Source organism: Staphylococcus sp. Mo2-1 (assembly GCF_046721385.1).
GTDB lineage: Bacteria > Bacillota > Bacilli > Staphylococcales > Staphylococcaceae > Staphylococcus > Staphylococcus equorum_A.
In genome coordinates this window covers 1,153,431-1,211,101 of the sequence record NZ_JBEUUK010000001.1, presented here as the reverse complement: position 1 = coordinate 1,211,101, position 57,671 = coordinate 1,153,431, and the positions used below count along the sequence as shown (strand labels likewise).

Here is a 57,671-nt window from a genome sequence, read left to right as displayed (position 1 = left end):
CAATGCGCGTACTGAAAGAAACAAGCCGTACGTTTTATATTCCGATTACCTTTTTAGAAAAAGAATTAAAACATTCAGTAGCATCTGCATATTTAATACTACGAGCAATTGATGAGATTGAGGATCATGAAGAAGTAGATAATGATTTAAAATATACAATTTTAATGCAAGTGAGTGAATTGTTTAAAGAACCTTTTGATGAAGAAAAATATCTAGAGATTCTTGGCCCTGTGAGAGATATTATGCCTGAAGTTACACTACGTTTAAGTGAGTGGATAGACGCATGTCCCGACAGAACTTTGCCAATCGTTTTAGATTGTTCGAGCGAGATGGCATTCGGTATGGCTAAATGGGCGAAAGCAAACTGGGATGTTCATACACGCGAAGATTTAGATGAATATACATATTACGTTGCGGGGCGTGTCGGTGTCATGCTATCAGAGCTATGGGAATTGTGTGCTTGGTGAAAAAACAGACCGCGATTTAGCCATTGGTTATGGACGTGGACTTCAAGCTGTTAACATTTTACGAAATGAGAAAGAAGATTTAGATGAACGTGGTGTGAGTTTTGTACCGGATGGTTGGACTCGTGCAGACCTGTTTGATTACGCAGATGAAAACTTAGCAAAAGCAGATGCATATATCAATTCAATCCATAAGAGAACGATTATATTATTCGCACGTTTACCATTAGCGCTTGCACATAAATCTTTGAAAGCTATGAAAAATGGCCGTGAAAAAATAACACGTAAAGAAGTCGAAGAAACAGTAGAAGAAGTTAAGAAAAAATAGTATCGAAAAATAATTATTTACTTTATTTTTAAAAGTAACAACAACAAATAACATATTAATTAATAAATACAGAGTGTCTGATTGTGTCTTTCTGTATTCCCTAGTTAAATATGCATATAATTATTACACATACATAAGCGCGTAATTTCTATTTTATTTAAATGCTTTTCCCTTTAAATTGTAGAGATTACAGCGCTTTTTGTGTACTGAAAATTCATTTTAACAAGTTTGCAATTAAAATTTTTAATTAAGTGATAATTTTGTTATTAAATTAAAATGGACGTGCTATAATTTTTATAAGGAGGCACATCATTGATTAAACAACTTTTATTATGTCCAGTTCTATTTAGTTATTTGTACCAGTTGAGCCATGTAAATCAATTAAGGTTAAAATACTTTACCTTACGTTCTCGTTGTGATTATTGTCAAAGCGTACTTAAATTTACCGAAATGATACCAATTTTAAGCTTTTTGTGTTTAAAGGGAAGAAGCAGTTGCTGTCAAAGTAAGTTGAGTTCTTTATATTTAATTGGAGAATTATTATCTATTGTTCCCGCATTTATACTTTCTTACTTATCATTTCCTTTAGATCACACCACCTTTATACTTATATATATATTCCTACTTGTATTTACTATGTATGACATCAAAACTTTTGCGCTGCCACTCCATCTGTACATTATATTTTCGTTATGTGCCTATTTTATTGCACAAGGAAATGTATACCACTGCTTAATCATGACTACGATATTACACCTTTTTTATTTTTTAATACGTCACGGCATTGGTTACGGTGACATACTTCTTTTTTCATTGCTATCTTATTTACTACCATATCCAGATTTTGTGTTAACAATGTTTTTTACGTTTATTTGTGGGGGGATTTTTGCTTTAGTTAGTATGATACTTTTTCGTAATTTAAAGCAAAGAATACCACTTATACCTTTTATTTTTGTTGCTTTTAATTTAACGATGGTGTCTCATCAATATTTAACTTTAGGAGAGGGTCTAATTTGAGAATAAATGAACTAGCAGATAATCAGAAACCGAGAGAACGTTTGTTAAGCTATGGTGCCTCGCATTTATCGCATGCTGAGTTATTAGCTATACTCATTAATACTGGTCGAAAAGGGAGTTCCAGTTTAGATATTGCAAACGAATTGTTGAAGACAGTTGGCAACTTAAAAGAATTAAAAAGGTTATCTATCAGTGACTTAAATAAAATCAAAGGTGTAGGTTTATATAAAGCGCTTATTTTGAAAGCAGACATTTGAGTTAGGAGAACGCATGCATTCAGGTAGCGTAGACGATAAGATTCAAATTTCAAGCCCTAAAGATGTCGCAGATTTCATGATGGGCAAAATGGAGCATTTGACACAAGAGAAATTTATAGCGTTGTTTTTAAATTCTAAAAACGTAATTATTAAGCAAAAGACTATATTTATTGGCACTTTAAATAGCTCAATTGTACATCCAAGAGAAATATTTAGTGAAGCTGTTAAATGTGCGAGTAACGCCATTATTGTATTACACAACCATCCTTCAGGTGATGTTACGCCTTCAACCGAGGATATTAAAACTACTGAAAGGTTAAAAGAATGTGGTCAAGTGCTAGGAATTGATTTATTAGACCACATTATTATAGGTGACCATACTTATTTAAGCATGGTTGAAGAAGGGTATTTTGACTGAAGACTATTTGAGTAACTGAAATAATTTAGCCCTGTTTCCAAGTTTGACTCATTTACATGTGTAGAACATAAGCTACTTGTTCTATATTTTAAAAACATATTAATTTGATAATTAAAAGACCGTTTAGATTGTTGATTTTTTAAATATACTATATATTAAAGAAAGTTATGGAGGAGAACATTTATATGAGAGTCAAAAAAGTATATTTATTACTGATCCAATTTTTAATTATTATTTTATTAATGTCTTTATTATTTACTAAGTCAACTGCTATATTTGCAGTCATATTTGCTTTATCAGCTGCAATTCTTATTATACATATATTGGCGTCGAAGAACGCATGGAAAGTGAAAATCATGTTCGTTTCAATATACACTTTAATCTTAATTCTACAAGAAGTTTTTATAGCTTCTACATTTTTTAATAATAGTAGTATTTGGCTCGCCTTTTTAGTGAAAAATGTCATTGGTATTATTATCATTTTTGTACCATTCTTTGTAAGATACTTACATTATATATACACACTTGAACATCAATTTTCAATGATCAGTAAAACATCAATTAGTTTTGATATGATTAGAGAAATAAATAACAAAAGGAACAGTTTAAAAAAGAATGTTAGTAAAAGTAAAACTGCTTTATCTAAAGAAAATATTCATGAAGTTGCGAATGATATTCCTAGGCATAGTTATATTAAATATTTAAATAGAAATTCACTGAGTGAAAGTTATTTCGCGGAATGTGAAAAAAGTTTAAATGATGAAAATTTGTATATTGTTTTATCTAGCACAGGTAGTTCTGCAAGTGAATTAATTTCACTTTTTACTCAAAAAAATTATAATCATGTTTCTCTTAGTTTAGATAAAGAACTGAAAACAACAATAAGTTACAATGGTGGAGAAAATTTAACTCTACCTGGATTAAACCAAGAACAATTAGAGTCTTTTAATAAAAAAAGTGACGCTAGTATAATGGTATATAAAATTAAAGCTACAAAAGAACAAAAGAAACGTATAATTGAAAAAATCAATGAAATAAATAACGCCGGCAGTGCTTATAATTTAGTAGGACTTGTAACTAAGGCATCTATTAGACCTAATATTATGTTTTGTTCTCAATTTGTATACAGCATTTTGAAAATAGCTAACCTTGAATATTTTGAAGCAAATAATACTAAGGTTAAACCTACTGATTTTGTAGAAAATGATTATTATAGAAAACTAGAATTTTGTTATGAAATTGCTTTTTAATATGTTATTTATAGAAAATTTATATACAAGATTTATGGGTAGTCTAAACTATTAAGAGGAGTGTAATATATGCATAATCGAAAAAAGTATAAAGTAAAACTTGATAACACAGCAATTATTCATATGGCTTCTCATAACAAAAGCTGGTTAAATATATTCAGGTTATCTTTTACTTTGAAAGAAGAAATAAATCCAGTCATATTACAAGAGGCTTTAAATGTAGTTACAGAAAGATTCCCTACAATTGCGACTAGAATATCCAAAGGTATGTTTTGGTATTATCTAGAACCAGTTTATAAAGCACCCAATATAGAAAAAGACACAAAACTATTAAAGTATATGTCTAAAAAAGATTTATATAAAAGTAGTTTTCGCGTATTATATTCAGAAAAAAGTGTACATGTTGAATTGTTTCATTCATTGACTGATGGTAAGGGTGGTATGGTGTTTTTGAAATCATTAGTTTATGAATACCTTAAACGAAAAGAAAATCTACATTTAAAAGATAGAGAAGATATACTAGATATTAATGAGCACCCTAGTAAAGATGAAATAGCAGACAACTATAAAGATATTAAAATAAAACAAAGAAATAAAGTTATTTTCAAGAATAACCAAGTGTACCAATTAAAAGGAAAGACAATAAACAAATTAAAAACAGAAAAATATATTATTGATATAGTAGATATAAAGAAAATAGCTAAAGACATGAATATAAGTTTAACTGTTTTAGTAGCTTCAATGATAATTATGGGGTTAATAAATCTGCAAAAAGAGGAAATGAAAATGCAAAGTCAGAAAGATATTAAAATCTTCTTGCCTATTGATTTAAGAAATGTGTTCCATAAAAACACGTTACGTAATTTTGTCCTCTATATGAAACCTCAAATTAATCCTAAAGTTCAAGATTATAGTTTAAATGAAATTATTAAAACTATTGATAATCAACTTAAGTCAGGATTATCAGAAGATAATTTACGAACAAGGATTCAAAAAAATGTGAGCATACAAAATAATATATTCATCAAAATGATGCCATTATTTCTCAAGCAAATTTTTCTTAAGCGTTCATTTTTATATAGTGAAAAAACAACATGTTTAACGCTATCGAATTTAGGATTAATTCGGATACCATCGGAAATGGATAAATATATAGATAGAGTAGATTGTATACTTAACACTAGATCACGGACACCATACAACTGTAGTATGTTAAGTTATGATAATAAGTTATATATAAATTTAATTAGAGACATTGAGCAACCGTTATTGGAATTGGAAATAAATAAGTTATTAAAAAAATTAAATATTAAGTATGAAGTAGAGAGTAATGAATACTAAAAACTAACTATATATCAAAAAAGAGACAAACTAATACAGTTATTTCTTAGTTTGTCTTTTGCCATTGAAAAAACAATATAACGATTATATAAATCAAAACATCCATCGGTTTTGATTGTCCAAATGTTTCCCCAGATTATTAAAGTATTAAAACGGGTAGAAATAGAAAGTAACGATTATATATAATCAGTTTATTTAGGCTGATTTTTAAATATATGGAAGAAGGGTAGGATTATTAATGACGATGTATGATGAGTTTCGTTTAAATGATGGATCAACTTTACCTCATATAGGATTAGGAACGGTTAATATTCAAGGCGGAAAAGGCGTTAATCAAGTAATAAATGCAATTGATATAGGCTACAGCTTAATAGATACTTCAACTAATTATAACAATGAAGGTATGGTGGGCGAGGCAATTCGTCGATCGTCAATACCTCGAGAACAGATTTATGTAAGTGCTAAATTACCAGGCGCCGCACATGAATATGATAAAGCTATTAATCTTATTCAAGAGTCACTTTATCGTACAGGCTTAGACTATTTTGATAAATATTTAATACATTGGCCGAATCCCAAACAAGGTCAATACGTTGAGGCTTGGAAAGCATTAGTCGATGCACAGAAATATGGTTTAATTAAAACAATTGGTGTTTCTAATTTTATGCCTGAACATTTAGATGAAATTATTGAAGCAACAGGAGTGACACCAACTACTAATCAAATAGAAATTCACCCGTATTTCAATAATAAAGATTTAATAGCAGAAAATGATAAAAGAGGTGTTTTATCAGAAGCTTGGAGCCCTTTAGGTCGTGAAATTAATGATGTTCTTACGAACGATACGATTAAGGCTATTGCTGATAAATATGAGCGTACACCTGCTCAAGTAATTATTAACTGGGTTAATCAAAACCATGTATTTCCAATTGTTAAATCAAGTGATGATGTACATCAACAAGAAAACTATAATTATCTTGATTTTGAATTAGAACAAGAAGACTTGGATAAGATTGATGACTTAGATCAAGGTGAAAGCGGTCGTGTTGAAGATCAAAACCCACGTGAATATGAAGAATTTGTTTAAGCATTTAAAGTAACATTATATATTAAAGACATCCTGATATTGAAAGGGTGTCTTTTTACATATGATTGATTTGTTTTATGAGACACATTAATCTTCCGGTATGCGTCAAGGTAATGTATAATCAAGTTGTTATATAAGGAGGATTATATATTGGGAAGTATCTTATTAATCGGGTTATTGTTACCTGTAGTGTATCTTATGCAACTCACAAAAAAGCGCCAAGCAATTAATTTGAAAAAAACAGGTATTGCCATAGCTGTTTCAGTTATCGGGGTTGTTATTACAACTATATTATTCGTTGTATTTAATCATTCATCAACTTCAATTTGGATTTATTTATTGAGTGCTATAGTGGTAGCGATAATATGGGCACTATTATTAAGTGGCTGTTATTATGTTTATCAGGTGTTAAGTAATGGTGTAGGAAAGTAAGTAAATGACAAGTTTCTATAGTATATGTTAAGTTTTGCTAGTAGTACTTTATAGTTTTTACATATTTTAAGTAAAAGTATTAAATGTTTTAAATCTAATAACACAAAAATGCGCTTAATGGATAATTTAATCCTTAAGCGCTAAAATTTTAATTTATGAAATTGAAATAAGTGTTAAAATTCTCCATTAACCAAAGAATACCTTGGTAACCCAAATATATACATAACACAATAATTCCAATATATATTATAAATCTTAAAATTGATAAACCTACTCTAAATAGTAGTATGACTAAGAGTGCAAGCAGGATTATTGATAAAATACTCATTCTGTATTCACTCCCTTTAAAAACATTGTACTATGAAAATAGGGCGTATGCATCAGTCTATAGATAAGTTTTAAATACTTCTAGAGACTGATGATAATTCGACTGTGAAAAATTATAATATAGAGTGACTTAATAGGAGGATGGTTCATGCGGTTTATTTTCAGTATTGTAAAAAACATTATAGCTGTCATAGCGATAGTAGCAATTGTACTTTTCGCATTAAAATATGCACCTTTTTTAAAAGACCAAGAATGGAACCCAGTACATGATGATAAGCCATCTATGAATAATGAAGCACCTCAACAAAATTTGACTGGTGGCAAACGGTATTCAGTAGAAGATAATGACATCCTTAATAATGTACCGTTTAGTCAAACGAAAAATGTGTTTGATTGGATTAATAAAAAAGAGTTTATGTCAGTCTCAGGTTTAGAAAGAATGGGTTATACTGATGAATACTTGGTCGGTCAACGTGGCGATGAGTTTATTATCTATAAATTTGGCTCAGATTCACTTCGTGTTTATAAGACGGAAATTGAAATGGAACAAGATTTAAATCAATTAGGAGTGCATATTGAACTACAACCACAATCTAGCTACGAGTAATGCGTTTGAATTATAGGGTGAAATGCGTTAGCCTTAAATAAGTAAAAACGTTAAAGGTTGGTGTCCAATTATGAGTGAACAGTCTAAAGATAAGAAAATGGTCGAGCAAGCAAAAGCACAAAATTTATTTGCACGTTGGCGTAAAAAAGAAACATTATATGAAGAAGATGAGAAAAAAGCTAAAAAATCAACTGACGACAACAAATCAGATGAAAAAGAAAATGACTAAAGTAAGTTCACGTCTCTTATAGTAGAGGCGTTTTTTTTATAGTTTGAAACTTGAAGACATTTTGAATGCTTATATAAGCGTATATAAAAAGATTAAACATATAAGATATAAATAAATGTGTTTTCCTCAAAAAGTATTTAATATTAATTTTTAAACAAAAATAATATATTGAATTACTATTCGCAAAATCAAAACTTTTTAATACACTATTGACTATAAGTATTGTTATAATACAATGTATCGTTTAATTTATTACATTTTAATCAAATCTTGAAACGTATCCGTTTAATCTAGTTAAACTGTTGATTTAATATAGGATAAATTTTGTTATGGAATATCAGGGTTCGTGCTTTATTTCGTAACACTAGTGATATAAAATGGTAATAAGAATATAAAATAGTTGGTTAATAGAGGTGTTCAGGTTGTCAAAGTTTTTTAAAAACAACAAACTGATTGTTATACTGTGTGCAATCATTGTGTTTATAGCCTTAATTGGTGTATCTTTGCGTTCACAAACGCAATCACCAGTAGAACAGTATGTTGGAGATACTGTTGCTTTTGGTCAAAAAGCAGTTAGCTATCCTGTACATTTTATAACAGGATCTATCGGTAATCTCTTTGCAAAAGATAGTTCAGAAGAACAAAGTAGTAAGTTAAAGCAATTAGAAGCTGAAAATGAAAGACTAAAAGCTGAAAATAAAACTTACAAAAAAGAATTAGATGTTGAAGATATTTCAAAATATGAACCGATTTCTAGCACAGTATTATCTAGAAATCCTGATCAATGGATGAATACGTTGGTTATAAACCAAGGTTCTAAAGATGGAATAGAAAACAATATGGCTGTGATGACTTCAGAAGGGTTAGTTGGCCGCATCTCTAAAGTGAATCAATTCTCGTCTCAAGTGGATTTAATCTCAACGAACACACGTGCTAATCGATTGTCTGTAAACATTCAACATGATGGAGAAAACGTTTTTGGTTTAATAGATCATTATGATGCTAAGAATGAAGAACTTGTAATTACAGATATAAATAATAAAGATAGTATTAAAAAAGGAGATAAAGTTGTTACGAGTGGCTTAGCAGATCAACTTCCTAGCAGTATTTACATAGGTGAAGTATCTAAGGTTGAAAATGATGAGTACGGTCTATCTAAAGAAGTAAGAGTGAAAACAGCTGCAAGTTTAGCAGACTTAAACCACGTCTATGTTGCTAAAAGAGACCCAAAAACAATACCAGATAATGAAAGCGGGGATAATTAATGCGCGCATTATACTACTTTCTTATTGGTATTGTATTGTTTTATATTGATACTGCAATTGGGCTTGTTATACCAATGCAAATAGGAGATAAAGATATTATTTTCGTGCCACATTTAACGATCATGTACATTTTGATGCTAAGTGTGTATAGAAGTTTTGGTGTAGCGCTGGTTTTATCAGTAGTATTAGGTCTAATTACAGATTTATATTTCGGCAGCTTTTATGGTCTATACCTATTTGGCTATATTTTATTTGTAGTCATCATGGACTTTTTCTTCAAAATATTTTATAGAGATCATACAATGCTGTTTATCATTATTTTACTGAGTACAGTTTTCTTAGAAATTTATGTAGCAATTATGTATAGTATTTTAGGGCTTATTAATTTTGAGTTTATAGATTTTATTATATTTAGATTAATACCTACATTTATATTAAATTTAATTTTACTTACAATTTTATTCCCAATTATTATGAAATTCCTAAGAAAAGTGCAATTGAAGATTGACAGTAAGAAATCCTAATGCTAAAATGCAGTAGTTGAGTAGTTCATAGCTACATACAACCGCTCAGATTCAGGTTCAAGTACATTTATGTCACCTGCATTTGGCGTGACTTAAAATTATAGGAGGTGCAAAGTATGTTTGCTATTATCGAAACAGGTGGAAAACAATTAAAAGTTGAAGAAGGACAAGAAATCTTCGTTGAAAAATTAAATTTAAACGAAGGTGATTCATTCACTTTTGACAAAGTATTATTTGTAGGTGGAGACTCAGTTAAAGTTGGTGCGCCAACAGTTGAGGGTGCTACAGTTACTGCTACTGCTAATAAAGAAGGACGCGGTAAAAAAATCACTGTATTTACTTACAGACGTCGTAAAGACTCAAAACGTAAAAAAGGTCATCGTCAACCTTACACTAAATTAACTATCGACAAAATCAACGCTTAATTATGATTACTGTTGATGTTACATTGAACGAAGTCTGGTCAAGTAACTGATGTTATTATGGATGGTCATGCAGAACATGGCGAATACGGGCATGATATAGTTTGTGCTGGTGCATCCGCAGTTATTTTCGGAAGCGTTAATGCTATCATGGGATTAACAAGCGAAAAACCAGACATTGATTACAATGATGACGGTGGACATTTCCACGTAAGAAGTGTCGATGCTACAAATGAAAAAGCGCAATTAATTCTTCAGGCAATGTTAGTATCATTGCAAACAATTGAAGAAGAATATAAAGAAAATATCAGACTAAATTATAAGTGAGGTGCAACCCAATGTTAAAATTAAACTTACAATTCTTCGCATCTAAAAAAGGGGTAAGTTCTACAAGAAACGGCCGTGACTCTGAGTCAAAACGTTTAGGAGCTAAACGTGCTGATGGTCAATACGTTACAGGTGGATCAATTTTATTCCGCCAACGTGGTACTAAAATCTATCCTGGTGAAAATGTTGGTCGTGGTGGCGACGATACATTATTCGCTAAAATCGACGGCGTTGTTAAATTTGAACGTAAAGGTCGCGACAAAAAACAAGTTTCTGTTTACGCAAGCAGCTGAGTAGTTTTTGTCACCATTAACACCAGAAGTTATGACTTCTGGTGTTAATTTTTTTGTCTTTATTTTCTAGTAGGCAAGATAATGATATAATATAAAAGATATGGAAATTAAGTTTTTAGAAAAAGAGGTGAAATCATGTTTGTCGATCAAGTTAAAATATCACTTAAAGCAGGTGATGGCGGTAATGGTATAACAGCCTACCGTAGAGAGAAATATATTCCATTTGGTGGTCCAGTTGGTGGCGACGGTGGTAATGGTGCGTCAATTATATTTGAAGTTGATGAAGGATTAAGAACTTTATTAGACTTTAGATATCAAACACATTTCAAGGCTAATAGAGGTGGCGCTGGTCAAACGAGTAATATGCATGGTAAAAATGCAGACCACTTAGTTCTAAAAGTGCCGCCAGGCACAATTGTGAAAAATGTTGAAACAGAAGAAGTTGTTGCAGATTTAGTTGAAGATGGTCAACGTGCAACTGTAGCTAAGGGTGGTCGTGGTGGCCGAGGTAACTCTCGTTTCGCTTCTCCAAGAAACCCTGCACCTGATTTTAGTGAAAATGGAGAACCAGGTGAAGAAATAGAAGTTACATTAGAATTAAAATTACTAGCCGATGTAGGATTAGTAGGTTTTCCTAGTGTAGGTAAATCTACCTTGCTCTCAATAGTATCTAAAGCCAAACCGAAAATTGGTGCTTATCATTTCACTACAATTAAACCTAACTTAGGTGTTGTTTCTACAAAAGATCAAAGAAGTTTTGTAATGGCAGATTTACCTGGTCTTATTGAAGGTGCGTCTGAAGGTGTAGGATTAGGGCATCAATTTTTAAAACACGTTGAGAGAACAAAAGTTATTGTTCATATGATTGATATGAGTGGCTCTGAAGGTCGCGATCCATTCGAAGATTATAAAGTAATTAATGAAGAATTAAGTGCTTATGAACATCGTTTAGAAGAGAGACCTCAAATCGTTGTAGCAAATAAGATGGATATGCCAAACGCTGAAGATAATTTAGAAATTTTCAAAGAAGAATTGAATGATGATAGTATTCATATTATTCCTTTATCTACAGTGATGCATGATCATATAGATGAACTTTTATATGCAATTGCAGATAAATTAGAAGAAGTAAAAGACATTGACTTTAGTAAAGAAGAAGAGGAAGACTTGGGTGTTAACAGAGTGTTGTACAAACATACGCCGAGTCAAGATAACTTCACAATTACTAGAGATGATGATGCTCGCATACGTTGTAAGTGGTAAAGCAATCGAAAGAATGTTCAAGATGACTGACTTCAATAGCGACCCCGCAGTACGTAGATTCGCACGACAAATGCGTTCTATGGGCATTGATGAGGCGTTGAGAGCACGTGGTTGTGAAAATGGTGATATTGTAAGAATACTTGGTGGAGAATTTGAATTTGTTGAATAGGAGTGCTTAATTTGGACAAAAAAGACTATAAAAAGTTTTATTTAATTAGAGAAGATGTTTTACCAGAATCAGTTGTAAAAACTTTAAAAATTAAAGATGTATTAAAAAACGATCCGTCATTGTCCATATTTGAAGCAGTCAAACAGTTCGATTTATCTAGAAGTGCATTTTATAAATATCGAGATACTATATTTCCGATAGATGAAAAGATGGAATCAACGAGAGAGTTTACATTAATATTGTATGTCAATGATATTGTAGGCATGTTGGCACAAGTATTAAATACATTATCTAGTTTACAGTTATCTGTGTTAACAATTCACCAAAGTATTCCAATGGATGGTAGAGCAACAATCACACTTTCATTAGATGCCAAGGGCACGGATTTGGAAATTGATGATGTAATGGAAGCTTTAAAAATTATTGATCATATTTCTAAAGTAGAATTAATTAGTATGACTATATAAGGAAGTGTAAACGTGTACGCATATATTAAAGGCACATTAACAGTATTGAATCCTACGCATGTAGTAGTTGAAGCATCAGGTGTAGGATACGAGATTCAAACACCTAATTCTTATCGTTTTCAAAAACAAATGGATCAAGAAGTCGTGATTCACACTTCACTTATCGTAAGAGAAGATGCACAGTTGCTCTATGGTTTTATAAATCAAGAAGAAAAAGATATGTTTTTAAGTTTGATAAAAGTAACTGGTATTGGTCCGAAATCTGCATTAGCAATTTTAGCAAGTAGTTCTCCGAATGACGTCAAAATTGCCATCGAGAACGAAAATGATGCTTACTTAACACAATTCCCTGGAATAGGTAAAAAAACTGCGCGCCAAATTGTATTGGACCTTAAAGGTAAAGTACAGATTAACGAAGTAGATAGCAGTCAGCTATTAAACATGGGAATTGATAGTAATGGTGCAACTGCAATTGTTAATGAAGCAATACTAGCATTAGAAGCATTAGGTTATTCTAAACGTGAATTGACTAAAGTCGAAAAAACATTAACTAAAGAATCATTTGAATCGGTCGATGATGCAGTTAAAAGAGGGTTACAATTACTTATATCATAAATATTACTATATTTAAAAAGGGGGAATGTAATGGATGATAGAATGGTAGACCAATCAGTACATGAAGAGGAAACTTCATTTGAACTTTCTTTACGACCAAGCAAGGTTACGTCAATATATTGGACAATCAGCGATTAAATCGAATTTAGAAGTGTTTATTAAAGCAGCTAAAATGAGACAAGAACCGTTAGATCATGTCCTATTATTTGGTCCCCCTGGATTAGGTAAAACGACTTTGTCTAACATCATTGCGAATGAAATGGAAGTGAATATTAGAACGATTTCTGGGCCGTCCGTAGAACGACCAGGTGATTTAGCAACGATTCTTTCTAGTTTACAACCAGGAGACGTTTTATTTATTGATGAAATTCACAGGTTAAGTAGTGTTGTTGAAGAAGTATTATATCCTGCAATGGAAGATTTCTTCTTGGATATCGTTATTGGTAAAGGAGAAGAAGCGAGAAGTATTCGTATAGACTTGCCACCTTTTACTTTAATAGGTGCTACTACAAGAGCAGGTAGTTTAACAGCTCCTTTACGCGATAGATTCGGTGTTCATCTCAGATTAGAGTATTACGAAGAACCTGAATTGGAAGAAATCATTGTGCGTACCGCAGAAGTATTAGGTACGTCTATCGATAAGGAAAGTGCAACAGAATTAGCTAAACGTAGTCGCGGCACGCCAAGGGTAGCCAATCGTTTGTTAAAACGTGTACGTGATTTTCAACAAGTGAAAGAAGATGAATCAATCAGCATAGATACTACAAAGCAATCTCTGCAGTTATTACAAGTAGATGATGAAGGGCTAGATTACATTGATCATAAAATGATGAATTGTATATTGCAGACAGTATAAAGGTGGACCTGTTGGTTTAGATACGATTGCTGTTTCTATTGGAGAGGAACGCATTACAATTGAAGATGTATATGAACCCTTTTTAATTCAAAAAGGATTTATTGAGCGTACGCCAAGAGGACGGAAAGCGACACCTTATGCATTTGAACATTTTAGCAAGAATGGAAAGAGGGAATAAGTTTGGATATTGAAGCATTTGATTATCATTTGCCTGAAGCGTTGATAGCACAAACACCTCTGAAAAACAGAGATGAGAGTAGATTATTAGTTCTTGGCAGACAAACTGGTGATATTGAACATAAACATTTTAAAGATGTTATTGATTACTTAGATAAAGGTGACACGCTTGTATTAAACGATACAAGAGTAATGCCGACTCGTTTGTTTGGTTTGAAAGAAGAAACCGGTGCAAAAGTAGAAATGCTAATGCTGACACAAATCTCTGGTAATGATTGGGAAGTATTATTAAAGCCTGCAAAAAGAATTAAGGTTGGTAATAAATTAACGTTTGGTGACGGTAAGATAGTTGCTGAATGTATTGAGGAGTTAAACCAAGGTGGTCGTATAATGAGACTACATTACGAGGGCATATTACAAGAGCGCTTAGATGAGCTTGGTGAGATGCCTTTACCTCCTTATATAAAAGAACGCTTAGACGATCAAGATCGTTATCAAACTGTTTACGCCAAAGCATCTGGTTCTGCGACCGCACCAACAGCAGGGTTACATTTTACTGATGAATTATTAAATCGTATAAAAGCAAAAGGTATTAACATTGCATTTATTACGTTACATGTTGGTTTAGGTACATTTAGACCTGTAAGTGTAGATAATATTGACGACCATGAAATGCATAGTGAATATTATCAAATGGACCAAGAAACAGCAGAGTTATTAAATGAAACCAAGTCTAAAGGACATCGTGTGATTTCTGTAGGTACGACATCAACTAGAACACTAGAAACGATTATGCAAACGAATGAGGTATTTAAAGCTCAAAGTGGCTGGACAGATATCTTTATCTTCCCAGGCTATACATTTAAGGCAATTGATGGTTTAATTACAAACTTTCATTTACCAAAATCAACGCTTGTTATGCTAGTATCTGCTTTTAGTAGTAGAGATTATATTTTAAATGCATATCAGCAAGCGGTAAAATCAGAATACAGATTCTTTAGTTTCGGAGATGCAATGTTAATTATTTAGGGAATGAAAGGAGATTTTATATGCCAGCAGTAACGTATGAGCATATTAAAACTTGTAAGCAATCGGGTGCTCGATTAGGTATTGTACACACACCGCACGGATCATTTGAAACGCCGATGTTTATGCCAGTAGGTACAAAAGCAACTGTAAAAACAATGAGTCCAGAAGAATTACATCAAATGGAAGCGAAAATCATTTTAGGGAACACTTATCATTTGTGGTTACAGCCAGGAAATGATATTATCAAAAAGAGTGGGGGCTTACATCAGTTCATGAACTGGAATGGTCCTATACTGACTGATTCTGGCGGTTTCCAAGTATTTAGCTTAAGTAATTTGAGAAATATTACTGAAAAAGGCGTAGAGTTTCGCCATCATAAGAATGGATCGAAGTTATTTTTGAGTCCTGAGAAAGCTACAGAGATTCAAAATGATTTAGGTTCAGATATTATGATGGCATTTGACGAATGTCCTCCTATGCCTGCCGAATATAAATATGTGAAAGATTCTATTGAAAGAACCACTAGATGGGCTGAAAGATGTTTGAAAGCACATAAGAGACCTGATGATCAAGCTTTGTTTGGGATTATACAAGGCGGAGAATATAAAGATCTTAGAAAACAAAGCGCTGAGGAATTAGTTGCTTTAGATTTTCCAGGATATGCAATAGGTGGCTTGTCTGTAGGAGAGCCTAAGCCAGTGATGTACGATATGGTGACACACACAGAACAATTTATGCCGAAGGACAAACCACGTTATTTAATGGGTGTGGGTTCACCAGATGCATTAATTGAATGTAGTATTCGAGGTATAGACATGTTTGACTGTGTACTACCAACACGTATCGCGCGTAACGGTACTTGTATGACTTCACATGGACGAGTGACTATTAAAAATGCTAAATATGCAGAAGATTTTGGACCACTTGATGAAAATTGTGACTGCTATACTTGTAAAAATTATAGTAGAGCTTACATAAGACATTTAATTAAAGCAGAAGAAACTTTTGGTATTCGTCTTACTACTTATCATAATTTACATTTCTTGCTAAAATTAATGGAAAATGTACGACAAGCTATTCGTGAAGATCGTCTTCTTGATTTTAAAGAAGAATTCTTTGAACAGTATGGACTTAATGTAGACAACCCAAAAAACTTTTAACAAGGGAGAAATAAAATAATGCAATTTACTTCATTAATATTACCAATTTTATTATTAGCATTAATGTGGTTTTTCTTAATCAGACCACAGCAGAAAAGAGCGAAAGAGCATCGTGAAATGATTAGCCAAGTAAGTTCTGGCCAACATGTAACTACAATCGGCGGTATCAAAGGTACTGTTCGTGCAGTAGATGAAACTACAGTAGTATTAACTTTAAATGGCAATGGTACTGAAATTACTTTAGAAAAACCTGCTATAAAACAAGTTGATCCTTCATAAATAAAGTAAAGAACTGATATGAAAATATCAGTTCTTTTTTTATTAACATATTCTACTGAAACATTCATAGAAATCATATATACTTTCTTAAACAATATGTTGATATAGTGTTATAATTTAAAATGACCTAGTATATAATCATAACTTAACGTATAAACGAGTAATATTTTTGTAATAATTTAAAAAGTTAATAACGCTTACAATTAAGTTATGAATACAAAATAGTTGAGTTAGTTTTTACACACGTTGTAATATGTTAAGATAATAAGGTCGTTTAGAAGAAAGTATAGATTGTATAAAATTGCATTAAAATGATTTAATCAAGTATTCTTATAACATAAGCTTACAATGAGGTGTTCAAGTGAAGAAGAGTAGTAGAATAGTTGCATTCATAGTGCTCGTAGGTCTGTTGTTGGGAGCTATGGCATTTACTTATAAGAGTGTAGTTAAAGACGTTAGCCTTGGTTTGGACTTGCAAGGTGGATTTGAGGTCTTATATCAAGTAGATCCTTTACAAAAAGATGATAAAATTGACGATAAAGCGGTTAAATCAACAGCGAAAACGCTTGAAAACCGTGTCAACGTCTTAGGTGTTTCCGAACCAAAAATTCAAGTCGAAGATAAAAATAGAATTCGTGTTCAACTTGCGGGTGTTAAAAACCAATCTGAAGCCCGAGAGGTCTTATCATCACAAGCAAATTTAACAATTCGTGATGCGGATGACAATATCAAATTGACTGGTAAAGATATCCAGCAAGGTTCAGCAAAACAAGAATTTAAAGAGAATACGAATCAACCAGCAGTTATTTTCAAATTAAAAGATAGTGATAAATTCAAAAAAGTAACTGAAGAAATTTCGAAAAAAGATGAAAACGTCATGGTTGTTTGGTTAGATCACGAAAAAGGTGATTCTTACCATAAAGAAGTGAGTAAAAAAGATCCGAAATTCGTTTCAGTCGCTTCAGTAGATAAACCGATTAATTCTGATAGTGTTGAAATTTCAGGTGGATTTAATGGTGAAGAAGGCATCAAAGAAGCAAAACAAATTGCTGATTTATTGAATGCAGGTTCCTTACCAGTAGATTTAAATGAGATTTATTCTAATTCAGTCGGTGCCCAGTTTGGTCAAGACGCATTAGATAAAACAGTGTTTGTTGCTATAATTGGTATTGCAGTAATTTATCTATTCATGTTAGGTTTCTACCGTTTGCCAGGTTTAGTAGCAATTATTGCGCTAACGGCGTATATATATTTAACAATGCTAGCATTTAACTTTATATCTGGTGTACTTACATTACCAGGTTTAGCAGCCTTAGTGTTAGGTGTCGGTATGGCTGTCGATGCGAACATTATAATGTATGAGCGGATTAAAGACGAGCTCAAAATTGGACGGACACTCAAACAAGCTTATAAAAAAGCGAATAAGAGTTCTTTCTTAACCATTGTCGATGCACAGTTAACAACTGTGATTGCGACCGCAGTGTTGTTCTTCTTTGGTGAAAGTTCAGTTAAAGGTTTCGCAACTATGTTACTCATCGGTATCTTAATGATCTTTGTAACAGCAGTGTTCTTATCAAGATGGCTATTATCATTACTAGTGTCATCTAATTACTTCAAAAAATCATATTGGTTATTTGGTGTAAATAAGAAAGAAATCTATAATATCAATGAAGAAAAAGACGTCCATGATTTGAAAACGCCATATGAACGTTGGGACTTTATGAAATTGGCTAAGCCATTGTTATCATTAAGTGTCCTTATTATTATTATCGGTGCTATCATTCTCTTCATTTTCAAATTGAATTTAGGTATTGATTTCACAAGTGGTACGAGAGTTGATTTTGAATCTGAAAATAAAGTGTCAGAGGAAAAAGTGACTCAAACACTTGAAGATAAAGATTTCAAACCGACTCAGGTTTCACTTGGTGAAAATGGTCAAAATGCTACTGTACAATTTAAAAATGATTTATCTAAAGATGAAGTTGCTAAAATTAAGAGCACTATAGATAATGAGTTTGGTAATGATCCAACAGTCAATACAGTTTCACCAGTGATTGGTCAAGAACTTGCTAAAAACGCCATGTTTGCACTTATATATGCTTGCTATTGGTATTATTATCTATACTACATTTAGATTTGAATGGCGTATGGGACTATCATCAGTACTGGCACTACTACATGATGCGTTTATCATTGTTGCTGTATTTAGTTTATTTAGATTAGAGGTAGATATTACCTTTATCGCGACAGTATTAACGATTATAGGTTACTCTATCAATGATACGATTGTTACATTCGATAGGGTCCGGGAGAACTTACACAAAGTAAAAGTGATTACGAAAAAATCTCAAATAGACGATATTGTTAATAGATCGATTCGTCAGACAATGACACGTTCTATTAATACAGTTTTAACAGTAGTTATCGTAGTTATTTCGTTACTAGTATTGGGTTCACCAAGTATCTTTAATTTCTCATTAGCATTACTTATCGGTCTGATTTCAGGTGTGTTCTCATCTGTATTTATCGCAGTACCGTTATGGGGCATTATGAAGAAACGTCAACTTAAAAAATCAGACGATCATAAGATTGTCGTTTATAAAGAGAAAAAATCAAATGATGAAAAAATCTTAGTATAACTTGCACAGGATGTAAGTACTTTGAATTCTAGTGTCAATTATAACTAAAACATTTCAAATAAAGTGAAACAGCTCGAATTAAAAATTCGGGCTGTTTTTTTATGATTTTAAAAGGTATTAACAAATAAAGTAATTTTAAATACGAATTATAGTTAATAAGCTAAAGTAGATTACTTTTCATGTTAAGATGTATTTGTGAATTTTTTAAAAACATGGTATTCGTTTTATAAATATAATAGAAAGTCTTGTTTAAATGTAAGTACTTTTTATTTTCGAATATCTTTTGTATAATTGCTTGTGGAAATGAGGGAGAATAGTATGATTAAATCCAAGTATACTTGGGATGTTAACGCACCAGAAACTGAGATTACAGAGGAAGTTTCATCAGAATTAAAGCTAACTCCTATTGTAAAGAAAATCTTAGAAAGTAAAGGTTTAACTGATAAACCATCAATTGATGATTTGTTAAAAGGCACTCAAGTCACACATGATCCATTGTTAATGAGCGATATGACTAAAGCTGTCGAACGCATTAATTTGGCGATAGACCAAAATCAAAAGATTTTAGTATATGGTGATTATGATGCAGATGGTGTAACGTCTACAACTATACTCGTAAATACGTTAAAAGAGTTAGGCGCACACGTAGGTTGGTATATACCGAATCGTTTCTCTGAAGGTTACGGCCCAAATGAAATGGCGTTTAAAAATGCTTATGAAGAAGAGATTTCACTCATTATTACTGTAGATAATGGCATACAAGGCCATGAAGAAATACAAATGGTACAAGATTTAGGCGTTGATGTGATTGTGACAGACCATCATGAAATTGGTAGAACGATGCCTAATGCCTATGCAATTGTGCATCCAATGCATCCGGAATTTGATTACCCATTCAAATACTTATGTGGTGCTTGGCGTAGCTTATAAATTAGCACAGAATTTATTGGATGAACCACCTGCATATTTCCTTGGCTTAGTTGCTATAGGAACAATTGCTGATTTAGTCTCTTTAACGGATGAAAATCGAACTTTAGTTCAAAAAGGATTAGAAGTTCTTAACAATCATTGTCCACCATCTATAAGGGCGATTTTAAAACAAGTCTGGTTACAGTGATGAAATTAATGAAGAAACAATCGGTTTTATCATCGGCCCTCGTTTAAACGCAGTAGGTAGACTAGAAGATGCTTGCGCTTGCTGCAGAATTATTAATGGCTGAAACAGATGAAGAAGCAGATTTTCTAGCTGAACAGGTCGAATTCTTTAATCAAGAACGTAAAGATATCGTTGCACAAATTTCTGAAGAAGCATTACAAGTAGCTGAAGCACAAGTACAACAAGGCGCTAAATTCTTATTATTAGCTGAACCCAATTGGCATGAAGGTGTTTTAGGCATCGTGGCATCTAAAGTTGTAGAAACGTATAGTTTACCAACGCTTATATTAAATATCGATGAGGCGCAAGGCCATGCAAAAGGCTCAGCTCGTAGTATAGCGCAAGTCTCAATGTTCGAAGTTTTGAATGCACATGGTGATTTAATATCAAAATTTGGCGGTCATCATATGGCTGCAGGTGTGACGATGCCAATAGAACACATTGAAACACTGAGACAAGAATTAAATGATTGGATGACTCAACTTGCTGAAACAACATCACTTGAGCCACGTAAAAAAGTAGACGTTAAAATTTCAGAAGCTGATATTACAATAAAAAACATTCAAGATATTCAAAGATTACGTCCTTTTGGCACAGACTTTTCTAGTCCATGCTTTGAATTACAAGATGTCATTGTCAATCAAGCAAAAGGGATTGGCCAAGAACAGAAACATCTCAAACTCGTAATGGGTGAAAGTCAATTACAGGCTATCTTTTGGCAAAATGGGCACCTTGTTAAAGAATTAGGGGAACAACAACCAATTAATTGTATTGGTACATTGCAAATTAATGAATGGAATGGTTTTCAATCACCTCAATTCATGATACAAGACTTATCAAGTAATAATTTACAAATTCTTGATTATCGAAGTAAAAGTAAAGTGAGTGGCTTTGAGCAAAATTCAACGGATGTAGCTTACCTTATTCATAAAAAAAGTGAAAAACTAGGCGAAAATTATTACTTTTATGGTGATGAAATTCAGCAAAATTATGATAAATATGTTTTTCGTGATTTGCCCGCTTCTATACAAGAAATCAAAGATACTTTGAAAACCGTAGAAGTTTCACAAATTTATCTTGTTTTAAATCATGAACGCTCGATTTATTTCGAAGGCATGCCAAAAATGGAAACGTTCAAACAATGCTTTAAAGCGTTAGCTATGAAAAAGGAAACTAATTTAGCTAAAGATGGAATGCAACTTTGCCAATACTTAAATATACAGTCTAGTATGCTTAAATTCATCTTGAAAGTTTTCCTAGATTTAGAGTTTATCAAAGATGAAAATGGTATAATTAAGATAAATAGCGACTCTACTAAGAAAGCCATTGAATCGAGTAAGTATTATCAAGGTCGTTTAGAAAGAATTGAAGTTGAAAAAATGTTGCTTTATGAAGATTTTAATAATTTAAAGCAATGGATTAAGTCTGAACTGGTAGATAAATAGGAGGAAGTTTGAATGGATTTAAAACAGTATGTGTCGGAAGTAGAAGATTGGCCAAAGCCTGGAGTTAACTTTAAAGATATTACAACAATTATGGATAACGGTGAAGCATTTGGTTATGCTACAGATCAAATTGTTCATTATGCTAAAGACCGTGATGTAGATGTTATAGTTGGACCTGAAGCACGTGGCTTTATCATAGGTTGTCCAGTAGCGTATTCAATGGGTATTGGTTTTGCGCCAGTTAGAAAAGAAGGTAAATTGCCAAGAGAAGTAATTCGTTATGAATATGACTTAGAATATGGTACAAACGTGTTAACAATGCATAAAGATGCGCTTAAACCAGGTCAACGTGTGCTGATTACGGATGACTTATTAGCTACAGGGGGAACGATTGAAGCGGCAATTAAACTTGTTGAACAATTAGGTGGCATCGTTGTAGGTATTGCATTTATCATTGAACTTAAATATCTTAACGGTATTGAAAAAATAGAAGATTACGACGTAATGAGTTTAATCTCATACGACGAATAAAATATAAAAGTAATATAACAAAAGAAGCTCAGACATGTATTTATGTCCTGGCTTCTTTTTTTAATTTAAAATATATCCAATTTATTACAATAGGTTGTATTGTGGGTAGTTATCTGAGACTTTGTTATGAATATCATTCACTTGAACACACTATATAATATTTAAAAATAAACTTTATTTCCCCAATACTCACATGAACTCATTTATTTATTTAATAACATGTAGTATCATATAACTATTATACAAAATTTGACCTAATAAAATGAAAATACGTTACAATCGTAGTTAAATAAGATTAGATAAAACTAACGGAATATAATACTGGGTATCTAATAGCGATTAATATTTAGTATGGGGGTGTCTTAAGTGAACAATGAATATCCATATAGTGCTGATGAAGTACTATCCAAAGCCAAATCATATTTGTCAAAAGAAGACTATGAATATGTGTTGAAAAGTTATCATATTGCTTATGAGGCACATGAAGGTCAATTTCGAAAAAATGGTTTACCATACATAATGCATCCAATTCAAGTTGCCGGCATATTAACTGAAATGCATTTAGATGGACCAACAATTGTTGCAGGGTTTTTACATGACGTAATCGAGGATACACCATATACATTTGATGATGTTCAAGGTATGTTCAATGAAGAAATTGCAGTTATTGTAGAAGGTGTAACAAAATTAAAAAAAGTGAAATATCGTTCAAAAGAAGAACAACAAGCGGAGAATCATCGAAAACTATTTATCGCAATTGCTAAAGATGTACGTGTGATTTTAGTTAAATTGGCAGATCGTTTACATAATATGAGAACAATCAAACCGATGCCAAGAGAAAAACAAATTAGAATTTCTAAAGAGACGCTCGAAATCTATGCACCTTTGGCTCATAGATTAGGTATCAATACTATTAAATGGGAATTGGAAGATACAGCGCTTAGATACATTGATAGCGTTCAATATTTCAGAATTGTTAATTTAATGAAGAAAAAACGTAGTGAAAGAGAAGATTACATTCAAAATGCTATAAATCGTATACAAGCAGATATGTCTAGCATGAATATTGTTGGGGAAATCAATGGTCGACCTAAACACATATATAGTATATATAGAAAAATGGTTAAACAAAAGAAACAGTTTGATCAAATTTTCGATTTGTTAGCTGTTAGAATTATCGTGAATTCTATCAATGATTGTTATGCTGTACTGGGCTTAGTACACACGCTTTGGAAACCGATGCCTGGTAGATTTAAGGATTATATTGCGATGCCAAAACAAAATATGTATCAGTCATTACATACAACGGTTGTTGGTCCAAACGGCGATCCACTTGAAATACAAATTAGAACTTCTGAAATGCATGAAATCGCTGAACATGGTGTAGCAGCGCACTGGGCATATAAAGAAGGTAAGAAAGTAACAGAGAAAGCACAAAACTTTAATAAAAAGTTAAATTGGATTAAAGAGTTTGCAGAAACAGACAATACTACGTCAGATGCTGAAGAATTTATGGAAACACTTAAATTTGATTTACAAAGTGACAAAGTATATGCGTTTACGCCAGAAAGTGACGTTGTAGAATTACCTTACGGTGCAGTTCCTATTGATTTTGCATATGCAGTTCATAGTGAAGTAGGTAATAAAATGATAGGTTCAAAAGTAAACGGTAAAATTGAACCTATAGATTATGTCTTGCAGACTGGAGATATTGTTGAAATTAGAACAAGTAAACATTCTTATGGTCCAAGTAGAGATTGGTTGAAAATTGTTAAATCATCAAGTGCTAAAAGTAAAATTCGCAGTTTCTTTAAAAAACAAGACCGTTCTTCAAACATTGAAAAGGGTAAATTTATGATTGAAGCGGAAATCAAAGATCAAGGTTTTAGAGTAGACACGGTATTAAATGAGGAAAATATCGCCGTAGTAAATAATAAATATAATTTTGCTAACGATGATGACTTATTTGCTGCAGTTGGTTTTGGAGGGGTAACAGCCTTACAAATAGTGAATAAATTAACTGAAAAGCAACGTATTCAAGATAAGCAAAAAGCATTGAATTCGGCACAAGAAATTTCTAAATCAGTACCTATTAAAGATGACATTACAACGGATAGTGGCGTTTATGTTGAAGGTATTGAAAATGTCTTAATCAAATTATCAAAATGTTGTAATCCAATCCCAGGTGATGATATTGTTGGTTATATCACTAAAGGGCATGGCATTAAAGTACATAGAACAGATTGTCCTAATATTAAAAGTGAAAAAGACCGTTTGATTCACGTAGAATGGGTACGTTCTAAAGATGCCACTCAACGTTATCAAGTAGATTTAGAAGTTTCTGCTTATGATAGAAATGGGCTTTTAAATGAAGTATTACAAGCTGTAAATTCAACTAAAAGTAATTTAGTGAAAGTATCTGGCAAGTCAGATATAGATAAAAATGCTGTGATTAATATTAGTGTTATGGTAAAAAATGTTAATGAAGTTTACCAAGTTGTAGACAAGATTAAACAACTCGGCGATGTATATACTGTCACAAGAGTTTGGAATTAGAGGTGCAACATACATGAAAATAGTCGTACAAAGAGTAAAGGAAGCTTCGGTTTCTAATGAAAATATAGAAAATAAAATAAAAAGAGGATATTGCCTATTTGTTGGTGTTGGTAAAGCATCTACAGAGGCCGATATTTCTGCATTAGCAAAAAAAATTGTGAATGCACGGTTATTTGAAGATAATGATGGCAAGCTTAACTTAAATATTCAACAAGTAGAAGGTGAAATCTTATCTATATCACAATTTACATTGTATGCAGATGTTAGAAAAGGGAACAGACCAGGATTTTCTCATTCTATGCCTCCAGAACAGGCAAATGAATATTATGAAATATTTAACGATGCATTACGTTCTTATGGAATAAACGTGTTAACAGGCGAATTTGGTACGGATATGTTAGTGAATATTGCTAATGATGGACCTGTAACAGTGATTTATGAAAGTCAGGATGGCAAAATAGTATGAAAAAACTCGATACTTGGTTAGAAAAACATAATCTTAGAAATATCCCCACATTTATTGTCGCAGTAGCATTTGTCATTTTCATTATTACGATTATTGCTTTCTTAAATCATAATGATGAAAACAGTAGTACGATTTATATTACTGAAGATGCAGAATTAAGAACTGGACCTAACGCTGTTTATCCAGAAATTAATTCAATCAAAAAGGGACAAAACTTCCATAAAATTGGCGAATCTGGTAAGTGGATTGAAGTAGAATCCGGTAACAATGAAAAAGGCTGGGTGGTCAGGTTGGCATACGAATTTAAATATTCAAGCAGACGCTAACAAAAATGCTAAACCTTTAAAAGATAAAATAATTGTACTTGATCCTGGTCACGGTGGACGTGATCAGGGGGCATCAAGTAATACAAATAAACATAGTAAAGAGAAAGTATACACTTTAAAAACCGCTCAAGAGCTTAAAGCACTTTTAGAAAAAGAAGGTGCAACAGTGAATATGACACGTAGTTCAGATGAATATGTCAGTCTTAGCGATAGAAATATTAAAGGTGATGCTTATATTAGTATACATAATGATTCATTAAAATCAGCTAAAGCAAATGGTAGTACCGTTTATTGGTTTAAGAAAAATCAAAAAGCATTAGCAGAGACATTGAGTGCGAGCCTACAAAAGAAAGCATTATTAACAAATAAAGGCGCACGACAAGAAAACTTCCAAGTATTGAGACAAACAGATGTACCGGCAGTATTATTAGAATTAGGTTATATTAGTAATCCTACAGATGAAGATATGATTAGAGACCAATTACATCGACAAATTGTAGAAAAAGCAGTTGTTGATGGACTACGTGCATACTTCTCAGAATAAAAAGGTTGCATATTAGTCGTAAACTCGTTATTATTAAATATGAATTCTATATTAAAACCGCTATAATTCTTGAAAGTTCTAAACGAAATGGTAGCATTTAAACAATGCGAAGAGACATAATTCCTGGCTGAAAAATTATGCTTAGTAATTTAGAAATTTAACACAAGAAGAGGTGCTTTAAAAATAAAGCCGTGTAACGAACGTTATTCGTATGAAGTGGGTTATAAATTTAAATATTTATAACCAATTAGGGTGGCAACACGGAAATTCGTCCCTTGTATGACTATTAGTCATGCAAGGGTTTTTTTATTGCTTAAAAGGAGAGGTTCTATGATAAATATACCTAGAGGGACTCAAGATATTTTACCAGAGGAAACAAAGAAATGGCGTTATATTGAAGCAAAGTTAGATCAACTCATGGAATTGTATAATTACGAAGAAATTCGTACACCAATTTTTGAAAGTACTGAATTATTTGCGCGTGGTGTAGGTGGTTCAACGGATGTTGTTCAAAAAGAAATGTATACCTTTAAAGATAAAGGCGACAGAAATATCACATTACGTCCAGAGGGTACAGCAGACAGTTGTGCGTTCATATATAGAAAATAAAATGCAAGGTATTCCGAATCAACCTATTAAATTATATTATAACGGACCAATGTTTCGTTATGAACGAAAACAAAAAGGGAGATATCGCCAATTCACTCAGTTTGGTGTAGAAGCTATTGGTGCTGAAAATCCAGGTGTAGATGCAGAAGTACTAGCAATGGCAATGCATATTTATCAGTCATTTGGATTGAAGCACTTAAAACTTGTTATTAATAGTATAGGTGATATAAATTCTCGTAAAGAATATAATGATGCACTTGTGAATCATTTTGAACCTGTAATCGAACATTTTTGTAGTGATTGTCAATCACGATTACACACAAATCCAATGAGAATTTTAGATTGTAAAATCGATAAAGACAAAGAAGAAATAAAAACAGCTCCAAGTATTACAGAATTTTTAAATGAATCATCAAAAGCTTATTACGCAGAAGTAAAACAACATTTAGATGATTTATGTATTCCGTACGTAGAAGATCCGAATTTAGTTAGAGGATTGGATTATTATACACATACTGCTTTCGAGTTAATGATGGATAACCCTAATTATGATGGTGCGATTACTACACTGTGTGGTGGCGGACGATATAATGGTTTATTAGAATTATTAGATGGACCAAGCCAGACTGGTATAGGGTTTGCGTTAAGTATTGAAAGATTGTTACTTGCACTAGAGGAAGAACAAATTGAACTTAATGCCAATCATGAATTTGATTTATTTATTGTAACAATGGGCGATAAAGCGGACCGTTATGCTGTGAAACTATTAAATGATTTACGTAAAAATGGTGTGAAAGCAGATAAAGATTATTTACAACGTAAAGTTAAGGGCCAAATGAAGCAAGCAGATAGATTAAATGCGCGATATACAATAGTCGTAGGTGAACAAGAGCTAGAAGAAAATAAAATAAATGTAAAAAATATGGAGTCAGGTGAAACTGAAACTATTAAATTAGATGAAATGGTTAATTATTTCAAAAATTAAGGAGAGATATCATGAGTAAACGTACAACATACTGTGGTTTAGTAACAGAGTCGTTATTAGACCAAGAAGTAACATTAAAAGGTTGGGTACACAACCGTAGAGATTTAGGTGGCTTAATTTTTGTTGATTTACGTGACCGTGAAGGTTATGTTCAAATCGTATTTAACCCAGATTTTTCAGCAGAAGCATTACAAATTGCAGAAACTGTTAGATCAGAATACGTGGTAGAAGTTAAAGGGATAGTTAAGCAACGTGATCCTCAAACGGTAAACCCAAAAATTGAAACTGGCCAGGTTGAAGTACAAGTTTCAGATATCCAAATTATCAATAAATCTGAGACGCCTCCATTTGCATTAAATGAAGAAAATCAAAATGTTGACGAAAATATCAGATTAAAATATAGATATCTTGATTTACGACGCCAAGAGTTAGCACAAACATTTAAAATGAGACACCAAACAACACGTTCTATTAGACAATACTTAGACCAAGAAGGTTTTTATGATATAGAAACACCCGTATTAAATAAATCAACGCCAGAGGGTGCCCGTGACTATTTAGTACCATCACGTGTGCATGGTGGCGAATTTTATGCATTACCTCAATCACCCCAAATATTCAAACAATTATTAATGATTAGTGGTTTTGACAAATATTATCAAATTGTTAAATGTTTCCGTGATGAAGATTTACGTGCTGATCGTCAACCAGAATTCACTCAAGTGGATATTGAAATGAGCTTCGTAGATCAAGAAGATGTGATGGATATGGGCGAAGAAATGTTACAAAATGTTGTTAAAGATGTGAAAGACGTTGAAGTACCACGTCCATTCCCAAGAATGACATATAACGACGCTATGAGTCGTTATGGTTCAGATAAACCAGATACACGTTTTGGCATGGAATTAATCAATGTTTCAGAACTTGGTGAAATTATGGACTTTAAAGTATTCAAAGATGCTATCAATAAAGATGGTCAAGTTAAGGCAATTGTAGCTGAAGGTGCTTCTGATAAATATACAAGAAAAGACATAGATGCTTTAACAGAATTTGTAAATATCTATGGTGCTAAAGGCTTGGCATGGGTAAAAGTTGTAGATGATGGTTTAAATGGACCAATCGCTAAATTCTTTGAAAATGATCATGTTGAAAAGTTACAATCACTAACTGGAGCGCAAGCGGTGACTTGGTGTTATTCGTAGCAGATAAACCAAGTGTTGTTGCACAAAGTTTAGGCGCTTTACGTCTTAAACTTGCGAAAGAGTTAAACATGATTGATGAAACGAAATTGAATTTCTTATGGGTTACAGATTGGCCATTACTTGAATATGATGAAGATGTTAAACGCTATACTGCAGCTCATCATCCATTCACTTCACCAAAACAAGAAGATATTGAAAAATTAAGCACTGAGCCTGAGAATGTTCAAGCCAATGCATATGATGTTGTTTTGAATGGTTATGAATTAGGCGGAGGTTCTATCAGAATTCATGATGCTGATTTACAAGCTAAAATGTTCGAAGTTTTAGGTTTCACAGACGAACAAGCAAGAGAACAATTTGGTTTCTTACTAGATGCCTTTAAATATGGTGCACCACCACATGGCGGCATCGCATTAGGATTAGACCGTTTAGTTATGTTATTAACGAATCGTACAAACTTACGTGATACAATTGCCTTTCCTAAAACTGCATCTGCGACATGTCTATTAACAGATGCACCAAGTGAAGTATCAGAAAATCAATTAGAAGAACTTTCATTACGTATTCGTCATTAATTAGCGCAAGAAGTTTTAATTCTTGCTAATTTGAGATTATGTGTTATGATGTTCACATAAGATAGTCATCTGAAGTGTTCGTAAGTTTGCTTCATATTTGGGCCTAACACTCTTTGATCCGGGAGCCCAATGGGTTTTCTTGCAGCGCACACGCCTCAAAGGAGGACTTGCAAAACAAGAAACAGGGCACCCACCTGTTATAAGCAGGCCGAATGATCAAGCACTTTATAACTACGGCACTAACGGACTCTATCGTACGCAAGACTTCGGTCTTGCGTATTTTTTTTGCTGAAATTTAAAATGTGAATGCTACGATTTCAAATAATGTAAGATAAATAATGCATTTTGTAAATATAAATATATGATAATGTTATAATAGTTTTGTTATAGCATATTAATAATAATAAGGAGTATTTAGATGAGACATCAATTTTCTAGAAATGAATTAGCCTATGGTCAAGAAGGCTTGGAATTATTAAAAGAAAAGACAGTTGTTGTGCTAGGCGTAGGTGGTGTTGGTTCATTTGCTCGCTGAAGCTTTGGCACGTACAAATATTGGTCATATCATTCTTATTGATAAAGATGATGTTGATATCACTAACGTCAATCGTCAATTGCATGCGCTTACCTCTACAATCGGACAAAGTAAAGTGACTTTGATGGAGGATCGTATTAAATTAATTAACCCTGATTGTAAAGTGACTTCATTGCATATGTTTTATACGGAAGAGACTTATGAAGCATTGTTCAGTGAATATGATATCGATTATTTTGTAGATGCAAGTGATACAATCATTTATAAAGTACACTTAATGAAAGAGTGTTTAGATAGAGGGATTTCCGTGATTTCAAGCATGGGTGCTTGCCAATAAAATAGATCCAACACGTTTTGAAGTGGCAGATATTTCTAAAACACATACAGATCCTATGGCTAAAATTATAAGACGTAAATTAAAAAAATTAGGCATTCATAAAGGCATACCTGTTGTTTTTTCAGATGAAAGTCCAATTGTAATTAGAGAAGATGTTAAGGATACAGTGGGGGATGCTAATGCACCAACGAGAAAAGGACAAATGCCACCATCTTCAAATGCTTTTGTACCTAGTGTAGTTGGATTAATCAGTGCGGGTTATGTAATTAATGATATTCTAAAAGACATTCCTGTTACGCGTATTAAAGACAAAAAATAAAAAATGCTCAGTCATCAATAACTATTTTAAAAAGGTAGCTTTCCGTTTTGGAGAGCTACCTTTTATTGATTGTAGTGATTTATAATACATTTTATTTCTTTTTTTGTGAATGGTTAATATTGTCATAAACAGACTTAAATTGTTGTTCGCTTTTAGAAGTTGTTTTGGGCTCATAATAAATTCTATTTTTAAGTTTATCGGGTAAATATTGTTGTGAAACGAAGCCGCTCTCATAACTATGCGGATATTTATAACCGATTGCACGACCTAATTCTTTAGCACCTGCATAATGACCATCTTTTAAGTGGTCAGGAATCTGACCAACATGCCCCTTACGTATATCTGATAAGGCAAGCATCAATAGCTGAAATACCTGAGTTAGATTTTGGTGATAAACAAAGTTCTATTACAGCTTGGCTTAAAGGAATTCTAGCCTCTGGGAAACCTAGACGCTCAGCTGATTCTATTGTCGCTAATGTACGTTGACCAGCTCGTTGGTGACGCTAATCCAACATCTTCAAAACTAATCACTAACAAACGTCGAACGATTGTTGGTAAATCTCCAGCTTCGATTAAACGTGCTAGGTAATGTAATGCGAGCATTGACATCGCTACCTCTAATTGATTTTTGAAATGCACTCATCACATCGTAGTGCATATCTCCATCTTTATCACTTACAAAAGCCCCTTTTTGCAAACAATCTTTAGCATCGTCTAGTGTGATATATCTATTGTCATCAGTCACTTTAGAACTTAATACAGCCAATTCCAAAGCATTGAGTGCACTTCTTACATCGCCTTGACTTTGTGTAGTAAAATAAGTCATTGCTTCGTCATCAACAATAGGGTTGTAAGTAGCGAGCCCACGTTCAGCATCATTGATTGCTCTCTCTAATGAGACTCTGACATCATCGTCATCTAATGGGTATAATTCGAAAATTTGAGCTCTCGAACGTATAGCAGGATTAATTGCATGGTAAGGATTAGATGTTGTCGCGCCAATTAATACAATTTTTCCATTTTCTAAGTGTGGCAGTAAAAAGTCTTGTTTGGCTTTATCTAAACGGTGTATTTCATCTAATAGTAGAATTACTTGTCCAGACATTTTTGCTTCTTCAACAATCAACTGCATATCTTTTTTGGTATTAGTTACAGCATTGAGTTGTCGAAACTTGAATTGCGTACTACCAGATATCGCTTTTGCAATACTTGTTTTACCTATACCGGGAGGGCCAAAAAATATCATTGAAGATAATCTTTTCGTTTCAACCATTCTTCTAATAATCCCTTTTGGACCTACTAAATGTTTTTGAGAAATAATTTCATCTATGTTATTCGGACGCATTCTCGATGCAAGTGGTTCGTTCGTCACAATCTGTCACACCTTTCTAATTCTATATTAACGTAAAAAATGATAGAATGTTAATATATAGTATTCGAATTAAGTGAGGTAATATAATGAAAATTTCAACAAAAGGAAGATATGGGTTAACATTAATGATTTCCCTAGCTAAAAAACAAGGACAAGGGTGCGTATCATTAAAATCTATAGCAGAAGAAAATAATTTAAGTGATCTATATCTAGAGCAATTAGTCGGTCCTTTACGGAATGCTGGATTAATTCGAAGTGTTCGTGGTGCAAAAGGCGGTTACCAATTAAGAGTACCGACGGAAGAAATAACAGCTGGTGATATTATACGTTTATTAGAAGGTCCGATTACATTTGTAGAAAGTATTGAATCAGAGCCACCCGCACAAAAAGAACTTTGGATTAGAATGAGAGATGCTGTAAGAGAGGTACTTGATAATACAACTTTACAATATCTAGCTGATTTTAAAGAAACTGATGATTTAGACGGTTATATGTTTTATATTTAAATTTAACTATAATTTATAAATTTATAGTTCACAATGATTTCTTTTAAAGAAAATATTGGATTTATTTTATTTATCATGTTTAGACACAATGATTAGTGGTATTTAACTTATATACATTGCTAAGGAGGTAATTTACATGGCAGATGAAAATAAATTCGAACAAGCAAAAGGTAATGTGAAAGAAACAGTCGGTAACGTAACTGACAATAAAGACTTAGAAAATGAAGGCAAGGAAGATAAAACTTCCGGTAAAGCTAAAGAATTTGTAGAAAATGCAAAAGATAAAGCAAATGATGCTATTGATAAATTCAAAAAATAATTTAAGTTTTAATTAACTTTCAAAGGAGTAATTACTATGGCTGAAAATTTCTTAGACAAAGCAAAAGACACTGCAAAAACTGTATCTGAAAAATTAAAAGGTTCTGATAACGAAAAAGCACAACAAGCTTCAGAACAAATTGATAAATTCACTGGTGGCAGTGATGATAAAAATGATGAAGATAAAAAAGACGAAAAATAGTCTTCGCTAAATTTATTTTGTAAATAACTAAAATCCCAATCTACAAATTTGTAGATTGGGATTTTAACGTTTCATTAACTTGAATTTTACAGCGTATCTATTACATTTTTAAGTTTACGATAAGAATCAAGTTGAGCTTCTTGATCATAAATATAGCTGATAGCCATTAATTCATCAATATCGCCATGCTCATCTATAAAGGTTTTAATTTTATTTTTTACAGTTTCTTCTGAGCCGATAAGTGAAGAGACCATACGTTGTTGCGCAACTTCAAATTCAGTCGGTGTTAAAATACCTTTTAAATCATCAGTAGGTGGTTGAAGTGGTTGCATTCTACCTCTAGTTATACTAACCATTACTTGTGCTTGAGTTGTTGATAAGTATTCAGCTTGTTCATCCGTATCAGCAACAATGGCATTTAAACAAACGATGACATAGGGTTTGCTAAGTTCATCAGAAGGTTCAAATAAATCTTTATATATTTCAATTGCATCTTTCATTTGTTGTGGTGCAAAATGACCAGCAAATACATAAGGAAGTCCTTTTCGTGCTCGCTAAATGGGCAGAGTCAGTAGATGAACCTAGGATATAAAGTGGTACATGTTTATCTACAGCGGGATAAGCTCGCACATATGCTTGTTGATTACCAGGACCAAAATATGTAGCGAGTTGCTCAACTTCTTCTGGGAATTCATAAACACCATTATGTTGATCTCTACGTAAGGCACTAGCTGTCATCATATCAGTGCCAGGTGCACGTCCTAAACCTAAATCTACACGTTCTGGAAATATTGTTTCCATCGTACCAAACTGTTCGGCAACTACTAATGGTGCATGATTTGGTAACATAATACCACCTGAACCCACTCGGATTTTAGATGTGTGCTCTAATGTATGTTGGATTAACAAAGCAGTAGCAGAACTTACTAAGTTTGGGGCATTATGATGTTCTGCAATCCAATAGCGATTATAATCTAACGTTTCTAAATTTTGAGCTAATTTGACCATATCTTTAATTGCGGCTTGATCATCTTCTCCTTCTCGAATAGGTACAAGATTAAGCGCTGATAATTTTAAATTGTACATGTTTATCGTTGTCCTCCTTAATGATTGTTATTACCTTGAAGTATAACAGTCGCTATAAAACTTGCGTAAGAAACTGCTCACTGTTATAATGAGTGAAATTAAAAACGTTAGGTGGCTTAATTAAGGCGATGAAGACATTGGATAAATATCAAGAGAATAAATTAACAAAACTACATTTAAATGAAAAAGTTACAGGATATGACCATGTCGTAAATAATATAAGCTATTATTAAGCAACCGCATAGATTGATTGCAGTATGTATTTATGGCATGTCATGTCCTTGGAAGCGAGGAAATTGATATGTCTTTTTATTATGTTCAAAAACCATTTGAAAAATATGGTAAAACGCTGATAAATCACGTAAATATAAGTGTTGAAAAAGGAGAACACATAGCTTTTGTGGGTGATAATGGTGTTGGAAAAACAACCTTACTAAATGAACTATACTTAAAGTATAGAGACAATGCGTATCTTATGAAGCAAGAAATGACAGATTATTATTATGAAACTGGAATGGAATTCATTTTATCTTTATTTCCAGAAATATTAAAATTAAAAAAAGAAATAACTTATAACTATGAAAAAATAGCTGATTTTATAGCATATAATGGCTATGAATTAGAACAAAAAATTATAACACAGGCGAATTTATTTAATTTAAGCGAAACTGATTTAGACAAGGAAATTAGCCTTTTAAGCGGAGGTCAACAAACACGCGTCGCATTATTACGTTCAATTATTTCAGAAAAAGATTTAATCCTATTAGATGAACCAACTAATCATCTTGATCAAACGATGCTAAATGATTTAATAACGCACATGAATAAATCAAAGCGGACAATCATTTATGTATCGCATCACCGTGGATTTATCAATGCAACTGCTAGTCATATCATAGAAATAAATCGAACGCAGACAAGGAAATTTACGGGTAATTATAACCAGTACAAAGAAATTATAGATTTAGAGTTTCAAACACAAGTGAATGCTTATGAAAAACAGCAGAAAGAAGTTAAGCGACTTGAGGATACTATCAAGAGAGTTAAAGAATGGCATGTTGCTTCTAAGCAAACAACAAGTGTTCGCGATCCATCTGAGCAAAAGCGATTAAGTAAATTAGCGCAAAAATCAAAAGTAAAAGCGTCACAATTAAATCAAAAATTAAACGAAAATAAACTAGAAGAACCTGAAAAAGATGGCAGAAGGTTTTATTTTGACCAACATGAAAACATGCGCAAACGCTACTTATTAAGGCTAGAAAATTTCAGTATTTCAATAAATAACCTTTGTATTTATGATCAAGCGAATTTCGAAATTAAGAATAATGAAAACATTTTGCTTACAGGACGCAATGGTAGTGGGAAATCACTATTAATCAGCTTGATTAGACAAACATTAAAACCTGATCAAGGTCATATTTATATTACACCTTCACTTAAAATAGGTTATTTTGATCAACAAAATGATAATTTAACATACTGTGAGACCCCTTTAAATACTTTGTTAGATTTAGAAGGTATGACACTTAATCACGCTCAAACGATTTTAGCTTCATTTGGTTTTGACCAAGATAAAATTAAGGAGCCCATTACTTATTTATCAATGGGAGAAAAAAGCAGGCTACAGTTTGTATTATTATTTTTCTCGAGACCCAATTTATTGATATTAGATGAACCAACAAACTATTTTGATATCGCAACACAGGACTTGATTATGGACATGATTCATAGTTTCACTGGTCAAGTGCTTATTGTCACACATGACCAGTACTTACAATCACGATTTACAGCAACACATTGGGAAGTATCCAATAAGCAACTTCATAATTTAACGCTTACTCAATATCGCGGGTCAAATACAGACGATACATTGAAATTAATAGATGATTACAAAACAATTGATGAAAGTGGACATTTTGAAACAGACAACTAGAAAATTTGATTAGATGGTGCTATCATTGGAACATTGATAAAATTGTTAGGAGTGTCAAACATGGAAGTATATGCAGATTATGCTCGCAACAACGCCAGTCAAACAAGCAGTTATAGATAAGATGATAGATGTTTATAGCGTTCATTATGGTAATCCCTCTTCTATTCATAGTATGGGAAGAGATGCAAGAAAATATCTCGATGAGTCGCGTAGAACTGTAGCGAAGATATTTAGTGCTAAGCCAAGTGAAGTTATATTTACAAGTGGCGCTACTGAATCTAATAATACTGCAATAAAGGGTATTGCGTACGAACATCAACATAAAGGTAAACACATCATTACATCTAAAATTGAACATCACTCTGTACTCCATGTATTTGAACAACTTGAAAAAGAAGGCTTTGAAGTCACTTATTTAGATGTGGATCACGAAGGCTTAATACAACTAGACCAATTAAAAGCGACACTTACGGATGAAACAATTTTAGTGTCAATCATGTTTGTTAATAACGAAATTGGCACAGTCGAACCTATGTATGACATTGACGACATCATCGCTGAATCTAACGCTTTGTTCCATGTTGATGCAGTTCAAGCAATAGGCCATCTTGAAATAGATTTTCATGAATTTAACATAGATGTGATGAGTATTACTGCACATAAATTTGGAGGCCCTAAAGGTGTGGGTGCGTTATTAGTCAAAGATGAAACAATATTGCAATTCCCACAATTAGGCGGAGAACAAGAAGCAAAACGAAGAGCTGGTACAGAAAATCTTCCGCAAATTGTAGGATTAGCTGAGGCTTTGGCTTTAGCCAATAATCATATAAACGATAATAACGTTCATTTAATGAATTTGAAAAATCAATTTCTCGTGACATTACAAGAGCGATCGGTTCCATTTGAATTGAATGGTTCTATGACAGATTCAACAGGACATATCGTTAATTTATATTTGCCTTTCGTTGATGTAGAAACGATGCTCACCTTATTGGATTTATCTAATATATATGTCTCGTCAGGCTCCGCATGTACAGCAGGAACAACAACACCATCGCACGTATTAATAGCAATGTATGGCAATGAAGAACGCGCAAAACACTCTGTAAGATTTAGCTTTAATGAACAAACGACTGAACAAGAAATTAAATATATAACTGCAGAAATACACAAAATTTATCACAAATTTAAGGAGGAAATATAGTTGTCAAATCAAGATACACGTGTGGTAGTCGGTATGTCAGGTGGCGTAGACAGTTCTGTAACGGCACACATATTAAAAGAACAAGGTTACGATGTCATAGGCATTTTTATGAAAAACTGGGATGATACTGATGAGAGTGGGTTTTGTACGGCTACAGAAGATTATAATGATGTAATCGCTGTATGTAATCAAATCGGTATACCTTATTATGCTGTTAATTTCGAACAAGAATATTGGGATAAAGTATTTACTTATTTCCTAGATGAATATAAAAAAGGGCGCACGCCTAATCCAGATGTAATGTGTAATAAAGAAATTAAATTTAAAGCATTCTTAGAACATGCATTAAAATTAGGTGCAGATTATGTTGCAACAGGTCATTACGCTCGCATACGACGCCATGAAGATGGTCATGTTGAAATGTTACGTGGTGTCGATAATAACAAAGACCAAACTTATTTCTTAAATCAATTATCGCAAGATCAATTATCTCGTGTTATGTTCCCAATAGGTGATATTGAGAAGAAAGAAGTACGTCGTATTGCTGAAGAACAAGATTTAGCTACTGCGAAAAAGAAAGATTCTACAGGTATTTGTTTTATAGGAGAACGTAATTTCAAAGAATTTCTATCACAATACCTACCGGCTCAATCTGGTGATATGGTTACATTAGCAGGGGATAAAATTGGTACACACGCAGGACTAATGTACTATACAATTGGTCAACGTCACGGTCTTGGTATTGGTGGAGATGGAGATCCATGGTTTGTAGTAGGTAAAAATCTAGACGACAACGTGTTATATGTAGAACAAGGTTTTCATCATGAGGCACTATACAGTGACTATTTAATCGCTTCTGACATTTCATTTGTGAATACGGTTGATTTAGAAGAAGGCTTTGAATGTACTGCTAAATTTAGATATCGCCAAAAAGATACTAAAGTATTTGTTAAAAAAGAAAATGACAATGCAATTCGCGTTTCATTTGCTGAACCAGTTCGTGCAATCACACCGGGTCAATCTGTCGTACTTTACGATGGTGATGTATGTTTAGGTGGCGCTACAATTGATGATGTATTCAAAGAATCAGGTCAGTTAAGTTACGTCGTTTAATACATTTTACTTAGAAATCGTTAGTAAGCTATATATTATAGTAACTAACGATTTCTTTTTCTAAAATATGATTTAAAAAAGATGAGCAAATGTTATAATGAATAGTCAGAAATGAGGGTTTAAATTGGATCAAGAACAAATATATAAATTAATTAAACAAGGTAATATTGAAGAAGCATTAACAGCATTATTTGCAAATATTGAAGAAAATCCTAAAGAAGTTGAAAATTACATAAATGCGGGTATTCTAATCGCTGAAGCGGGTGAAGTTGAAAAGGCTGAAAAGTTTTTTCAAAAAGCAATAACACTCGACCCAGAGAATGGTGCGATTTATTATAATTTAGGTAATGTATATTATAATGAAGGACGTTTTAGTGAAGCAATCAAACTATATCAGCAAGCGCTAAAATACAAAGTAGATTTAGTGGATACGAATTATATGATTGGTATGTCATTTAATCAACTAGAGGCATTTAAAGAGGCATTACCGTTCCTAATGACTGTCGCTGAAAAAGATGACCGTAAAGACGTGGAAGTTCAATTTCAATATGGTCTTGTATTATGTCATTTAGAAATGTTTGAACAAGCAATGACTCAATTGAACCATGTATTAACTTTAGATGAAAAGCATTCAGATGCTTTATATAATCTAGGCTTAGCTACTTATATGCAAACTGAAGATACAACACAAGCAATTCAAATTTTTGAACGTGCAGTAGAGGCTAATCCAGAACACGTGATGAGCCAACACGCAATTAAAACTTTTAAATCTATAGCAGAGGAGGAATAACTAATGGAAGACCCTACATTATTTAATAATTCAATGATTAAAGGAACCGTAGATGCCATTTTATTTCAAAATAAAGAAAACTTTTATACGGTTTTAAAGGTAGATACAATTGAAACAAATGAAGATTTCGATTCAATGCCTACAATTGTAGGGTTTTTTCCAGAAATTGCTGAAGGTGATGTCTATACGTTTAAAGGTCAAGTTGTAACACATTCTAAATATGGTAAGCAACTCAAAGCTGAAACGTTTGAAAAAGAATTACCACAAACAAAAGAAGCAATCATTAGTTATTTATCCAGTGACCTTTTTAAAGGTATTGGTAAAAAAACGGCGCAAAGCATTGTAAATAAGTTAGGCGAGAATGCCATAAGCGATATACTCAATGACCCTGCCGTTTTAGAAAAAGTACCGAGTCTACCGAAAAAGAAACAAAAGCAAATTGCAGAACAAATCGCCAGTAATCAAGAAACAGAACAAATTATTATACGCCTTCACGATTTAGGTTTTGGTCCGAAGCTCGCTATGGCAATATATCAAGCCTATTTAGGTGAGACACTTAAAGTTGTTGAAAATACACCTTACCAATTGGTTTATGATGTAAAAGGAATCGGTTTTAATAAAGCAGATACTTTAGCGCGCAACGTGGGTATTCAATTTAATGATGATGAACGTTTAAAAGCGGGTTTATTATATGTTTTAGAAGAAGAATGTATTAAACAAGGTCATACATATTTACCTACAAATAATGTTCTGGAAATGACACAAGATATGTTGTCTCAACCACCAACAGAAATGATTGATGCACAACAACTTATCAATGTATTGCAAGATTTAGTAAATGATACGAAATTAATCCAACAAGAAAATGAAGTTGCTATACCAAGTTTGTATTATTCAGAGTTGAAAAGCGTTCAAAACTTATATCGCAATTTTACGCATACAAATAAATTAAAAGAAATTGAGCAATCAGAGTTATTACTTGAAATTGGTGAAATAGAGAACCGTAATGAAGTAACATATGCCGACTCACAAAGAGACGCGCCGCAAACTGCAATCAATACTAAAATCATGCTACTCACTGGGGGTCCAGGTACTGGTAAAACGACAGTAATCAAAGGTATCGTAGAGTTATATGCAGAAATCCATGGATTATCGTTAGACTATGATGATTACCAGAATGACGATTACCCAGTTGTGCTTGCCGCACCTACCGGCAGGGCATCGAAGCGGCTTGCAGAATCTACAGGCTTAGAAGCAATGACGATACATCGCCTAATTGGTTGGAATCAAGATACACAACCTGAAGACATATTAGAAAATGAAATATCAGCAAAACTTATTATTATTGATGAGATGTCGATGGTTGATACATGGCTATTCCATCAATTTTTGAGTGCAGTACCTATAGACGCACAAGTTATATTAGTAGGTGATGAAGATCAATTACCATCTGTTGGTCCTGGACAAGTGTTTAAAGATTTAATCGATTCAAAAGTCATTCCCCGTGTTAATTTAACTGAAGTATACCGACAACAAGACGGTTCTAGCATTATTGAGTTGGCACATAGAATGAAATTGGGCGAAGCAATTAATATCACACAGCGTTTCCATGATCGTAACTTTATCAAATGTACGACTGAACAAATACCCATAGTAGTTGAAAAAGTAGTGACAAGTGCAGTAAATAAAGGATATGACATGAGTGATATTCAGGTGTTAGCACCTATGTATAAAGGTTCCGCGGTATAAAAAAACTTAATACAGTCTTGCAAGATATATTGAACCCTAAAGACAAAGATACTCGAGAAATTGAGTTTGGTGATGTTGTTTTTAGAAAAGGTGATAAGGTTTTACAACTTGTGAACCGACCAAGTGATAATATTTTCAATGGTGATATCGGTGTAATCGTAGGTATATTTTGGGCGAAAGAAAATGCATTAAATAAAGACATACTTGTCGTTGATTTTGATGGCAATGAAATAACGTTTGTTCGAAAAGATTTATTAGAATTAACACATGCATATTGCACATCTATTCATAAGTCTCAGGGTTCTGAATTTCCTATAGTCATTATGCCAATGGTCAAACAATATTTTAGAATGTTACAAAAACCTATTTTATACACAGGGCTTACCCGAGCGAAGCAGTCGCTTATATTTTTAGGTGACCCACAAGCATTTGATATTGGATTGAAAACACACGGTCAAGTGAGAATGACACAATTATGCACATTTCTGAAAACTTATTTCAGCAACGAAGTAACTGAAGATGCTGAAGATAGTATTGCAATCAGTAAAACAATTGATGCAGACATCATTTTGACTGAAGATAATATCTTTAAAATTAACCCAATGATCAACATGGGAGACATTTCACCATACGACTTTGTAGAAGATTGACATTAGTAACGAAAGTAAATACAATATAATTAACTTAGCATAAAGGTGAGTAGACTGTGTTAGACAACAAGAGATGTACTGGTTGGTGGAAAGTACAGATAATACAGTTGAACGCTGCTTTATGTCAGTATAAATATTAACTAATTAAGTGATAAGTGTGAGTTAGTAAATTTTAAGAATAACTATCGTCTGATATGTAAATCTTTAAAGTTTAGATAGAAATAGATTTACTAATGCTTATAACCAGGGTGGTACCGCGAAACGTTCGTCCCTTTTATGAGGATGGGCGTTTTTTATTTTCAATTTTTTCTTATAACTGTTATAACTTGATTTGAGATGGAGGAATTTTAAGGATGAAAAACTTAAAAGCTAGTGAAATTAGACAAAGTTTTATTGATTATTTCGTTGAACAGGGACACATGGTTGAACCTTCAGCGCCGTTAGTGCCTATTGATGATGATTCTTTACTATGGATTAACTCTGGTGTTGCTACATTGAAAAAATATTTTGATGGTAGAGAAACACCGAGAAAACCTCGTATAGTGAATTCACAAAAAGCAATTCGTACTAATGACATTGAAAACGTAGGCTTTACTGCACGACACCATACGTTCTTTGAAATGTTAGGAAACTTCTCAATTGGTGATTATTTTAAAAAAGAAGCAATCCAATTTGCATGGGAATTTTTAACAAGTGAGAAATGGATGGCAATGGATCCGAAATTACTTTATGTCACAGTTCATCCTGAAGATGTGGAAGCATATAGAATCTGGAATGAAGAAATGGGATTAGAAGAAAGTAGAATCATCCGTATTGAAGGTAATTTCTGGGATATAGGTGAAGGTCCATCTGGTCCCAACACTGAAATATTCTATGATCGTGGCGATCAATTTGGTCATGATGATCCTGAAGAAGAAATGTATCCTGGTGGAGAAAATGAACGCTTTTTAGAAGTGTGGAATCTAGTGTTTAGCGAGTTTAATCATAATAAAGATCACACTTATACACCATTACCAAATCAAAACATTGATACTGGCATGGGTCTAGAAAGAATGGCTTCTATCGCCCAAAATGTACGTACAAATTATGAAACTGATTTATTTATGCCTATTATTCATGAAGTTGAAGCAGTTTCTGGCAAAAAGTACTTAGAAAAAGATGCCTATGATGTTGCCTTTAAAGTGATTTCTGATCATATACGTACAATTGCATTCGCAATTGCTGACGGCGCATTACCTGCTAATGAAGGCAGAGGTTATGTATTGCGTAGATTGTTACGCCGTGCTGTAAGATTCAGTCAATCTCTAGAAATTAATGAACCATTTATGTACCAGTTGGTTGATATTGTTGCGGATATTATGGAACCTTATTATCCAAACGTAAAAGAAAAATCAGATTTTATTAAACGTGTTATTAAATCTGAGGAAGAACGTTTCCACGAAACTTTAGAAGAAGGACTTGCGATATTAAATAATTTAGTTGCAAAAGCTAAAGATTCAACTCAGGAAATCAATGGTAAAGATGCGTTTAAATTATATGATACTTATGGCTTCCCAGTTGAATTAACTGAAGAGATCGCAACACAAGAAAACCTTTCTGTTGATATGCAGACTTTTGAAATTGAAATGGAACAACAAAGAAATAGAGCAAGACAAGCACGTCAAAGTTCTCAATCTATGCAGGTTCAAAGTGAAGTATTGAAAAAAATAACTACTGAAAGTCAGTTTGTAGGTTACGACATCATGGATAAAGCAACAACGATTACTGATATTATCTATAACGGAGAATTAGTAGATACAGTTGAAGCTGGAGAAACAATTCATTTTGTATTAAGTGAAACACCTTTCTACGCTGTAAGTGGTGGACAAGTTGCAGACCAAGGTATAATCAGTAACGAACAATTTGAAATTGCCGTGACTGAAGTAACGAAAGCACCAAACGGGCAGAACTTACATACAGGTGAAGTTCAGTTTGGAACAGTTAGAAAAGATGCTGAAGTTTCTGCAAGCGTGAATCACGAAGACCGCCGTACAATCAAGAAAAACCACAGTGCCACGCACTTGTTACATGCTGCTTTAAAAGAAGTGTTAGGCGATCATGTTAATCAAGCTGGTTCATTGGTTGAAGCAGACCGTTTAAGATTTGATTTCTCACATTTCGGTCCTATGAGTCAAGCAGAAATTGATCGTGTTGAACAACGTGTTAACGAAGAAATTTGGAATAGCATCGATGTTAATATCCAAGAAATGCCAATTGATGAGGCTAAGCAAATAGGTGCTATGGCACTATTTGGTGAAAAATATGGTGATGTAGTAAGAGTTGTAAATATGGCACCATACTCTATTGAATTATGTGGTGGTATCCATGTGAATAATACGTCTGAAATTGGATTGTTTAAAATTGTTAGTGAATCAGGTACAGGTGCAGGCGTGCGTCGTATCGAAGCATTTACAAGTAAATCAGCATTTCTATATTTAGAATCTGTACAAGAGAAATTTAATGCTGTTAAGACTCAAGTTAAAGTTAAAACAGATGAACAAGTATTTGAAAAAATAGTGCAAATGCAATCTGATGAAAAAGAACTTACAAAACAATTAGAGCAAAAAAACAAAGAAGTTACAGCCTTGAAAATGGGTGATATCACTAACCAAGTTGAAGATATAAATGGCTTGAAAGTTTTAGCAACAGAAGTTGAAGTTGCAAATGCCAAAGCAATTCGTGAAACGATGGATGACTTTAAATCGAAATTACAAGATACAGTAATCGTATTAGTAAGTAACGTGGATGGAAAAGTATCATTAGTTGCCACTGTACCAAAAGAATTAACTGCTAAAGTGAAAGCAGGAGATATTATTAAAAACATGGCACCTATTGTAGGAGGAAAAGGCGGAGGCCGTCCTGACATGGCTCAGGGTGGAGGTACTCAACCTGAAAACATCACAGAATCATTACGTTTCATTAAAGATTACATTAAATCTCTATAACTTCAGTGCATAGTAATGTAGAATGTAAATAAGAACTTTTTTACTTGATACGAAGGAGTGCTAAAAGAATGGAAAATTTTGATAAAACAATGAAGTTTAATTACGATGAAATTCCAAAAGAAGATGTCAAAACAGTATTGCAAAATGTCTATAATACGTTGGAAGAAAGAGGATACAATCCTGTAAATCAAATCGTAGGTTATTTACTATCAGGTGATCCAGACTTATATACCTCGTAATAACGAGGCCAGAAACCAAATACGCCGCATAGATCGTGACGATATTATGGAAGAACTTGTTTCGAATTATTTACAAGAGAATTCAAAATAATATATGTTAAAGCATAAAATATTAGGTTTAGACGTTGGAAGTAAGACTGTTGGCATTGCAGTAAGTGATTTAATGGGTTGGACAGCCCAAGGATTAGACACACTCCGTATAGACGAAGAAAACAATGAACTAGGTATTGAACAATTAGTAAAAATTATAAAAAAAGAGAATGTTGGCTCTGTTGTTATAGGTTTACCTAAAAACATGAACAATTCTATTGGATTTCGAGGCGAGGCTTCGTTACAATACAAGGAGCAACTTCAAGAAGCACTGCCATCTGTAGAGATAATTATGTGGGATGAACGATTAAGTACCATGGCTGCAGAACGTTCTTTACTGGAAGCAGATGTTTCTAGACAGAAACGAAAAAAAGTAATAGACAAAATGGCAGCAGTTTTTATACTGCAAGGCTATTTAGACTCTATTCAATAAAAAGGAGCGTTTAATAATGACAGAACAAAATAAAGATGCAGAATTAGAAATTAACAACGAAGAGGAATTATTAACACTATATGATGAAGAAGGTAATGAAGTTTTATACCGTAAAGTTTTAGAATTTTTCCACCCAGAATTCAAGAAAGAATATGTTATTCTTGCTGAAGAAGGCGCTGAATCTGATGATGAAGATTTAGTTGAATTAGTACCAATGATCAATGAACCAGACGAAAATGGTGAAGGTGGTAAATTCTTACCAGTTGAAACAGATGAAGAATGGGACATGATTGAAGAAGTAGTTAATACTGAAATGGATGATCATGACCACGATCACGACCACGAATAAAATCACTGTAGAGGCCACATATAGCCTCGTATAGCGACGAATAAATAACTAAAGGATGATTTCACTAGAAATCATCCTTTCTTGCTGTCAACAAACGTGTGAGGTTTTGTTGACAGTTTTTTATATTGTTGGCATAAGTCCCTGTTCAGCTCATATTCTAAACAGAGGCTTCCGTTTTGGAAAACAACTATATAAAGCTCAGCACAGCTTTGAAACACAATTTACACTTATATTTTGTGCTAGTTTATGGTAAAATATATAAAGTTAATTTCAATCGTACGTTATGTATATTGATGATATATTTAAATATCAATAATCGAACGCGTATCCTTATAAAAAGCGAGTTACCAATTACTTTTATTGCAGACAATCAGTCAATTTATTCTGACTGATTTATTTTATTATTTAAACAAAAAGTATCATTTTACAACAAAGGAAGTTATGAAAATGGATAATAATCAGTTATATTTGTTAAATTTGCATAAGCAAACTGATAAAAATATTGAATCATTAAGAACCTATGCAGAGGAAAATCAAGTGCCCATCGTTGATAAGCTCACTTTAGAAATGATAAAACAAATTATTAGATTACATAAACCTATTAATATTTTAGAAATTGGAACTGCAATTGGTTATAGCGCAATGCAATTTGCTTCTATTTCTGAAAAAATTAATGTGACTACAATTGAACGTAATGTAGAAATGCAAGATAAAGCGAAAGAAAATATTGAGTTATTTCAATATTATAACCAAATCAGATTAATTGAAGGCGATGCATTAGAGCAAGTTGAAAATGTGAGTGATCGCAGACTATGATATGATATTTATTGATGCGACTGAAGGCACAATCTAAAAAGTTTTTTGAACTTTATACGCCTTTATTAAAAATAGGTGGCATCGTTGTTACTGACAATGTACTTTATCACGGCTTTGTATCTGATATCTCTGTTGTTCGTAATAGAAATGTCCGACAAATGGTAAAGAAAGTACAAGATTACAATGAATGGTTAATGAATCACACAGATTATACTACTAATTTTTTAAACATGGATGATGGTTTGGCAATTTCAATTAAAGGGGAATCAAAATGACAGAATTATTAGTAACACCCAAATCTGTTGAACATATTGAAGTATTAATTGAAAAAGGTGCTGATGCTTTTGTAATTGGCGAACAAAAATTCGGCTTAAGACTTGCAGGTGAATTTAATAAAGATGACATGATAAAAGCTGTGGATTTAATACACAGTCAAGGTAAAAAAGCTTATGCCGCAGTTAATGGCATTTTTCATAATTATCATCTGAACGCATTGGCGTCTTATATTAATTTTTTGCATGAAATTAAAGTAGACCGTATTATATTTGGTGACCCAAGCAGTGGTTATGTTTGTAAAACAACAAGCACATCCAATTCCATTAAATTGGGATGCTGAAGCACTAGTTACCAATTACTTTCAATGTAATTATTGGGGTAAAAAAGGTGCACAACGTGCTCAATTAGCTAGAGAACTTAGTTTAGAAGAGATTATTAACATTAAAGAAAACGCTGATGTTGAGATTGAAGTTCAAGTGCATGGAATGACTTGCATGTTCCAATCTAAACGTATGTTATTAGGCAATTATTATACATTTCAAGAACGACAAATGAAAATTGAAAGAAATAAAGAAGCAAATGAATTATTATTATACGATGAAGAACGTGATAATAAATATCCCGTGTATGAGGATTATAATGGCACACATATCATGTCACCTAATGATATATGTCTAATTGAAGAGCTAGAACCACTTTTAGCAGTTGGTATAGATGCATTGAAAATAGATGGTGTATTACAATCAGAAACGTATATTAACGTATGTACAGAACAATATAGAGAAGCCATTGATTTATATAATGAAGATCCTGAAGTTTATGAAGATGAAAAATTTATGCTTGTCGATCCAATTGAAGCTATACAACCAGAACATCGTCCGTTTGACGAAGGCTTTTTATTTAAACAAACAGTATATTGATGGAGGTTTAACAGTGAAAGTTTTAGAAGAAGTTAAATTACATAATAAACCTAAAATGAATAAACCTGAACTTCTGGCACCCGCTGGTAATTTAGAAAAATTAAAAATTGCAGTACACTATGGGGCAGATGCTGTGTTCCTCGGTGGACAAGAATACGGTTTAAGATCAAATGCAGATAATTTTACAATGGATGAAATTAAAGAAGGCGTTGAATTTGCTCAACGCTATGGTGCTAAAATTTATGTCACTACAAATATCATTGCGCATGACGAAAATATAGATGGATTAGATGATTATTTGCGTGATTTGGCCTTAACTGGTGCAAGAGGCATTATCGTTGCTGACCCTCTGATTATTGAAACATGTAAACGAGTGGCTCCTAAATTAGAGATACATTTATCTACACAGCAATCTCTTTCAAATTATAAAGCCGTTGAATTTTGGAAAGAAGAAGGCTTAGATCGAGTGGTATTAGCTCGTGAAACTGGAGCAATGGAAATGAAAGAGATGAAAGAAAAAATAGATATTGAAATTGAGTCTTTTATACATGGTGCGATGTGTATTGCTTATTCAGGAAGATGTACTTTAAGCAATCATATGACAGCGCGCGATTCCAATAGAGGTGGCTGTTGTCAAAGTTGTCGTTGGGATTATGACTTGTTACATATAGATCAAGACGGCGATTTAGATTTATTCTATGGCGATGATGAAGTTGCGCCATTTGCAATGAGTCCTAAAGATTTAAAACTAATCGAAGCTATACCAAAAATGATGGATATTGGTGTTGATTCTTTAAAAATTGAAGGACGTATGAAATCTATTCACTATATTGCAACAGTTGTTTCTGTGTATCGCAAAGTCATCGATGCTTATGCGGAGGATCCAGAACATTTTAAAATCAAGCCAGAATGGTTAATCGAATTAGATAAATGTGCCAATAGAGATACGGCTTCAGCGTTTATTGAAGGTACGCCAGGTTATGAAGAACAAATGTTTGGGCAACAAAATAAAAAGAATGCTTCATTTGACTTCTGTGGTTTAGTATTAGATTATGATAGTTCTACCCATATAGCTACAGTGCAACAACGTAATAAATTTGAACCTGGACAAGAAATCGAATTTTTTGGCCCTGAAATTGAAACATTTAGACAAGTTGTGGATACAATTTATGATGAAGAAGGTAATGAACTTGATGCTTGCACGCCACCCATTGCAAATCGTGCAAATCAAAGTCGATCATCCAATTTATGCCAACAACATGATGAGAAAGGAAATTGGATAATGAATAGTACGACAATTATAGGAATTGCAGGCGGTTCTGGATCAGGGAAAACATCAGTAACAAATGAAATTATGAAGAATTTAGAAGGTCATAGTGTTGCACTATTGGCTCAAGACTATTATTATAAAGACCAATCGCATTTAACTTTTGATGAACGCTTGGAAACCAATTATGACCATCCATTTGCATTTGATAATGATTTGTTAATCGAGAATTTAAATGATTTGAGAAATGGGAAACAAATTGAAGTTCCAACGTATGATTATTCAAATCATACGAGAAGTGATAAAACGATTGCATTTGAGCCAAAAGATGTTATTATCGTGGAAGGTATATTTGCGCTTGAAAACAAAACATTAAGAGATTTAATGGATGTCAAAATTTATGTTGATACTGATGCTGATTTGCGTATCTTAAGACGGTTACTTCGAGATACTGAAGAAAGAGGCCGTACTATGGATTCTGTTATAAATCAGTATTTAAATGTGGTGCGACCAATGCATAATCAATTTATAGAACCTACTAAAAGATATGCAGATATTATTATTCCAGAAGGTGGCAGTAATAAAGTAGCAATCGATATAATGACGACAAAGATTCAAACTTTAGTAAGTAAACAATAGTATGTATATGTAAAGGAAGATGACATAATGGAAAATCAAAAACAATATCCAATGACTCAAGAGGGTTTTGAGAAACTAGAACATGAGTTAGAAGAATTAAAAACAGTTAAACGACCAGAAGTCGTTGAAAAAATTAAGGTAGCACGTTCTTTTGGTGACTTATCTGAGAACTCAGAGTACGATGCTCGCAAAAGACGAACAAGGATTTATCGAACAAGATATTCAACGTGTAGAACATATGTTACGTAATGCACAGATTATCGAAGATACTGGTGATAACAATGAAGTTAAAATTGGTAAAACAGTAACAATTGTAGAATTACCAGGCGAAGAAGAAGAAGAATACCAAATTGTTGGTTCGGCTGAATCTGATGCATTCAATGGTAAGATTTCTAATGAATCGCCAATGGCTAAAAGTTTAATTGGTAAGAAATTAGAAGATGAAGTACGTGTACCGTTACCAAATGGTGGCGAAATAAACGTTATTATTAAAAATATTAAATAAAATTAATCCCCCTAAATATCTTCAAGGATATTTAGGGGGATTTTACACTATGCAAAAGTATTTATATACTTGATGGTAACATTTTGTTAACTTAATGATAAGAATGAAATTTTAGAATAATATTGCTATTTTATTTACTAATATACTTTGTTTAATAAACGTTTAGTTATTATTAGTAATAACTTTTTCTATTAAACACAATTTTAAAATAAATGATATACTATCAATAGCATGTGCACAATATAGTTTATCTGAAGATAAACTATATTGTAAATGTAATAAAGGGGGCATAATCTTTGAATTATAAATTAATTAATGAACAAACGATTATGATTTATTTTGAAGAGCGTATTGATCCTGATACGTTTCAAAAGGTACAACGCGTTGAACAATATATTAAAGCACAAAACAATCCGACTATTATTGAAGTAGTTGCTTCGTATCGTGCAATTATGTTAACCATTGATATCAGTAAAAGTGATTTAACCCATATAATTAAAGCGCTTAATTTAAATCAAATAGAGATAACAAAATTTAATGATACAGCTACACCAACACAAACGATTAATATACCAGTGTTATATGGTGGAAGTTATGGACAAGATATTCAAGAGGTAGCATCACATAACAATTTAACTACTAAAGAGGTTATACGAATACATACTGAAAATGCTTATTTAATTTATATGCTAGGTTTTATGCCTGGTTTTCCTTTTTTAGGAGGATTAGATACACAATTACATACGCCAAGACGGCAAGAACCAAGGACAAGCATTCATGCAGGCTCTGTAGGTATTGCTAATAATCAAACAGGACTATATCCAAAACAATCGCCTGGTGGTTGGCAAATTATAGGACGCACGCCAATTAAAGTGTTTGATATTCATAGAGAACCTATGTGTTTATATGGCGCAGGAGACTATATAAAATTTTATGCTATTGAAGAAGAAACATACCATCGTATATTAGATGAACAACAACATGACAATTTTGATATAGAAAAGTGGGTGAAAATTTAATATGTCTATAAAAATTTTGAATCCTGGACTATTTAGCACAATACAAGATCAAGGTAGAATTGGTTTTCAAAACCAAGGATTTTCAAATGCGGGCGTGTTAGATCAATATGCATATAGATTAGGTCAAACACTTATTGGAAATGAAGGGCCTGCAATTGAATGCACAATCATTGGGCCAACACTTCAATTTTTAGAAGATAATTCTTTTATTATCACTGGTGCACAATTTAATGCCAAGATAAATGATGAAGTGATTGATGTTCAAACAGTAACTTCAGTAAAAAAAGGCGATATATTGGAACTAGGTGCCGTAGTTAATGGTGCGAGAGGTTATATTTTGTTAGGTAAACCCCTGTATGTTCCAATTGCGACTGGTAGTTATGCTACTCATACACGTAGTCATATCGGAGGATATAAGGGACGTGCCTTAAAACGAGATGATGTAATTTTGTGTAAACAAGATGATACATACCTTTCTAAAGTAGGCTACAGTTTAGAATTAAATACTGAACCATTTAATAAAGATACAATTCAAATTATCGAAGGACCACAAATAAATCGTTTCACTCAAGATGCGCAAGATAAATTAACAACAGTTGATTTTAAAATTTCTGAAAAATCAGACCGCATGGGATATCGCTTACAAGGTGAGATAATTTCACCAACAGATTCTGCGGATATCATTTCTGAACCAGTAGCTTTAGGTAGCATTCAAGTTCCAAACGATGGCAATCCAATTATTTTATTGAATGATAAACAAACAGTTGGTGGTTATACAAAAATTGCTACTGTATGTGCTTCAGATTTACATATTTTAGCACAGAAACAACCAGGGGACGTGCTACATTTTGAATGGACAACGATTGAAGCGACAACAAAAAAATTAAAACAACAAGAATTAGATTTCAAGAAAGTATTAGAAAATACAATCGATACACCTATTTATAATACGGCTCAATTCAGACCAACGGCTTCACGTATCAAAAAATTACTAAAAGGGGAATTAAAATGAATCTTGAAAAAATCGAGCAATTAATAAAATTAGTAAAAGAAAATGAAGTTAAGAAATTTGAATACAAAGATAGTAAAAGTGAAATAGCAATAGATTTTAATGATAATAAAGTGCATTCATTTTCTTCCGATAATAGTTCACAAACTGTAGCAAACCAAGCGTTCAATCAAAATCAAATTGTAGCAGACGGTCAAGCAGAGGACTATGACAACTTTAAGGAAGTTAAATCACCAATGGTAGGTACGTTCTTCCAACAAGATGAAAAAGAGCTTACTGAGCCCATCATTCATGTTGGTGATGAAATAAATAAAGGTGATACGATTGGTTTTATTGAAGCGATGAAAGTAATGAATGAAGTGAAAAGTGACGTAGATGGTGTAGTGAAGGAAATCGTAGTAGAACATGGTGCGAATGTCGAATATAATCAGACGATTATTAAAATAAAATAAGTGAAAGAAAGGGGCGTTTGCTGTGTATCGTTGTTTAATAGCAAACAGAGGAGAGATAGCTGTTAGAATTATCCGAGCATGTAGAGAGATGGATATTGAAACAGTAGCTATATATGCATTAGGGGATGAAACGAGTTTACATGTGAGTTTAGCAGATCAAGCTATTTGTATAGGTGAAGCAAATCCACTAGAGAGTTATTTGAATCAAGACAGAATTATTAGCGCCGCCAAAATCAGTGGTGCTACTGCAATACATCCAGGCTATGGCTTTTTATCAGAGAGTACTTCTTTTGCACAAAAAGTAGAAGAAAATAATATTGATTTCATTGGTCCAACACAATTGACGATGGAAATGATGGGTGATAAAATCACTGCACGTCAAACGGTTGATGATGCGGGTGTGCCAATTATTCCAGGTTCTACGAATGCTGTGGAGTCAATTGAAGAAGTGAAACAAATATCAAAAGATGTTGGCTTCCCCCTAGTTTTAAAAGCAACTAGCGGTGGCGGTGGTAAAGGCATTAGAATTGTTAAAACAGTTGAAGAATTGCCTAAAGCTTTTAAAGAGGCCAAGAGTGAAGGCGAGAAGTATTTTGGTGATGATCGTATTTATGTTGAATCGTTCATTCCTGTAGCGAAGCATGTAGAAGTTCAAGTCATTGGTGATGGTAAGAATAATTACATACATTTAGGAGAAAGAGATTGTTCTGTACAAAGAAAAAACCAAAAATTAATTGAAGAATCACCATGTGCGACAATATCAGAAGAAACTAGAAATGCAATGTGTACTGATGCTGTCAAAGTAGCAAAGGCTTCAAATTATAGAAGTGCAGGTACAATCGAATTTTTAGTAACAGACGAAGCATATTATTTCATTGAAATGAATGCGCGTATTCAAGTAGAACATACTGTGACTGAAATGAGAGCGAATAGGGATTTACTACAAGCTCAACTATACTTGATGATAAATGGCAAATTGCCTTTCACACAGGAAGATATAGTTTTTGATGGACATGTAATCGAAGCACGAATTAATGCAGAGAACCCAGAACGACAATTCCAGCCTTCACCAGGCAAAGTAGAAGCATTACACTTACCACAAGGATTTAACGTACGTGTAGATAGCTTACTTTATCAAGGTTATACTGTCTCTCCTTACTATGATTCTTTAGTAGCAAAAGTGATTGTCAAAGCACCCGACAGACAACGTGCAATTAAAAAATTAAAAGTCACTTTAGATGAAATGGTGATAGACGGTTTTACAACAACTGCTGACTTTTTATACGCAGTATTATCTTATCCATTGTATGCAGATGGAGATGCAAAAGAAGTAGATATAAAATTTTTAGATAGGCACCAAATTATCAAGGGGGTATCTTAATGCAAGTAGACTTAAATTGTGATCTCGGTGAAGCATTCGGTAATTATTCATTTGGAGGGGATGAACATATCATCCCACTTATTACTTCAGCAAATATTGCTTGTGGTTTCCATGCCGGGGACCAACATGTAATGAATGAAACGATAAAATTAGCCAAAGCACATGATGTAGGCATCGGTGCTCATCCAGGACTACCAGACTTACAAGGATTTGGACGTAGAAATATGGATTTATCACCAAGTGAAATTTATGATATTGTTGTTTATCAAATTGGTGCGTTAAGTGGATTTTGTAAAATTCATAACGTGAAGATTAATCACGTAAAACCGCATGGCGCCCTTTATCAAATGGGAGCTAGAAACAAAGATATAGCGCGTGCAATTGCACAAGCAGTATTTGATATTGACAACACCCTAATATATGTGGGATTATCTAACACGTCATTAATTTCTGAAGCTAAATCAGTTGGTTTAACAACAGCCTCAGAAGTCTTTGCAGATAGACGATACGAAGATGATGGCCAACTCGTAAGTAGAAAAGAACACGATGCATTAATTACGGATACAAATGAAGCAATTGAGCAAGTAGTTAACATGGTGAAATCACAAACCGTTGTCGCAAAAAGCCAAAAGACCATCAGCATAGAGGCTGATACAATTTGTGTGCATGGAGATGGTACACATGCTCTCGAGTTTGTAACACAAATTAGAGAAAGATTAACGAAAGAAGGCGTTTCTATAAAAAGTCTAGGGGGCTAACCTATGAAAGAAAGATTAAGTTCTGAAGAAAAAGATTTTGAGTTCACAAAAAACCATAAAAGGTTACTATTAGGTTCGGTATTTTTAATGGCAACATCTGCTATTGGACCAGCATTTTTAACTCAAACCGCAGTATTTACTGCACAATTTACTGCAAGTTTTGCATTTGCTATCCTATTATCTATTATTATAGATATTGGTGCACAAATAAATATTTGGAGAGTATTAGTAGTTACAGGTAAACGTGGTCAAGAAGTAGCAAATGAGATTTTCAGTGGGCTAGGTACAATTATTTCGATACTGATAGCCATTGGAGGATTAGCTTTCAATATCGGTAATATAGCAGGAGCTGGACTTGGTTTAAATGCCATTTTCGGTTTAGATGTGAAGATTGGCGCCGCAATTACAGCAGTTCTAGCTATCGGTATCTTTATTAGTAAAAGTGGCCAAAAAATTATGGACGTTGTTACAATGTTTTTAGGAATGCTTATGATCGTAGTCATAGCGTTTGTAATGTTTAAGGCCAACCCGCCATATGCAGAAGCGGCTAAGCATTTAGTCATGCCAGAACAACCATTGGCGCTTGTATTACCGATTATTACTTTGGTAGGTGGTACAGTTGGTGGTTATATTACTTTTGCAGGGGCACATAGAATTTTAGATTCTGGAATTAAAGGCAAAGAATATTTACCATTTATTAACAAAGCCGCGATCTCAGGCATATTGACTACCGGCGTTTTAAGAGTTTTATTATTCTTAGCGGTATTGGGTGTAGTTGTTACAGGTGTTACTTTAAGTTCAGAAAACCCACCAGCTTCAGTCTTTGAACATGTACTTGGACCAGTTGGACGTAGTATCTTTGGTGTCGTATTATTCGCAGCCGCAATGTCATCTGTAATTGGTTCTGCTTATACGAGTGCGACATTTTTAAAAACACTACATAAATCGATATACAATAAAACCAATATAATTGTAATTAGTTTTATTGTAGTTTCTACGCTAGTATTTTTATTCATAGGTCAACCAGTTACTTTATTAATCGTTGCCGGAGCACTTAACGGATTTATTCTACCAATCACTTTAGGTACAATTTTAATAGCGAGTAAACGAAAATCGATTGTCGGAGATTATCATCATCCAACATGGATGTTACTCTTTGGTATATTGGCAGTAATAGTTACAATTGCTGCAGCGTTATTCTCTCTACAAAGCTTATCAGGCTTATTTGGTAGTTAATATATAAATATTTTAATACTCTGAACGATACATACTGCTCATGTGTTGTTCAGAGTTTTTATATGGAAAAAATAAGGAATTCAAATGTATAAAAAAATTATTATTAATTACTTAAAAATAGGGAAAATAGCATAGAGAATTTAATAATAAAAAGTTGAACAATGATCGAGCTATGAACATAAATGTGGTAGAATAACTAAGGCTAGGATTTTAATATGAGGTGAATTATAATGATAGGTATTATAGGTGCTATGGAAGAAGAAGTAGCAATCTTAAAAGATAAACTTGTAACATTAGAAGAAATAAAAATTGCGCATGTAATATTTTATAAAGGTCGTCTACATGATAAAGAAGTAGTACTGTCACAAAGTGGTATAGGTAAAGTGAACGTAGCAATCTCTACAACATTATTAATTGAAAAATTCAGACCTGATGTAATTATTAATACGGGCTCTGCAGGAGCGTTAGATAAATCATTAAATGTTGGTGATGTTGTAGTCAGTGATATGGTTACTTATCATGATGCAGATGCAAGAGCATTTGGTTATCAATTAGGACAAATACCACAAATGCCAGCACAATTTGTTGCTGATGAGCATTTAATTCAAAAGGCAACAGATGCAATTAATGAACAACAACTAGTAGCTAAAACTGGCTTAATTGTGAGTGGAGATAGCTTTATTGGTACAACTGAGCAACGTACAACGATTAAAATGAATTTTCCACAAGCAATGGCTGCAGAAATGGAAGCTACTGCAATTGCACAAACCTGCTATCAATTTAATTTACCATTCATAATTACGCGCGCAATTTCAGATTTAGCTGACGGCGATGCTTGGTATTACGTTTGATGCATTTTTAGAAAAAGCAACAATATCTTCTAGTGAAATTGTTGAGCGTTTAATTAAAACTATATAAAAAGGTGAAAATAAATAATGGGTATAATAAAAAACTATTTTATGCCAAACGAATATGTGCAGTCCGTTTTTCAAATAGATATTGATAAACTTGCGAGCATCTGGCGTGAAAGGAATTATTACAGATTTAGATAACACACTTGTAGGATGGGACGAAGCAGACCCTACTACAGCAGTGAAACAATGGTTTGAGAAAGCAAATGCATTAGGCATTACAATTACGATTGTTTCTAATAATAATGAAAAACGTGTTGGTAGTTTTTCAAAATCATTGAATGTTGATTATATTTTCAAAGCCAAAAAACCAAGAGGTCGCGCTTTTAATCAAGTCGCACAATTAATGAACCTAAAACCTGCTGAAATTGTAGTGATTGGTGACCAAATGCTTACAGATGTATTTGGAGGTAATAGACGTGGACTCTTCACAATTATGGTGGTTCCCGTGAAACAAACGGATGGGTTTATTACGAAATTCAACCGAATGATAGAACGAAGATTACTACAACACTTTAGAAAAAAAGGCTATATCAAATGGGAGGAAAATTGATTGACTGAAATTTTAAAATGTATCGGATGCGGCGCACCACTTCAATCTGAAGATCCAGATGCGGCAGGCTATGTGCCAGAACA

At 33.1% G+C, this 57,671-nt stretch carries 37 protein-coding genes, 1 other RNA gene, 22 pseudogenes and 1 other annotated feature (2 of these 61 cut by a window edge); of the genes and pseudogenes, 57 read left to right on the top strand and 3 right to left on the bottom strand.

The genetic code is table 11. From position 1 onward, the window contains the following. The 7 genes and pseudogenes from ABLV95_RS06125 to ABLV95_RS06095 form a co-directional block, all read left to right on the top strand. A pseudogene (locus ABLV95_RS06125) lies at positions 1 to 792 on the top strand (squalene/phytoene synthase family protein) (it extends 28 nt beyond the left edge of the window). A gap of 312 nt (positions 793 to 1,104) precedes the next feature. Next, the gene (locus ABLV95_RS06120) at positions 1,105 to 1,809 is read left to right on the top strand and encodes a prepilin peptidase (RefSeq protein WP_427704277.1); all 705 of its coding nucleotides are present in this window, start codon (positions 1,105 to 1,107) and stop codon (positions 1,807 to 1,809) included. Continuing rightward, positions 1,806 to 2,484, top strand: a pseudogene (gene radC / locus ABLV95_RS06115) (RadC family protein). The gene ABLV95_RS06120 and the pseudogene radC overlap by 4 nt, the downstream one beginning before the upstream one ends. Before the next feature lie 185 nt (positions 2,485 to 2,669). Beyond that, a complete protein-coding gene (locus tag ABLV95_RS06110) occupies positions 2,670 to 3,734 on the top strand; it encodes a hypothetical protein (RefSeq protein WP_427704279.1) in 1,065 nt (354 codons plus the stop codon). Between the two features lie 69 nt (positions 3,735 to 3,803). Next, positions 3,804 to 5,075 carry a hypothetical protein gene (locus ABLV95_RS06105; RefSeq protein ID WP_460872705.1) on the top strand — a complete coding sequence of 424 codons (1,272 nt, stop codon included), beginning with the start codon at positions 3,804 to 3,806 and terminating at the stop codon, positions 5,073 to 5,075. Positions 5,076 to 5,313: 238 nt separating this feature from the next. Then, positions 5,314 to 6,162, top strand: a complete 849-nt coding sequence (locus ABLV95_RS06100; protein ID WP_460876624.1) for an aldo/keto reductase — start codon at positions 5,314 to 5,316, stop codon at positions 6,160 to 6,162. 150 nt (positions 6,163 to 6,312) lie between these two features. Further along, on the top strand, positions 6,313 to 6,594 hold the full coding sequence (locus tag ABLV95_RS06095; RefSeq protein WP_427704285.1) for a hypothetical protein: 282 nt from the start codon (positions 6,313 to 6,315) through the stop codon (positions 6,592 to 6,594). Between the two features lie 148 nt (positions 6,595 to 6,742). Here the strand turns inward: ABLV95_RS06095 and ABLV95_RS06090 are convergent, their stop codons facing one another. Further along, positions 6,743 to 6,922: a hypothetical protein gene (locus ABLV95_RS06090; protein ID WP_071561853.1), complete on the bottom strand. Its 180-nt coding sequence runs from the start codon at positions 6,920 to 6,922 to the stop codon at positions 6,743 to 6,745. A 147-nt stretch (positions 6,923 to 7,069) separates the two neighbouring features. Between ABLV95_RS06090 and ABLV95_RS06085 the strand changes: the two genes are divergently transcribed. From ABLV95_RS06085 to ABLV95_RS05970, 24 genes and pseudogenes are all read left to right on the top strand, one after another. Further along, the gene (locus ABLV95_RS06085; RefSeq protein WP_460872704.1) at positions 7,070 to 7,528 is read left to right on the top strand and encodes a DUF4930 family protein; all 459 of its coding nucleotides are present in this window, start codon (positions 7,070 to 7,072) and stop codon (positions 7,526 to 7,528) included. Positions 7,529 to 7,598: 70 nt separating this feature from the next. Further along, positions 7,599 to 7,757 carry a hypothetical protein gene (locus ABLV95_RS06080; protein ID WP_460872703.1) on the top strand — a complete coding sequence of 53 codons (159 nt, stop codon included), beginning with the start codon at positions 7,599 to 7,601 and terminating at the stop codon, positions 7,755 to 7,757. A gap of 422 nt (positions 7,758 to 8,179) precedes the next feature. Continuing rightward, positions 8,180 to 9,022 (top strand): rod shape-determining protein MreC, encoded by an 843-nt coding sequence (mreC, locus tag ABLV95_RS06075; RefSeq protein WP_285323317.1) that lies wholly within the window; start codon positions 8,180 to 8,182, stop codon positions 9,020 to 9,022. Further along, complete coding sequence (gene mreD / locus ABLV95_RS06070; protein WP_427704287.1) at positions 9,022 to 9,546, top strand: rod shape-determining protein MreD; 525 nt, start codon at positions 9,022 to 9,024, stop codon at positions 9,544 to 9,546. The genes mreC and mreD overlap by 1 nt, the downstream gene beginning before the upstream one ends. Before the next feature lie 29 nt (positions 9,547 to 9,575). After that, positions 9,576 to 9,649, top strand: a sequence feature (ribosomal protein L21 leader region). Positions 9,650 to 9,662: 13 nt separating this feature from the next. After that, positions 9,663 to 9,971, top strand: a complete 309-nt coding sequence (gene rplU, locus ABLV95_RS06065) for a 50S ribosomal protein L21 (protein WP_065338186.1) — start codon at positions 9,663 to 9,665, stop codon at positions 9,969 to 9,971. Between the two features lie 2 nt (positions 9,972 to 9,973). Then, a pseudogene (locus tag ABLV95_RS06060) lies at positions 9,974 to 10,295 on the top strand (ribosomal-processing cysteine protease Prp). A gap of 11 nt (positions 10,296 to 10,306) precedes the next feature. Then, positions 10,307 to 10,588, top strand: a complete 282-nt coding sequence (rpmA, locus tag ABLV95_RS06055; RefSeq protein ID WP_460872701.1) for a 50S ribosomal protein L27 — start codon at positions 10,307 to 10,309, stop codon at positions 10,586 to 10,588. Between the two features lie 135 nt (positions 10,589 to 10,723). After that, positions 10,724 to 12,020 (top strand): annotated as a pseudogene (gene obgE / locus ABLV95_RS06050) (GTPase ObgE). Between the two features lie 11 nt (positions 12,021 to 12,031). After that, positions 12,032 to 12,487: an ACT domain-containing protein gene (locus ABLV95_RS06045; RefSeq protein WP_040762881.1), complete on the top strand. Its 456-nt coding sequence runs from the start codon at positions 12,032 to 12,034 to the stop codon at positions 12,485 to 12,487. Positions 12,488 to 12,499: 12 nt separating this feature from the next. Next, positions 12,500 to 13,102 (top strand): Holliday junction branch migration protein RuvA, encoded by a 603-nt coding sequence (gene ruvA / locus ABLV95_RS06040; RefSeq protein WP_427704288.1) that lies wholly within the window; start codon positions 12,500 to 12,502, stop codon positions 13,100 to 13,102. A 30-nt stretch (positions 13,103 to 13,132) separates the two neighbouring features. After that, a pseudogene (gene ruvB / locus ABLV95_RS06035) lies at positions 13,133 to 14,136 on the top strand (Holliday junction branch migration DNA helicase RuvB). Between the two features lie 2 nt (positions 14,137 to 14,138). Further along, a complete protein-coding gene (gene queA, locus ABLV95_RS06030) occupies positions 14,139 to 15,164 on the top strand; it encodes a tRNA preQ1(34) S-adenosylmethionine ribosyltransferase-isomerase QueA (protein ID WP_460876621.1) in 1,026 nt (341 codons plus the stop codon). 20 nt (positions 15,165 to 15,184) lie between these two features. Further along, entirely contained in the window at positions 15,185 to 16,324 is a 1,140-nt protein-coding gene (tgt, locus tag ABLV95_RS06025) for a tRNA guanosine(34) transglycosylase Tgt (RefSeq protein ID WP_427704293.1), read from the top strand. Between the two features lie 18 nt (positions 16,325 to 16,342). Next, the gene (gene yajC / locus ABLV95_RS06020; RefSeq protein WP_002507416.1) at positions 16,343 to 16,603 is read left to right on the top strand and encodes a preprotein translocase subunit YajC; all 261 of its coding nucleotides are present in this window, start codon (positions 16,343 to 16,345) and stop codon (positions 16,601 to 16,603) included. A gap of 361 nt (positions 16,604 to 16,964) precedes the next feature. After that, a pseudogene (secDF, locus tag ABLV95_RS06015) lies at positions 16,965 to 19,242 on the top strand (protein translocase subunit SecDF). A gap of 318 nt (positions 19,243 to 19,560) precedes the next feature. Further along, positions 19,561 to 21,843, top strand: a pseudogene (recJ, locus tag ABLV95_RS06010) (single-stranded-DNA-specific exonuclease RecJ). 12 nt (positions 21,844 to 21,855) lie between these two features. After that, positions 21,856 to 22,374 (top strand): adenine phosphoribosyltransferase, encoded by a 519-nt coding sequence (locus tag ABLV95_RS06005; RefSeq protein WP_021339119.1) that lies wholly within the window; start codon positions 21,856 to 21,858, stop codon positions 22,372 to 22,374. A 366-nt stretch (positions 22,375 to 22,740) separates the two neighbouring features. Next, complete coding sequence (locus ABLV95_RS06000; protein WP_069815449.1) at positions 22,741 to 24,930, top strand: RelA/SpoT family protein; 2,190 nt, start codon at positions 22,741 to 22,743, stop codon at positions 24,928 to 24,930. Positions 24,931 to 24,943: 13 nt separating this feature from the next. After that, complete coding sequence (dtd, locus tag ABLV95_RS05995) at positions 24,944 to 25,396, top strand: D-aminoacyl-tRNA deacylase (RefSeq protein WP_427704298.1); 453 nt, start codon at positions 24,944 to 24,946, stop codon at positions 25,394 to 25,396. Continuing rightward, a pseudogene (locus tag ABLV95_RS05990) lies at positions 25,393 to 26,266 on the top strand (N-acetylmuramoyl-L-alanine amidase). Before dtd ends, ABLV95_RS05990 begins: the two are co-directional and overlap by 4 nt. Positions 26,267 to 26,596: 330 nt before the next feature. Beyond that, positions 26,597 to 27,860: pseudogene (gene hisS, locus ABLV95_RS05985) on the top strand (histidine--tRNA ligase). Positions 27,861 to 27,871: 11 nt separating this feature from the next. Next, positions 27,872 to 29,637: pseudogene (gene aspS, locus ABLV95_RS05980) on the top strand (aspartate--tRNA ligase). Between the two features lie 63 nt (positions 29,638 to 29,700). Further along, a non-coding RNA gene (gene ssrS / locus ABLV95_RS05975) (6S RNA) lies at positions 29,701 to 29,890 on the top strand. A gap of 165 nt (positions 29,891 to 30,055) precedes the next feature. After that, positions 30,056 to 30,828 (top strand): annotated as a pseudogene (locus tag ABLV95_RS05970) (tRNA threonylcarbamoyladenosine dehydratase). 91 nt (positions 30,829 to 30,919) lie between these two features. Here the strand turns inward: ABLV95_RS05970 and ABLV95_RS05965 are convergent. Beyond that, positions 30,920 to 32,200, bottom strand: a pseudogene (locus ABLV95_RS05965) (replication-associated recombination protein A). An 86-nt stretch (positions 32,201 to 32,286) separates the two neighbouring features. Between ABLV95_RS05965 and cymR the strand changes: the two are divergent. From cymR to ABLV95_RS05950, 3 genes are all read left to right on the top strand, one after another. Continuing rightward, positions 32,287 to 32,706, top strand: a complete 420-nt coding sequence (cymR, locus tag ABLV95_RS05960; RefSeq protein ID WP_460872697.1) for a cysteine metabolism transcriptional regulator CymR — start codon at positions 32,287 to 32,289, stop codon at positions 32,704 to 32,706. 136 nt (positions 32,707 to 32,842) lie between these two features. Next, positions 32,843 to 33,025 (top strand): CsbD family protein, encoded by a 183-nt coding sequence (locus tag ABLV95_RS05955; RefSeq protein WP_002507428.1) that lies wholly within the window; start codon positions 32,843 to 32,845, stop codon positions 33,023 to 33,025. A gap of 36 nt (positions 33,026 to 33,061) precedes the next feature. Next, entirely contained in the window at positions 33,062 to 33,226 is a 165-nt protein-coding gene (locus ABLV95_RS05950) for a hypothetical protein (RefSeq protein ID WP_427704306.1), read from the top strand. Between the two features lie 86 nt (positions 33,227 to 33,312). On the opposite strand, the pseudogene ABLV95_RS05945 reads toward ABLV95_RS05950, so the two are convergent. Beyond that, positions 33,313 to 34,312: pseudogene (locus ABLV95_RS05945) on the bottom strand (LLM class flavin-dependent oxidoreductase). A gap of 301 nt (positions 34,313 to 34,613) precedes the next feature. Here ABLV95_RS05945 and sal point away from each other — a divergent pair. The 23 genes and pseudogenes from sal to yqeH all read left to right on the top strand — a co-directional run. After that, the gene (gene sal, locus ABLV95_RS05940; RefSeq protein WP_460876618.1) at positions 34,614 to 36,245 is read left to right on the top strand and encodes a Sal family ABC-F type ribosomal protection protein; all 1,632 of its coding nucleotides are present in this window, start codon (positions 34,614 to 34,616) and stop codon (positions 36,243 to 36,245) included. 60 nt (positions 36,246 to 36,305) lie between these two features. After that, positions 36,306 to 37,449 (top strand): annotated as a pseudogene (locus tag ABLV95_RS05935) (cysteine desulfurase family protein). After that, on the top strand, positions 37,450 to 38,562 hold the full coding sequence (gene mnmA / locus ABLV95_RS05930; RefSeq protein ID WP_069815461.1) for a tRNA 2-thiouridine(34) synthase MnmA: 1,113 nt from the start codon (positions 37,450 to 37,452) through the stop codon (positions 38,560 to 38,562). It abuts the pseudogene before it with no gap. A gap of 124 nt (positions 38,563 to 38,686) precedes the next feature. Continuing rightward, positions 38,687 to 39,352 (top strand): tetratricopeptide repeat protein, encoded by a 666-nt coding sequence (locus ABLV95_RS05925; protein WP_460872694.1) that lies wholly within the window; start codon positions 38,687 to 38,689, stop codon positions 39,350 to 39,352. A 3-nt stretch (positions 39,353 to 39,355) separates the two neighbouring features. Continuing rightward, a pseudogene (locus ABLV95_RS05920) lies at positions 39,356 to 41,751 on the top strand (ATP-dependent RecD-like DNA helicase). A 353-nt stretch (positions 41,752 to 42,104) separates the two neighbouring features. Then, the gene (gene alaS, locus ABLV95_RS05915) at positions 42,105 to 44,735 is read left to right on the top strand and encodes an alanine--tRNA ligase (RefSeq protein ID WP_427704314.1); all 2,631 of its coding nucleotides are present in this window, start codon (positions 42,105 to 42,107) and stop codon (positions 44,733 to 44,735) included. A gap of 68 nt (positions 44,736 to 44,803) precedes the next feature. Next, positions 44,804 to 45,065: pseudogene (locus ABLV95_RS05910) on the top strand (IreB family regulatory phosphoprotein). A gap of 3 nt (positions 45,066 to 45,068) precedes the next feature. Continuing rightward, a complete protein-coding gene (gene ruvX / locus ABLV95_RS05905) occupies positions 45,069 to 45,497 on the top strand; it encodes a Holliday junction resolvase RuvX (RefSeq protein ID WP_002507439.1) in 429 nt (142 codons plus the stop codon). 16 nt (positions 45,498 to 45,513) lie between these two features. Further along, positions 45,514 to 45,846: a DUF1292 domain-containing protein gene (locus ABLV95_RS05900; protein ID WP_285323293.1), complete on the top strand. Its 333-nt coding sequence runs from the start codon at positions 45,514 to 45,516 to the stop codon at positions 45,844 to 45,846. 447 nt (positions 45,847 to 46,293) lie between these two features. Next, positions 46,294 to 46,937, top strand: a pseudogene (locus ABLV95_RS05895) (O-methyltransferase). Continuing rightward, positions 46,934 to 47,858: pseudogene (locus ABLV95_RS05890) on the top strand (peptidase U32 family protein). Before ABLV95_RS05895 ends, ABLV95_RS05890 begins: the two co-directional pseudogenes overlap by 4 nt. A gap of 13 nt (positions 47,859 to 47,871) precedes the next feature. After that, positions 47,872 to 49,141: pseudogene (locus ABLV95_RS05885) on the top strand (peptidase U32 family protein). Continuing rightward, positions 49,141 to 49,764, top strand: a complete 624-nt coding sequence (udk, locus tag ABLV95_RS05880; protein WP_057512344.1) for a uridine kinase — start codon at positions 49,141 to 49,143, stop codon at positions 49,762 to 49,764. Before ABLV95_RS05885 ends, udk begins: the two are co-directional and overlap by 1 nt. Positions 49,765 to 49,791: 27 nt before the next feature. Further along, positions 49,792 to 50,269 (top strand): annotated as a pseudogene (gene greA, locus ABLV95_RS05875) (transcription elongation factor GreA). Between the two features lie 296 nt (positions 50,270 to 50,565). Beyond that, complete coding sequence (gene pxpB, locus ABLV95_RS05870; RefSeq protein WP_460876615.1) at positions 50,566 to 51,288, top strand: 5-oxoprolinase subunit PxpB; 723 nt, start codon at positions 50,566 to 50,568, stop codon at positions 51,286 to 51,288. 1 nt (position 51,289) lies between these two features. Continuing rightward, positions 51,290 to 52,300: a biotin-dependent carboxyltransferase family protein gene (locus ABLV95_RS05865; protein ID WP_460876612.1), complete on the top strand. Its 1,011-nt coding sequence runs from the start codon at positions 51,290 to 51,292 to the stop codon at positions 52,298 to 52,300. After that, the gene (locus ABLV95_RS05860) at positions 52,297 to 52,749 is read left to right on the top strand and encodes an acetyl-CoA carboxylase biotin carboxyl carrier protein (RefSeq protein ID WP_427704323.1); all 453 of its coding nucleotides are present in this window, start codon (positions 52,297 to 52,299) and stop codon (positions 52,747 to 52,749) included. The genes ABLV95_RS05865 and ABLV95_RS05860 overlap by 4 nt, the downstream gene beginning before the upstream one ends. Before the next feature lie 22 nt (positions 52,750 to 52,771). Continuing rightward, positions 52,772 to 54,130 carry an acetyl/propionyl/methylcrotonyl-CoA carboxylase subunit alpha gene (locus tag ABLV95_RS05855; RefSeq protein ID WP_460876610.1) on the top strand — a complete coding sequence of 453 codons (1,359 nt, stop codon included), beginning with the start codon at positions 52,772 to 52,774 and terminating at the stop codon, positions 54,128 to 54,130. Continuing rightward, positions 54,130 to 54,888 (top strand): 5-oxoprolinase subunit PxpA, encoded by a 759-nt coding sequence (gene pxpA, locus ABLV95_RS05850; RefSeq protein WP_427704326.1) that lies wholly within the window; start codon positions 54,130 to 54,132, stop codon positions 54,886 to 54,888. Before ABLV95_RS05855 ends, pxpA begins: the two co-directional genes overlap by 1 nt. Before the next feature lie 3 nt (positions 54,889 to 54,891). After that, positions 54,892 to 56,124 (top strand): NRAMP family divalent metal transporter, encoded by a 1,233-nt coding sequence (locus tag ABLV95_RS05845; protein ID WP_046465474.1) that lies wholly within the window; start codon positions 54,892 to 54,894, stop codon positions 56,122 to 56,124. Positions 56,125 to 56,354: 230 nt separating this feature from the next. Further along, positions 56,355 to 57,042: pseudogene (gene mtnN, locus ABLV95_RS05840) on the top strand (5'-methylthioadenosine/S-adenosylhomocysteine nucleosidase). A 17-nt stretch (positions 57,043 to 57,059) separates the two neighbouring features. After that, positions 57,060 to 57,588: pseudogene (locus ABLV95_RS05835) on the top strand (YqeG family HAD IIIA-type phosphatase). Further along, positions 57,589 to 57,671, top strand: the beginning of a protein-coding gene (yqeH, locus tag ABLV95_RS05830) for a ribosome biogenesis GTPase YqeH (RefSeq protein WP_427704329.1). It continues 1,018 nt past the right edge of the window; the window shows 83 of its 1,101 coding nt (coding positions 1–83); the start codon lies at positions 57,589 to 57,591; its stop codon lies beyond the right edge, outside the window.

Excerpts from the sequence above, each read along its gene's own strand:
- rpmA (WP_460872701.1), top strand. The coding sequence starts at position 10,307 with ATGTTAAAATTAAACTTACAATTCTTCGCATCTAAAAAAGGGGTAAGT.
- ruvX (WP_002507439.1), top strand. The coding sequence starts at position 45,069 with ATGTTAAAGCATAAAATATTAGGTTTAGACGTTGGAAGTAAGACTGTT.
- ABLV95_RS06085 (WP_460872704.1), top strand. The coding sequence starts at position 7,070 with ATGCGGTTTATTTTCAGTATTGTAAAAAACATTATAGCTGTCATAGCG.
- ABLV95_RS05900 (WP_285323293.1), top strand. The coding sequence starts at position 45,514 with ATGACAGAACAAAATAAAGATGCAGAATTAGAAATTAACAACGAAGAG.
- alaS (WP_427704314.1), top strand. The coding sequence starts at position 42,105 with ATGAAAAACTTAAAAGCTAGTGAAATTAGACAAAGTTTTATTGATTAT.
- sal (WP_460876618.1), top strand. The coding sequence starts at position 34,614 with ATGTCTTTTTATTATGTTCAAAAACCATTTGAAAAATATGGTAAAACG.
- rplU (WP_065338186.1), top strand. The coding sequence starts at position 9,663 with ATGTTTGCTATTATCGAAACAGGTGGAAAACAATTAAAAGTTGAAGAA.
- tgt (WP_427704293.1), top strand. The coding sequence starts at position 15,185 with ATGCCAGCAGTAACGTATGAGCATATTAAAACTTGTAAGCAATCGGGT.
- ABLV95_RS05860 (WP_427704323.1), top strand. The coding sequence starts at position 52,297 with ATGAATCTTGAAAAAATCGAGCAATTAATAAAATTAGTAAAAGAAAAT.
- ABLV95_RS06090 (WP_071561853.1), bottom strand. The coding sequence starts at position 6,922 with ATGAGTATTTTATCAATAATCCTGCTTGCACTCTTAGTCATACTACTA.
- ABLV95_RS06110 (WP_427704279.1), top strand. The coding sequence starts at position 2,670 with ATGAGAGTCAAAAAAGTATATTTATTACTGATCCAATTTTTAATTATT.
- ABLV95_RS05845 (WP_046465474.1), top strand. The coding sequence starts at position 54,892 with ATGAAAGAAAGATTAAGTTCTGAAGAAAAAGATTTTGAGTTCACAAAA.
- mreD (WP_427704287.1), top strand. The coding sequence starts at position 9,022 with ATGCGCGCATTATACTACTTTCTTATTGGTATTGTATTGTTTTATATT.
- cymR (WP_460872697.1), top strand. The coding sequence starts at position 32,287 with ATGAAAATTTCAACAAAAGGAAGATATGGGTTAACATTAATGATTTCC.
- ABLV95_RS05865 (WP_460876612.1), top strand. The coding sequence starts at position 51,290 with ATGTCTATAAAAATTTTGAATCCTGGACTATTTAGCACAATACAAGAT.
- ABLV95_RS06105 (WP_460872705.1), top strand. The coding sequence starts at position 3,804 with ATGCATAATCGAAAAAAGTATAAAGTAAAACTTGATAACACAGCAATT.
- dtd (WP_427704298.1), top strand. The coding sequence starts at position 24,944 with ATGAAAATAGTCGTACAAAGAGTAAAGGAAGCTTCGGTTTCTAATGAA.
- pxpA (WP_427704326.1), top strand. The coding sequence starts at position 54,130 with ATGCAAGTAGACTTAAATTGTGATCTCGGTGAAGCATTCGGTAATTAT.
- ABLV95_RS06005 (WP_021339119.1), top strand. The coding sequence starts at position 21,856 with ATGGATTTAAAACAGTATGTGTCGGAAGTAGAAGATTGGCCAAAGCCT.
- ABLV95_RS05950 (WP_427704306.1), top strand. The coding sequence starts at position 33,062 with ATGGCTGAAAATTTCTTAGACAAAGCAAAAGACACTGCAAAAACTGTA.
- ABLV95_RS06080 (WP_460872703.1), top strand. The coding sequence starts at position 7,599 with ATGAGTGAACAGTCTAAAGATAAGAAAATGGTCGAGCAAGCAAAAGCA.
- udk (WP_057512344.1), top strand. The coding sequence starts at position 49,141 with ATGAATAGTACGACAATTATAGGAATTGCAGGCGGTTCTGGATCAGGG.
- ABLV95_RS06100 (WP_460876624.1), top strand. The coding sequence starts at position 5,314 with ATGACGATGTATGATGAGTTTCGTTTAAATGATGGATCAACTTTACCT.
- ABLV95_RS05955 (WP_002507428.1), top strand. The coding sequence starts at position 32,843 with ATGGCAGATGAAAATAAATTCGAACAAGCAAAAGGTAATGTGAAAGAA.
- yajC (WP_002507416.1), top strand. The coding sequence starts at position 16,343 with ATGCAATTTACTTCATTAATATTACCAATTTTATTATTAGCATTAATG.